The organism is uncultured Nostoc sp. (assembly GCF_964247315.1).
In the GTDB taxonomy this organism is placed as follows: Bacteria; Cyanobacteriota; Cyanobacteriia; order Cyanobacteriales; family Nostocaceae; genus Nostoc.
On the sequence record NZ_CAXTTT010000030.1, the window covers coordinates 8,387 to 62,468 of the forward strand.

33 protein-coding genes and 2 pseudogenes are annotated in these 54,082 nt (G+C 41.4%); 21 read left to right on the forward strand and 14 right to left on the reverse strand.

Features of this window, described 5'->3' with window-relative positions; genetic code table 11:
• Positions 1 to 195, forward strand: a 195-nt coding sequence (locus ACFE93_RS11445) for a hypothetical protein (RefSeq protein WP_375473403.1), incomplete at its 5' end; no start/stop codon positions are given.
• Here the strand turns inward: ACFE93_RS11445 and ACFE93_RS11450 are convergent.
• A complete protein-coding gene (locus ACFE93_RS11450) occupies positions 137 to 1,174 on the reverse strand; it encodes a mechanosensitive ion channel family protein (RefSeq protein WP_375473404.1) in 1,038 nt (345 codons plus the stop codon). The two genes, ACFE93_RS11445 and ACFE93_RS11450, sit on opposite strands and share 59 nt — an antisense overlap.
• Before the next feature lie 111 nt (positions 1,175 to 1,285).
• Between ACFE93_RS11450 and ACFE93_RS11455 the strand changes: the two genes are divergently transcribed.
• The gene (locus tag ACFE93_RS11455) at positions 1,286 to 2,203 is read left to right on the forward strand and encodes a histone deacetylase (protein WP_375473405.1); all 918 of its coding nucleotides are present in this window, start codon (positions 1,286 to 1,288) and stop codon (positions 2,201 to 2,203) included.
• Positions 2,204 to 2,392: 189 nt separating this feature from the next.
• The gene (locus ACFE93_RS11460; RefSeq protein WP_375473406.1) at positions 2,393 to 6,871 is read left to right on the forward strand and encodes a translation initiation factor IF-2 N-terminal domain-containing protein; all 4,479 of its coding nucleotides are present in this window, start codon (positions 2,393 to 2,395) and stop codon (positions 6,869 to 6,871) included.
• A 110-nt stretch (positions 6,872 to 6,981) separates the two neighbouring features.
• Here ACFE93_RS11460 and ACFE93_RS11465 read toward each other — a convergent pair whose 3' ends face one another.
• Together ACFE93_RS11465 and ACFE93_RS11470 are read right to left on the reverse strand one after the other, a co-directional pair.
• On the reverse strand, positions 6,982 to 7,185 hold the full coding sequence (locus ACFE93_RS11465; protein ID WP_375473407.1) for a hypothetical protein: 204 nt from the start codon (positions 7,183 to 7,185) through the stop codon (positions 6,982 to 6,984).
• 4 nt (positions 7,186 to 7,189) lie between these two features.
• Positions 7,190 to 7,396 (reverse strand): glycogen debranching protein, encoded by a 207-nt coding sequence (locus ACFE93_RS11470; RefSeq protein ID WP_375473408.1) that lies wholly within the window; start codon positions 7,394 to 7,396, stop codon positions 7,190 to 7,192.
• Positions 7,397 to 7,563: 167 nt separating this feature from the next.
• Here ACFE93_RS11470 and ACFE93_RS11475 point away from each other — a divergent pair, with 167 nt between their 5' ends.
• Positions 7,564 to 7,788, forward strand: coding sequence for a DUF6887 family protein (locus ACFE93_RS11475; protein WP_375473409.1), 225 nt, complete (start codon positions 7,564 to 7,566; stop codon positions 7,786 to 7,788).
• Between the two features lie 13 nt (positions 7,789 to 7,801).
• On the opposite strand, the gene rsmH is transcribed toward ACFE93_RS11475, so the two are convergent.
• Together rsmH and ACFE93_RS11485 are read right to left on the reverse strand one after the other, a co-directional pair.
• The gene (rsmH, locus tag ACFE93_RS11480) at positions 7,802 to 8,686 is read right to left on the reverse strand and encodes a 16S rRNA (cytosine(1402)-N(4))-methyltransferase RsmH (RefSeq protein WP_375473410.1); all 885 of its coding nucleotides are present in this window, start codon (positions 8,684 to 8,686) and stop codon (positions 7,802 to 7,804) included.
• Positions 8,687 to 8,857: 171 nt separating this feature from the next.
• A complete protein-coding gene (locus ACFE93_RS11485) occupies positions 8,858 to 10,315 on the reverse strand; it encodes a M48 family metalloprotease (protein WP_375473411.1) in 1,458 nt (485 codons plus the stop codon).
• A gap of 142 nt (positions 10,316 to 10,457) precedes the next feature.
• Between ACFE93_RS11485 and ACFE93_RS11490 the strand changes: the two genes are divergently transcribed.
• The 10 genes from ACFE93_RS11490 to ACFE93_RS11535 all read left to right on the forward strand — a co-directional run bounded on the left by ACFE93_RS11490 (position 10,458) and on the right by ACFE93_RS11535 (position 27,812).
• Entirely contained in the window at positions 10,458 to 10,589 is a 132-nt protein-coding gene (locus tag ACFE93_RS11490) for a hypothetical protein (RefSeq protein WP_375473412.1), read from the forward strand.
• A gap of 520 nt (positions 10,590 to 11,109) precedes the next feature.
• Positions 11,110 to 12,294 carry an NAD(P)H-quinone oxidoreductase subunit H gene (locus tag ACFE93_RS11495; protein WP_375473413.1) on the forward strand — a complete coding sequence of 395 codons (1,185 nt, stop codon included), beginning with the start codon at positions 11,110 to 11,112 and terminating at the stop codon, positions 12,292 to 12,294.
• 235 nt (positions 12,295 to 12,529) lie between these two features.
• Entirely contained in the window at positions 12,530 to 15,961 is a 3,432-nt protein-coding gene (locus ACFE93_RS11500; RefSeq protein WP_375473414.1) for a helicase-related protein, read from the forward strand.
• A gap of 121 nt (positions 15,962 to 16,082) precedes the next feature.
• Positions 16,083 to 16,643, forward strand: coding sequence for a Uma2 family endonuclease (locus ACFE93_RS11505; protein WP_375473415.1), 561 nt, complete (start codon positions 16,083 to 16,085; stop codon positions 16,641 to 16,643).
• 1,068 nt (positions 16,644 to 17,711) lie between these two features.
• Positions 17,712 to 21,185, forward strand: coding sequence for an Eco57I restriction-modification methylase domain-containing protein (locus ACFE93_RS11510; RefSeq protein ID WP_375473416.1), 3,474 nt, complete (start codon positions 17,712 to 17,714; stop codon positions 21,183 to 21,185).
• Between the two features lie 533 nt (positions 21,186 to 21,718).
• The gene (locus ACFE93_RS11515; RefSeq protein ID WP_375473417.1) at positions 21,719 to 22,255 is read left to right on the forward strand and encodes a GAF domain-containing protein; all 537 of its coding nucleotides are present in this window, start codon (positions 21,719 to 21,721) and stop codon (positions 22,253 to 22,255) included.
• 81 nt (positions 22,256 to 22,336) lie between these two features.
• Positions 22,337 to 22,726, forward strand: coding sequence for a VOC family protein (locus tag ACFE93_RS11520; protein WP_375473418.1), 390 nt, complete (start codon positions 22,337 to 22,339; stop codon positions 22,724 to 22,726).
• A 657-nt stretch (positions 22,727 to 23,383) separates the two neighbouring features.
• Positions 23,384 to 25,126 carry a Dyp-type peroxidase gene (locus ACFE93_RS11525; RefSeq protein WP_375473419.1) on the forward strand — a complete coding sequence of 581 codons (1,743 nt, stop codon included), beginning with the start codon at positions 23,384 to 23,386 and terminating at the stop codon, positions 25,124 to 25,126.
• A gap of 218 nt (positions 25,127 to 25,344) precedes the next feature.
• A complete protein-coding gene (locus ACFE93_RS11530; protein WP_375473420.1) occupies positions 25,345 to 26,562 on the forward strand; it encodes a class I SAM-dependent methyltransferase in 1,218 nt (405 codons plus the stop codon).
• 371 nt (positions 26,563 to 26,933) lie between these two features.
• Positions 26,934 to 27,812 (forward strand): NAD(P)-dependent oxidoreductase, encoded by an 879-nt coding sequence (locus ACFE93_RS11535; RefSeq protein WP_375473421.1) that lies wholly within the window; start codon positions 26,934 to 26,936, stop codon positions 27,810 to 27,812.
• A 193-nt stretch (positions 27,813 to 28,005) separates the two neighbouring features.
• Here ACFE93_RS11535 and ACFE93_RS11540 read toward each other — a convergent pair whose 3' ends face one another.
• Both ACFE93_RS11540 and hslO read right to left on the reverse strand, forming a co-directional pair.
• Positions 28,006 to 30,093: a chromosome segregation ATPase gene (locus ACFE93_RS11540; protein ID WP_375473422.1), complete on the reverse strand. Its 2,088-nt coding sequence runs from the start codon at positions 30,091 to 30,093 to the stop codon at positions 28,006 to 28,008.
• A 161-nt stretch (positions 30,094 to 30,254) separates the two neighbouring features.
• On the reverse strand, positions 30,255 to 31,154 hold the full coding sequence (gene hslO / locus ACFE93_RS11545) for an Hsp33 family molecular chaperone HslO (protein ID WP_375473423.1): 900 nt from the start codon (positions 31,152 to 31,154) through the stop codon (positions 30,255 to 30,257).
• A 140-nt stretch (positions 31,155 to 31,294) separates the two neighbouring features.
• Between hslO and ACFE93_RS11550 the strand changes: the two genes are divergently transcribed.
• Complete coding sequence (locus tag ACFE93_RS11550) at positions 31,295 to 31,681, forward strand: hypothetical protein (protein WP_375473424.1); 387 nt, start codon at positions 31,295 to 31,297, stop codon at positions 31,679 to 31,681.
• A gap of 378 nt (positions 31,682 to 32,059) precedes the next feature.
• Here the strand turns inward: ACFE93_RS11550 and ACFE93_RS11555 are convergent, their stop codons facing one another.
• Both ACFE93_RS11555 and hisD read right to left on the reverse strand, forming a co-directional pair.
• Positions 32,060 to 32,485 carry a universal stress protein gene (locus tag ACFE93_RS11555; protein ID WP_375473425.1) on the reverse strand — a complete coding sequence of 142 codons (426 nt, stop codon included), beginning with the start codon at positions 32,483 to 32,485 and terminating at the stop codon, positions 32,060 to 32,062.
• A gap of 361 nt (positions 32,486 to 32,846) precedes the next feature.
• Positions 32,847 to 34,148 (reverse strand): histidinol dehydrogenase, encoded by a 1,302-nt coding sequence (gene hisD / locus ACFE93_RS11560; protein ID WP_375473426.1) that lies wholly within the window; start codon positions 34,146 to 34,148, stop codon positions 32,847 to 32,849.
• Between the two features lie 720 nt (positions 34,149 to 34,868).
• On the opposite strand from hisD, the gene rpsT reads away from it, so the two are divergent.
• The 5 genes from rpsT to ACFE93_RS11585 all read left to right on the forward strand — a co-directional run bounded on the left by rpsT (position 34,869) and on the right by ACFE93_RS11585 (position 46,397).
• Positions 34,869 to 35,165 (forward strand): 30S ribosomal protein S20, encoded by a 297-nt coding sequence (rpsT, locus tag ACFE93_RS11565; protein WP_375473427.1) that lies wholly within the window; start codon positions 34,869 to 34,871, stop codon positions 35,163 to 35,165.
• 77 nt (positions 35,166 to 35,242) lie between these two features.
• On the forward strand, positions 35,243 to 36,040 hold the full coding sequence (locus ACFE93_RS11570) for a TatD family hydrolase (protein ID WP_375473428.1): 798 nt from the start codon (positions 35,243 to 35,245) through the stop codon (positions 36,038 to 36,040).
• A gap of 900 nt (positions 36,041 to 36,940) precedes the next feature.
• A complete protein-coding gene (gene rpoB, locus ACFE93_RS11575) occupies positions 36,941 to 40,240 on the forward strand; it encodes a DNA-directed RNA polymerase subunit beta (RefSeq protein WP_322674423.1) in 3,300 nt (1,099 codons plus the stop codon).
• A 137-nt stretch (positions 40,241 to 40,377) separates the two neighbouring features.
• A complete protein-coding gene (locus ACFE93_RS11580; protein WP_334817026.1) occupies positions 40,378 to 42,255 on the forward strand; it encodes a DNA-directed RNA polymerase subunit gamma in 1,878 nt (625 codons plus the stop codon).
• Positions 42,256 to 42,350: 95 nt separating this feature from the next.
• Positions 42,351 to 46,397, forward strand: coding sequence for a DNA-directed RNA polymerase subunit beta'' (locus tag ACFE93_RS11585; protein WP_375473429.1), 4,047 nt, complete (start codon positions 42,351 to 42,353; stop codon positions 46,395 to 46,397).
• Between the two features lie 300 nt (positions 46,398 to 46,697).
• Here the strand turns inward: ACFE93_RS11585 and ACFE93_RS11590 are convergent, their stop codons facing one another.
• On the reverse strand, positions 46,698 to 47,378 hold the full coding sequence (locus ACFE93_RS11590; RefSeq protein WP_375473430.1) for a uracil-DNA glycosylase family protein: 681 nt from the start codon (positions 47,376 to 47,378) through the stop codon (positions 46,698 to 46,700).
• 191 nt (positions 47,379 to 47,569) lie between these two features.
• Between ACFE93_RS11590 and ACFE93_RS11595 the strand changes: the two are divergent.
• Positions 47,570 to 48,279 (forward strand): annotated as a pseudogene (locus tag ACFE93_RS11595) (phosphoribosyltransferase).
• Between the two features lie 27 nt (positions 48,280 to 48,306).
• On the opposite strand, the gene ACFE93_RS11600 reads toward ACFE93_RS11595, so the two are convergent.
• The 4 genes and pseudogenes from ACFE93_RS11600 to glyQ form a co-directional block, all read right to left on the reverse strand.
• Positions 48,307 to 49,407: a tetratricopeptide repeat protein gene (locus ACFE93_RS11600; RefSeq protein ID WP_375473431.1), complete on the reverse strand. Its 1,101-nt coding sequence runs from the start codon at positions 49,405 to 49,407 to the stop codon at positions 48,307 to 48,309.
• A gap of 262 nt (positions 49,408 to 49,669) precedes the next feature.
• A pseudogene (locus tag ACFE93_RS11605) lies at positions 49,670 to 50,140 on the reverse strand (NADAR family protein).
• Positions 50,141 to 50,185: 45 nt separating this feature from the next.
• On the reverse strand, positions 50,186 to 52,540 hold the full coding sequence (locus tag ACFE93_RS11610) for a ComEC/Rec2 family competence protein (protein ID WP_375473432.1): 2,355 nt from the start codon (positions 52,538 to 52,540) through the stop codon (positions 50,186 to 50,188).
• 505 nt (positions 52,541 to 53,045) lie between these two features.
• Positions 53,046 to 53,945: a glycine--tRNA ligase subunit alpha gene (gene glyQ, locus ACFE93_RS11615; RefSeq protein ID WP_375473433.1), complete on the reverse strand. Its 900-nt coding sequence runs from the start codon at positions 53,943 to 53,945 to the stop codon at positions 53,046 to 53,048.
• Positions 53,946 to 54,082 lie beyond the last annotated feature (137 nt).

Consider the following 54,082-nt stretch of genomic DNA (forward strand, 5'->3'; position numbering starts at 1 on the left):
GATGCATTGGCATTGTATCGAGATGCATTGGCATTGTATCGAGATGCATTGGCATTGCATCGGGATGTATTGGCATTGCAAGGTATTGTCAAATTTAATTCGCTACAAATTAATGAAATGCTGTATTTAGCAACAGTTAGTCTGGATTTAATGCCGAATTTTTATTTATATTATTTTGTAGATAAACCTTTCTGATGGGAAGGGGAATTATAATCCCTGCTTGTTGATAGCGTTTGTGTAATTTTTTGACAAAAAGATGTTTACCTATACGCTGATCGAAGTATTCACTTACCCGCATATATAACGTAAAATCTATACTAAAATCATTAAAAGTATGAAATCTGATATATGGTTCGCTTTCTTTTAATTCCGGTGCGATTTCTTGCATGACTTCTTTGGCAACTTCTACAGTCACTTTTTCAACTTGTTCCAAATCGCTATCATAACTGACACCTACATCCATTGTTAAAGTAATTTCTTTTGCGGGTAAATGATAGTTTGTGAAAATCGCACTGGACAATTTAGAATTGGGAACAATGACGACATTATTTGAGATTTCTTTAATTGTTGTATTCCGCCAAGAAATATCTATAACATATCCCTCATGTCCAGCATCTAATTTCACATAATCTCCGGTTCTAACTTGCTTAGAAATAATTAAATAAAAACCAGAAAATAAATTTGCAAGTGTGTCTTGAAGTGCCAAACCAACGGCTATACCACCAACACCTAAAGTTGTGATTATCGGTGTAACTTGAACACCCACTGTTTGCAATACAATTAATGTTCCCAAAACGAAAACAGTCGCCTTAGCAAGGTTAGAAATTAGTGATGTAGGAACGCCTTCGGCTCTGCGAATATATAAATTAACAAAACCACCAGTCAGTTTGGCTAAGACTAGGGTTACTGAAAACAGCAATGCGATCGTCAGAATTTTTTGCAGTACGATCGCAACATCTGGCTTGAGAGGAGAACTCAGAACTGCCCAAAAAAAACCGGCGATGACAAACCAAATAAAAGTCATCCGGTGCAGCGAGCGAAATATAATTTTACTTCCGAAAATTCGTTTATTAGTAACGAATGTTTCTAGTTTTTTGAAGATAACTTTTTCACCAATTATTCCAGCTACGAAGCCAGCTAAAATAAACGATATCGGCGTAATCCATTCCATCATATCAATTTTAAATTTGGAGTTTTAGATTTAGAGTAACAGCATTTTTGCTGAGATTATGGCTAAATTTTACCTTGTGATTTGCCGGATTACCTGCTTGAGATTTTCTGGAATATGGACTTGCCAATTATTTACCACCCAGATTACGTTGCCCCATTGCCTGAAGGACATCGCTTTCCGATGTCTAAGTTTCGACAACTCTACAAATTGCTGTTAGCTGATGGTGTAGCTAATCAAGAACAGTTTCACACCCCCGAACGTCCGCCGTTAAAGTTGATAGAGTTAGTCCACACTCCAAACTACGTTCAAGCTTACTGCGAAGGAACCCTAGATGCCAAAGCACAGCGTCGCATTGGTTTACCTTGGAGTCCAGCACTAGCAAATCGTACTTGTGTAGCGGTAGGTGGTACGATACTTACTGCTAAACTGGCACTAAGTCAGGGTTTAGCTTGTAATACAGCTGGTGGCACTCATCATGCCTTTCCTAGTTATGGATCTGGTTTTTGCATTTTCAACGATATAGCGATCGCCTGTCGCGTTTTACAAAAATTCGGACTTGTCCAAAAAATCCTGATTGTCGATTTGGATGTCCATCAAGGAGACGGTACTGCTTTTATTTTCCAAGACGATGACAGCGTTTTTACTTTCTCCATGCACTGCGAAGTCAATTTCCCCGGTACTAAACAAAACAGCGATTTGGATGTTCCTTTGCCGGTGGGAATGGAGGATGATGCTTATTTACAAACTTTGGCGAATTATTTATCAGATTTATTGTCTAAAGTCAAGCCAGACTTAGTATTTTATGATGCTGGTGTAGATCCTCATATAGGCGATCGCTTAGGCAAATTAGCCCTTACAGATGCTGGCATTTTCCGCCGGGAAATGCAGGTTTTGAGTACCTGTATGAGTAGCGGTTATCCCGTCGCCTGCGTCATTGGCGGCGGTTATGCTGATGATATGAAATCTTTAGTTTGGCGACACTCCTTGCTACATCGCGCCGCTAGTGAAGTTTACCATCAGTACAAACTATAGTTAGTTAATAGGAAATACTGCCAAAATCGTAAAGTTTTTAAACGCAGAGGAACGCAAAGTAAACGCAAAGGTACGCAGAGTAGTGCCAAATTTAATTTGTAGCGAATGGGATTAAAATAAACTTTGCGCTCCTCTACGCTCCTGTGCGTTTAAATTTAAACCCTATTTTGTCGGCAAAGGTAGTACTGGATGAACAACGGCAAACTCAGAATTTACGAACTAGCAAAAGAATTGAATTTGGATAGCAAGAAGCTATTAGCAATTTGCGACAAACTCAACATTGCAGTCAAAGGCCATACCAGCACCATCTCCGAATCCGATGCAGAACGCATTCGTTCAGTGGCAAATAAACTAACAGCAAAATCCTCGAAAACTAAAACAAACTCTGAAGATTGGGGCTATATGTTTATAGCTTCAGCAATTGATAGCTTTATCCGCCATCTTGAAGGTGAAAGCGTCCTGAAATCATATCCCGAATTTAGAGAGCGGCGCGATCGCGCCAATCAGTTAATGTTGGAATGTGTCGGTAAAAAGCCCTCTCTCTTTTATGTGCGTCGCAAAGGTGCGGGGAAAGAAGCAAGAGAAGAAATTTGGGATTTAACAATAGCAACAGACTCCGATGATTTTCCATTACCCGCAAGACTTGAGAAGCTGAGAAAAACATTAGGATTTAGAGCGGCTGTACCAAAAGATGGACGCGACGGTATAAAAATACTTTCGGCTCAGTTGTTACAACCTTCACGGGGACAGGCTGATAGCTATGCTGTACCTTGTCGCTTACGTTTGCTAGCTAATCATCAGCATCATCTCGACATTCCACCCGCAACATTGAAACGCATAGCAGCCGCACCAGTTTGTGGCGAAAATGTGCCTACAGAAGATCAGCTTAAAGCTTGGAAAGCATTTTTGCAGATTGAGGAAAAAATAGCGAAAGCACGTCAATTTTGTGTGCGTTATGTAAGTCACAACTATAACTTCAAAAGACGAATCAGTTTTGAAATTGATGTAGCCTCAGCCACCCTTGACGGTTTTTATCAAAATTCCCTCGATGTCGAAAACTTCTGGGAACGAGCAAGACGCACAAAAAACGAAGATTTAAAGCTTTTTGAAACTGCTCCCGTCGGCAAAAATTGGATTAGCGGTCGTCAATTAGGGACTGTTGAGGAAGTTGACACCAACCGTTGTATTATTAGTCTCAGGCTAGAACGTGACTTAGCTGAATTCATGGCAACAGAGCGTTATAAGTTGCCAGATACAGGATTTTTGTGTTTTGAAGCAGTTGGTGATATTCAGCAGATTCAGCGTAAGAAAAAAGCTTTAGATGATTTGAATAATGGTTACACTCAAAATCCTTATTTGGGTAACTTTTTATTCGATGCTTCTCAGGCTAGACAAATCAAAACAACTGTTGAACTTCAACCACAAGATTTGTTATTATCTTCTGCTAATTTTGGCCAGAAAACAGCAGTAGAAAAGGTACTTGCTGCTAAGGATCTTGTTCTCATCCAAGGGCCACCAGGTACTGGGAAAACTACCGTAATTGCCGAGATTTGCTATCAAATTGCTCTTCGCGGTGGACGCACTCTAATTGCATCTCAAGCCAATTTAGCAGTAGATAACGCCCTGAGTCGATTAGTTCACAACCCAGTGATTCGGGCTGTACGCAAGGGGAAAGCTGAAAAAGTTGGGGAAGAAGGACAGCCATTTTTAGAAGACCAAGTGATTGGCAGATGGCTAGAAAATACTGCAACTGACTGCGAAAATAATCTCACTCAACGGCTGGAAAATATTAAAATTTTCAGTCAACTACTGGCATTATCACAAAGATTTACAGCTTACTTCCAAGCAGAGGAAGAATTTAATCAGCAACAGACTAACTTCAATAAAAATAAGTTAAAAATAGAGGTAAATTTTCAAAATCAAGAAAAATATTACAACGCAACTGTAAAAAAATATAACGAGGTTGAATCACTAGTTGCAAAATTAGAAAATATATTAAATACTGCACCAAATATCAATTGGGAAGCTTCAGAAGTTATAGATTTTTTGCCACTTCTTAAGCCCTACACAGAAGGGAATAGTATAGTAGAAGAATTTTTAGCAAATGTTCGTCAAACCATCAAATATACTGATGAACTTGGCTTTGTGCGTCCGGCGTTTGGTGCTTTTGGTTTAGCGGCTTGGTTGCGTGAAACTGTAACAATAGAAATTTCTGGATTTAAAACTGCTTTGTCTTATGCTCAAGAGGCAAGTAAAGCCATCTTAGAAGTTGCAGCATCAGTGGAGGTTGTCAAACAAAATTTCGCCTCGTTAAATCAGTTACAACCAGATTATCAGCAATACCTTACTAAACTGCAAAATATACAGCAAACAATCCAGATATGGCAAAACCGCAAACGGGAAATAGATTACATTATCTCAGCAGTTAAAGAATGGAAATCTATAGCACCTTCTCTTCTCTATCAAACTTTGAAAGAATGCCATCAATCCGCTTTACCACTAACAGAGAATTTAGTGGACTTACCACTAGGTTTGTTGATGTTTGCTAATACATTAAAATTACCAATAGTACCAAAGATATACAAAATAAACCTGCCTGAATGGGAGCTATTAGCAAAGGCGATCGCTTATGAAATAGACGGGGGTTTTACTGACAGGCGAGGTAAACAGCATAATTTTAGCTATTTTTTACAAGAAAATTTTAGTCAGATTCCAATGGTGCTATCAAAGAGCGATCGCACCCAATGGCAAGAAACCTATCAACAGTTTAGCAATTATCAGCTACTCAACCCTAAACAGCGAAAATTATTGGTTGAGAATACCCAGGTTTTCTTAATTAGAATGCAACGGAGTTATAGTACATCATGGGAATGGAATAACATTGACTCTACTCTCACCCACATTACACAAGAATTGTTAGATACAATCCTTACAAATGCGCGTCAATGCGTTTTAAAAGTAAAAACAGAAACCGATCAACAGCTTCAGCATCTGCAACGGCAATTAAATGAACTTCAGAAAAATGAAGTTAGCCAACAGCAAATATCTATTACTCAAACTGAGGCAGAAAAAGCACAGCAGGATGCTAACTTCCAACTTGAACAGGTAATTAATATCTTACAAGAACTTAATCAAAAAAAATTACCCGATCAATTACGTATTCTAGTTGAAAAATATCTGGCAACACAATCAAATATTTGGGAGCAACCCCAAGAGTTTATAAATCAAGTGAACTATTGGGAAACTTGTATCACTCAGCTTGAAACTTTAATCTCATCATTAGAACCTTTTGCTGTGCTAGATACAATTAAACATTCTCTAAATGAGCATTTATTAAAGCTAAAAAAAGAAACGGAAACTTCTCTACAGCAAGTTCAAAAACTACAAATAAATCTACGCGAAATAGAACAAAAATCACAACTACAGCCATCAAAAAACTTAAAAGAAGAACGAAACTGGTGGTTGAGAGAATGGCAAACTATACATGATAAATTTCAACCAGAAAATTCTCAAGCCGACTTGTTTACTATAGAGTTTTTACGCAAAATCAATACTCAGTTTGAATCTTGGCAGCAACAACTTCAAAAAGACGAAAGTTATCTGAATAAATATCAGAATTTTGTACAAGATTGGATAGGTAAATTAAGACAGCCAACAGAAAGCGACCGCGACGATTTAAGGCGCATTTATTTAGATAATGCTAATGTCGTTGGTATTACCTGTGTTCAGGCTGCCAATAGAGGTTTTTCTGAAGAATTCAAATCTTTTGATGTCGTTATTATTGATGAAGTTAGTAAGTGTACTCCACCAGAGTTACTAATCCCAGCTTTGAAAGGCAAAAAGTTAGTCATGGTAGGAGATCATCGGCAATTACCACCCATGCTTGATACTAGCACTTTAGAAGAAGTTGCTCAAACAATAGGCAATACAAGAGACGAACTACAATTTTTAGAAGAATCACTATTTAAAAGTCAGTTTGAATCTGCTGATGAAAGCATCAAACAAATGCTAACTACACAGTATCGAATGCACCCATTTATTATGGGAGCAATCAATCAATTTTATGAAGGTAAACTAGAATCTGGTATTTTGCAGCCAGATAAAAAACGCGCACATCATTTAGCAGATGAAATTATCCAAGAATCTCAGCATCTTATCTGGGTAAAAACGCCTATAGAAAATCATTTTTTAGAGCAACGAAATGGAACTTCTTACTTTAATACTCCAGAAATTGATGCGATTGAACGTCTGTGTCATCAGTTTGAGAAGACTTGGGCTTCTAAAGTTGCTAATGGTGAACCAAAAAAAGAAATTGCCGTAATTACATTTTATGGCGCTCAATTAAGAAAAATTGATGAACGTCTGCAATCTGAACTTTTTCCTTCGCTAGAAATTCGTACTGGTACAGTAGACAGATTTCAAGGCATGGAAAGACCTGTTGTAATTGTCAGTATGGTTCGCAACAATAGCAAAGGAGATGTGGGATTTGCGAAGAAGCCAGAACGGGTAAATGTTGCATTTTCTCGCGCTCAAGAACTTTTGATAATTGTGGGTTGTCATAATTTGTTTACCCATCAATCAGGTAAAGTCGGAAGTATGTATTCTGAAGTTTCAAATATTGTGAGTCTTCATGAAGGTTTCGTTGATGTTTCTCACCTTTTCAGCTAAACCTGTTGATGACAATCTCAAAAATTTGGTCTATGCGTAGGCAATTTATTTTTTGGAAGTCTCTAGTAATACCGTTTCTTTGTAAAGCTGCGCCAAATTCTAGCTTTTTTTCAACGCAAAGGTACGCAGAGGTTAGCGCAAAGGTACACAGAGGTTTTCTGAAGCCAATTTGCAAAATCAGTTGCTTCGGAACCATTTTCTTGACCACGCACTAAAATGCTAGGATTGACATTGCGGCTCCCGACATTCAATCCTACAGGAAAAACTTTAAATTCGGAATCCTTAACTAATTGGGTACTTGTAGGCGTTTGCACCCAATTAATTGAGTTTTAAAGAATTCACTGGCACTTCATCCCAAGAATCGACTGTCCGCAATTGTGCTACCCAACCTGCTGCCTTTTGCCTCTCAGTCAAATTATTCTCAAAAGAATCATGACAATCTTTAGCTTGAGATTCATTACAAGTGGCAATGCAGGCATGAATCATCCCAGACGGATCAATTTGCTCATTTACCCAAATAGTCATGGAATATTCCCTCTAAAACTTTAGCGAAAAAAGCTATTTGTCATTTTAGAACACTATTAGAGTCGAAAATTGCAGAGCAAAATCGGTAACAAGTAGTGAACTAATCCCAATTACCGATTACTAATTGACATAGAGATATACCCTAACGGGAAATGGAGATACATAAGATGAGCAAGCCTAATTTTCATGCAATGAGTCAGAAAGAGTTACATGATTACGTTCTTGCTCATCGGGAAGATCAAGAAACCTTCTACGCTTATGTTGATAAGCTGCATCTCGAAGGTAATTGGATTGAAATGCCACCATTACAGTCAGAACAAGATTTAGAAAATTATCCTCATTTCATTGAGCGTATTCGCAGCAGTTCTGAGCCACGAGATGAAGCAATTTAACCCTGCATTGCAGTTACAGCAGCTTTTGGGCTATCCTGAGTTTGGCCGATCGCGATCGCGGATTCTGACTAATTTCTTCTTCTTGTGCAATAATTGGCTTTTTTGTCAATACCTTTAACAAAGGTGAATCTCTTAAACCATGCTTCACCGGACGGTCTTCTAAACTGTGAAAACTGATAATTGCAATTTTACCGCCAGGGACAAGGGCATTTGGTGCTTTATCCAAAAAGGTTTCTAGAGATTTTAACTCATCGTTGACGACAATTCGCAGAGCTTGAAAAACACGGGTAGCGGGGTGAATTCTCCCATAACGGTATTTTGGAGGAACTGAATAAGCGATCGCATCAGCCAATTCTGTAGTAGTGTGCAATGGTCGCCGTTCAACAATGCGTCTAGCAATGCGCCGTGATAATCTCTCTTCACCGTACTTAAAGAAAATATCTGCTAATTCCGCTTCATCCCAATTATTAATCACATCAGCAGCAGTTAGCGATCGCCCTCGATCCATTCGCATATCCAAACTCGCAGCTTGGCGAAAGCTAAAACCTCTTTCTGCTTGGTCTAAATGGTAAGAACTTACCCCCAAATCGGCTAAAATACCATCGAAAGTGTTGGGGGGAAATTCGTAGTCAGCAAAATTGCTATAAATAAATTGTACGCGATCGCCAAACTCAGCTAATTCTTTCCTCGCTGCTGCTAAAGCATCCTCATCTTGGTCAATTGCTGTTAATTGTACATCTGGCGCAGCTGCTAAAATCAAACGGCTGTGACCTCCGCCGCCTACCGTCGTATCAAGATAATGACCTCCTGGAGATACCGCTAGACCTGCAATTACTTCCTGCGGTAACACTGGGAGATGAGAAAATATCGGTTCTTCGATAGCTAGCTGACGATTCATGAGACTTAGGGCAAAAAACCACAGATGAACTTTAATTATGTATTCTTTTGTTTGTGTCTTTGTGGTTCCTAGCTAAAAAATAGTTTTTAAATCACTAAGACACAAAAGAAAATATCATAAACTCAACACTCAGCGTCAGCTTTAAATGTTGAGCTTTAAGCATCTGTAGTGTTATTTTTTACCTTTTTTCTGGTAAATCATCGAATTTGGTATCCGTTTGAATTTTTTCTCCATATTTAAATTGCTATTTAGAATAAAAATAAATACATTACCAGATAATTCATTTTCCTTGAATAAGCTATTAACAATTTTAGAGTTATCGCTTTCATAAATACGACTACCTTCCCAAAAACTAAATCCACGCTTGACAGCTATAACATAAAGTGGTTTTTCAGGAAAATATTGCAGATTCTTTTGAACTAAATAAGCAGTTATTATCTGCGGGTAATGAGATAACTGCTGACGAAGCTTATTTACCTCTATATCTGAAATATTATGAGAGTAAAATTTATCATCTCTTTTCAATTTAGAGCGCTCTTGCTGTGCTTTTAAAATTAATTTATGATAATTTTCTGCACGTTCTTGATAAGACTTCGCCTCCTTGTTTTTACCTTGGTTTTTCAGAAAATCGCAAATTATCTGACAACCTACTATAACTATATTTGAGTCTTGCTCTATTGCCTTCTCAATGTATTCTATTCCAGTCGCATCTTGTTTTTTTAATAATATTTCACCTAGTAAATAATTAGCTGATGCATGGTAAGCATCACGATGAAGAATTTCTTGTAATAGAGGTATAACAGCTTCTTCGCCCTCAATTTTCAATGTCAAAAATGCTCGCTGAATAGCTTCTTTTAAAGTTAGCTGTTGTTTTTGAGATTTGTAATTTAAATCTTTTAATGTAGCTATCAGTTTTTGAAACTCAGCATATTTTTGCCGCCAAGGTGTTGCTATATTTTCTCGCCAATTTAGACTAAAATAATCAATAAAAATTTCTAATGTATCGCCTAAAAATTCTTGGGCAGCACTAATTTCAATTGGTGCAAATATAGCTAATTCCTGCTGAGTATCGGCGATATATCCCAAGGCTTTTAATCTATCTGTCAGGCAAGGGTGAGTATCAGCATGGTTGGTTTTTTCCGTTAAAGCTTCACTTAAATAAGCACTTGTAATTTCCTGATTAAGTCTCTGGCTTAAAGCCTGCCTCATATCCATATAAGTCATTATTGGTGGTTCAATCTCTGTTTCTGATTGTTTATAAAAACTAGACCAAAAATATCTTTCTAAAAATCTAGATTTGACATGAAAATTTATCAAAGCTCTAGCAATATTTTGTTCTCCCGTTAAATCAACAGCACATCTATCTGCTTCATATTCATCCATTCGTGCTAACACAAAAGAATAGGCATTAAAAAATGGAATGTACCATATCAAAAACAGTTGAAAAATTAACAATGATAGATCGTGTCCACTTTGTTGGAGTCCCTTAAGAATGCGATACCAAGTTTCGCGTTGGCGATAAATCCAACCACTAAAGTGGCTGTGATTTCCTGATAAATGTCCCAGTTCATGGGCTAAGATAGCACGAAATTGTTCGGGCGGTAGTGCTAGCATCAATGGTAGACCCACAATTAAGTAATTTTGCTGCCATCCCAGCAAACCTAAGCGTGGTATTTGGACAACCCCTGCATTAAAATCGTTGGTCAGCAGAATGTGGTGAAACCGTGGAGCTTGCAGCTTTGATGAGATTTCGTTAATTAAAGAATAGAGATTGGGTACATCTTTGGATTGTAATGGTAAACCTGTTGGTGGGGGGAAAGAAACCCAAAGCGATCGCACTAATACGAATGCTAACGTCAGGAAAAACAGAAGACCTGTCAAAGATAAGTTAGAAATTGACTGAGCATTAAGTATCCCAAAGATAATAACTACCAGCAGAGTCAATGTTACAGCTAGAATCAACAATATATATGCGTAGCCCAAAGTAGCCAAAAAAGCAACGTGCAATTTATAAAGATGCGGTTGTTTATTAGCAAAAACTTCTAACTTCTGAATTAGCCTATCAAAACGGTCTTGATTGAAAGCCATAAATATGTATCAGCCTGATAAAACTGTAATATAGCTGACACAATATCTCTATAGCTTACGTAAAAACTCAGAAGTTAATAGTGATCATTGAGAAAACGCGTCTTCTTTCACCCCGTCTTCTTATCCCAGCACCATGAGATAAAAAAATTCGATGCCTTAATTAAGTGCATATCGAGCTTCCATATAATAGTTGAAGAAGTGCAACAAAATTAAACATCAAATCAAATCCCTCTTCCCAAAACCCTTACTTTGGCTTGACAAACAAGATAAATTGGGTCTAGTTGGCATCTGCGCGGTTGAATTCAATATTTTCACGAACGGAGAACACGAAATTTATGACCAGACTAGAAACCCGCACTGAACCAATGGTGCTAAATATGGGGCCACACCACCCCTCAATGCACGGGGTTCTGCGGCTAATCATGACTCTGGATGGTGAGGATGTCGTTGACTGTGAACCGGTCATCGGCTATTTACACCGGGGAATGGAAAAAATTGCTGAGAACCGCACTAATGTTATGTACGTCCCTTACGTTAGTCGCTGGGACTACGCTGCGGGAATGTTCAACGAAGCCGTCACTGTTAACGCCCCAGAAAAGCTTGCAGGTGTAGCTGTCCCCAAACGTGCTAGCTACATCCGCGTCATCATGCTGGAGTTGAACCGTATCGCTAACCACTTGCTGTGGTTTGGCCCCTTCCTAGCTGACGTAGGCGCACAAACTCCCTTTTTCTACCAGTTCCGGGAACGGGAGATGATTTATGATTTGTGGGAAGCCGCTACAGGTTATCGGATGGTGAATAACAACTACTTCCGCGTTGGTGGGGTAGCAGCCGATTTACCTTACGGTTGGGTAGATAAGTGTCTGGAATTTTGCGACTACCTATTACCCAAAATTGATGAATACGAACGCTTAGTAACCGATAACCCCATCTTCCGGCGACGTGTTGAGGGTCTTGGGACTATCACCCGTGAAGAAGCAATTAACTGGGGACTTTCTGGCCCAATGTTACGCGCATCTGGCGTGCAATGGGATTTGCGGAAAGTTGACCATTACGAATGTTACGACGATTTCGACTGGGATGTACAGTGGGAAACCGCCGGTGATTGCTTTGCCCGTTACGTGGTGCGGATGCGGGAAATGCGCGAATCAGTGAAGATTATTCGCCAAGCAGTTAAAGGACTTCCTGGCGGCCCTTTTGAAAATCTGGAAGCCAAGCGTTTAGCCGCAGGTAAAAAATCTGAGTGGGATGGATTTGATTACCAATTCATCGGTAAAAAAGTTTCCCCCACTTTTAAGATGCCCAAGGGTGAAATCTATGCCCGTGTAGAAAGTGGCAAAGGTGAATTGGGAATTTATTTGGTTGGCGAGGATAATGTCTTCCCTGCACGCTGGAAAATTCGTGCAGCAGATTTCAACAATCTCCAAATTGTTCCACATTTACTGCGCGGGATGAAGGTTGCAGATATCGTGGTCATTCTCGGCAGTGTTGACGTAATTATGGGGTCTGTGGATAGGTAGAGTAAATATCTATCTAAGTATTTTTTAGAGCAGTTGTATTACAGTGCAACTGCTCTATTTTTTTAGCATTGGGTAAAACTACTGACTATATTACAATACGCTTGGGTTAAAGCAGGAGACGCGATAAATCGCCGTCTCTACAATAATCAGTCCTTCGCAGAACCACTCCTTCTCTAGCTATAAATATTTTTTACTCATATAACAGATGTACGAAATATTTATAGCGTTTTAAATAATGCCCCGCATCTTTGACAACATTGATTTACAACTGCTACCGATTTTACGAGAAACCCTCAAAATCTCTTATCGGGCAGATTTTTGCGTTGGCTACTTCAACCTTAGAGGTTGGCGAAGAATTGATAATTTAATTGAACAGTATGTTGGTAGTGAAAATGCTTGTTGCCGTTTGCTAATTGGGATGCAAAGCTTGCCTAGTGATGAAGTTCATGCGGCATTTTCCCTTAGTAGTAGTGATGGACGGATTGACAACAGTAGCATTGTGCGATTTAAAAAACGCATGGCGGCAGAATTTCGCCAGCAGTTGACTATCGGTGCGCCGACTAATCAAGATGAAGCGGGGTTGCAGCGGTTAAGTCATCAGCTAAAAACTCAGAAACTAATTATTAAACTGTTTCTCCGTCATTCTCTCCACGCCAAGTTATATCTTGTGCATCGCCATGACCCTAACACTCCCACAGTGGGATTTTTGGGTAGTAGTAATTTAACCCTTCCCGGACTGGCAAAACAAGGGGAATTAAATGTTGATATTTTAGACCACGATGCTTGTAATAAACTGCAAAAGTGGTTTAGCGATCGCTGGCAAGATTACGGTTGTGTAGATATTTCCCAAGAATTGGCAGAAATTATCGATCAAAGCTGGGCTAGGGAAGATTTAGTCTCACCTTACTACATCTACCTGAAGATAGCTTACCACTTATCTCATGAAGCGATCGCTGGACTTTCAGAATTTCGCATCCCCCGCGAATTTAACAATTTGTTTGAGTTCCAAAAAGCCGCCGTACAGCTAGCAGCACGTCATGTAACTAGGCGTGGCGGCGTATTAGTGGGTGATGTGGTCGGTTTGGGTAAAACTTTAGTTGGAACCGCCTTAGCCAAGATATTACAAGAAGATTGTTTTTTAGAAACACTGATTATTTGCCCGAAAAACTTAGTACCAATGTGGCAAGAATATGTAAATAACTATCGGCTACTTGCGGAAGTTATGCCAATTAGTCAAGTACAAAATAAGTTACCAAAACTCCGCCGTTATCGAGTTGTATTGATTGATGAAAGTCACAATTTACGGAACCGCGAAGGCAAACGTTATCGAGCAATTACAGAATATATTGCTGCCAATGAAAGTAAATGTATTTTATTATCTGCTACTCCTTACAATAAAAGTTATCTTGACCTTTCTGCCCAACTGCGGCTATTTGTGCCAGAAGACCAAGATTTGGGATTAAGACCAGAAGCTTTAATTAATGAACTTGGTGGCAGTTCTGTAGGAGAATTAGAATTTATTAGAAAGCATCAGTGTTCTGTCCGTTCTTTAGCGGCTTTTGAGAAAAGCGAACACCCTGATGACTGGCGAGAATTGATGAAGCGTTACATGGTGCGCCGCACTCGCTCTTTTATTAAAGATAATTATGCCCAAACAGATGAAACCGGGCGGAAATATTTAGAATTTGCTGATGGAAGACGTTCTTATTTTCCTCAGCGTTTACCTCGTAGTCTCAAGTTTCCTTTAGAAGCTTCTAACACAGACTTTTATGCTCGTCTTTACTCTGAGTTAGTCGTAGAAGTTATTAATCAACTTAACTTACCTCGTTATGGGCTAGGAAATTACGTTATTACCAAACACAAACAGCCGCCTACAGACGCAGAGCAACGCTTTATTAATAGCTTATTTCGTGGTGGTAGGAGGTTAATGGGTTTTTCTCGCACTAATTTATTTAAACGTTTGGAAAGTACTGGTGTTGCTTTTATTCAATCAATTGAGCGCCACATTTTACGGAATTTTATTTATTTATATGCTTTAGAACAAGGGCTTGATATTCCGATTGGAACTCAAGAAGCTGAGTTATTAGATACAAGTAATAATGATGAAGATGCCGATTCTGTAGTAGCAGCTTTGTTTGATACAGAAACAGAAGAAGATGAGTCTACTACTTTGCTGCAAGTGGAGACAGAGGAAGGAAAAGTAACTGATTTTGATAACGAGGATGAGAAAACATCTAAAACAGAAAAATTTTTTCGTCAAAGAGCAAAATCAATTTACCAAGAATATACAACTCGATATCAACGAAGATTTAAATGGCTGCGGTCTACACTTTTTGATATTAAAAAACTGAAACGAGATTTGTTAGAAGATGCCAAAGCACTGATTAATGTGCTGCAATGTGGCGAGTGGAATCCTCAAAAAGATGAAAAACTCGCTGCTTTAATCAAACTGCTCACAAAAACTCATCCTAATGATAAAGTGCTAATTTTCACACAATTTGCCGATACAGTCCGCTACCTTGCAGATAATTTGCAATCCAGTCATATTACTAATGTAGCTGGGGTGACAGGTCAATCTAAAGACTCGACATTAATGACGGGAAGATTTAGTCCTGTCAGTAATAATAAACGCGAACAAATTTCATCATCAGATGAGTTGCGTATTTTAATCGCTACCGATGTTTTGAGTGAAGGTCATAATTTACAAGATTGTGCAATTATCGTCAATTGGGATTTACCTTGGGCGATTATTCGTTTAATTCAACGCGCCGGAAGAGTAGACCGCATTGGACAAAATGCTGATAAAATTCTCTGTTATTCTTTTTTACCAGCCGAGGGAGTAGAACGGATTATTAATTTGCGAGAACGACTCCGCAAACGACTGCAAGAAAATGCTGAAGTGGTGGGAACTGATGAAGCTTTTTTTGAAGATGATGATGCACGGGTAATTCTTGACCTCTACAATGAAAAATCTGGAATTTTAGATGGTGAAGAAGATACAGAAGTTGATTTGACATCAGAAGCATTTCAAATTTGGAAAAAAGCCACTGATGGTAATCCAGGTTTGAAAAAAACGATTGAGGAAATGGAAAATGTAGTTTATTCTACTCGCGCCCATACTCCCCAACCTGTGCAACCAGAGGGAGTATTGCTTTATATGAAAACCACCGAGGGAAATGATTCTTTAATTTATGTTGACCGCGATGGAAATAGCGTTACTCAATCACAATTAGCAGTTCTGCGGGTGGCGGCGTGTGAAGAATCTACCCCAGCGATACCCAGAGATAAACAGCATCACGAGTTAGTAAACAAGGGTGCTGAATTGATTGCTGAAGATGAGAAAAATGCAGGCGGTCAATTAGGACGACCATCAGGTGCAAGGTTCCGCACTTATGAACGACTGAAAAGTTATGTTCAAGAAATGAAGGGAACACTATTTGTTAGTGAAGAACTTTTAAAAGCAATTGATGAGATTTACCGTTATCCTTTGCGACAGTCAGCCATTGATACTCTCAATCGTCAACTGAGAAGCGGTATTAATAATCAGCAGTTGGCTGAGTTAGTAGTGGCGCTACGGATGGATGACCGTTTGTGTATTGTCACAGAAGAACTGGAGAAGCGAGAACCTCAGATTATTTGTTCTTTAGGATTATTTTCTAATTTGTAATTAAGGCAAGAGAGACAATAAATCGCCGTCTTTACAATAATCAGTCCTTTGTAGAGACGGCGATTCATCGCGTCTTTGTTATATTTAAAGATATAAATTAGTCATTTTAGGAGTAATTTTTATGGTTATATTATCATCTAATTTTTCTTTAAAAGAGTTTCTGCAATTACCAGAAACTAAACCAGCTAGTGAATATATTGATGCAAAAATCTATCAAAAACCAATGCCGCAGGGAAAACATAGCAGAATTCAAACTCGTTTATCAACCGAGATTAATCGGGTAAGCGAACCTGAGCAAAAAGCTTTAGCATTAACGGAATTACGCTGCACATTTGGAGGACGTTCTTTAGTTCCAGATATTGCTGTATTTGAGTGGTCACGGCTTATTGTTGATGAAAATGGGGAAATTGCCAATAAGTTGGAAACTTATCCAGATTGGATAATTGAAATTTTATCACCTGACCAATTTCCTAACCGTGTGATTGATAAAATTATTTTCTGTATTAATCATGGTACAAAATTAGGTTGGTTTATTGACTCTAACGATAAATCAGTGATGGTATTTCAACCTAATAAATTGCCAGAAGTAAAATATAATAATGATAAATTGACTGTTCTTGATGTATTAACAGATTGGCAAATTACGCCAGCAGATATATTTAGTTGGTTAAAAGTGAAATAGTTAAAAGGACGGTTATAAACCACGTCTACACAAGCAAGACTTACCTGCGTGGGTTTCAAACTCTTAATTTATTCACCTCATCACCTCGTTCCCCGAATGTAGCGTTTTTCGTATGGATGCAATAGACTCTGACCTCTCTTTTAAGAGGCTACGGTGTATACACAAGTCAAATTACCCCCCTTAATCCCCCCTTATAAAGGGGGGAAAAAGATATTTAGTCTAGTTCCCTCCCCTTGACAAGGGGAGGGTTAGGGTGGGGTAAAACCGTGGTTAATCAGCTATTTCAGACTTGTGTATACACCGTAGCTTTTAAAAGGAGAGAAGCTTTGAATCTTACTCCCCTTCCCTAGTAGGGAAGGGGCTGGGGGTTAGGTCTGTATTGCACTCAACTCAGAAGCCCTATAGTAGGTTGCGTTGAGGCTTTGCGAAACCCAACAAAACTTTGATATATCTTGGGTTTCATTCCTCAATCCAACCTCCGCCTTACGTAAAATACTGAAATAAGAAAGCAAACTGGGGTTTGAATAAGTAAAAGCTGATTTGACTTGCGGAAAACACCAAAATGAGAAAGCAAACTGGGGTTTGAGAAAGCAAAAGTTGATTTGACTTGCGGAAAACACCAAAATGAGAAAGCAAACTGGGGTTTGAATAAGTAAAAGCTGATTTGACTTGCGGAAAACACCAAAATGAGAAAGCAAAAGCTTCTTTTGAGTAAGTCAAAGCTTCTTTTGAGAAAGCATTTCAGTATTTTTATCAAGTAAACGGGCATTTTTATAAAGCAATTAGGCATTTTGATAAAGTAATCAGCAAATCTACCTGACAATTCAAAATCACGGCTGTACAAATCAAGCCAACATTTAGATAAATTGATAATTTTTCCGTATAATTTCTCAGCCTAATTAAATATAAGGGATTTATAAAGTATAAAAAGCATGGGAAAAAATTTAACTCGTATAAAGAGGGTTTCTTAAAGTCCGCTAGCGCAGACTTAATTTTTATAGCCACAGATTTATTTTCTGAGTGGCAAATTTACCATGCTCTTTTTTTATTCTTCAAGCATGATAAATTATGTCGCTTAATTTTCAACGAACACGTGATTTCCTCTCTAAGTTCAAATTTAGTGATTTATTTATAGAGGAATTAGGTTGGTCTAAACCCTCAAGACAAAAACCTGAAACCTTAAAGATTCAGAATAAAACTTATCAATACCAGAAAATTGCTGAACTCTCAGGTGTTGCAATCTTTGAAGTCACCGCAGCAGATGGGAAAATCCCAGAGGCTAAAGTTAGAGATGAGATTTACAAAGAGATTAATAAACTGATAGCTGAAAATCTCCTAATTTTTATTACCGCAGAACGCACGCGTAGTCTTTGGTATTGGGTGAAACGAGAAGGAACTAAAACCTCTGTTCGTGACCATTTATATGTGAAAGGTCAACCAGGAGATTTGTTTTTAAGCAAGCTTGGTTCTTTAGTCATTGATATTACTGAATTAGAACACGGGGAACCGACTGTTGTCGAAATTGCTTATAAACTACAACGCGGTTTCGATGTTGAGCCAGTAACCAAGAAGTTTTACAAGGAATTTCAAGAGCAACACCAGAAGTTTTTGCTGTTTGTGAAAGGAATTGATAATGAGATAGATAGACGTTGGTATACATCGGTAATTCTCAATCGCCTGATGTTTGTTTATTTTCTTCAACGCAAGGGTTTTATTGATAATAAAGATTTAAATTATCTCCCAAATAAGCTTGAACAAAGCCAGCAAAAAGGTGAAAATCATTTTTATGGTGAATTTCTCAAGGCTTTGTTTTTTGAAAGCTTTGCAAAACCTGAGAGTGAACGCGATTTATCTGTACAAGAATTGGTAGGTAAGGTTAAATACCTGAATGGTGGATTATTTCTCAAGCATCATATTGAAGAGAAATATCAAATTTCTATAGTTGATGAGGCGTTTGAACAAGTTCTAGATTTATTTGGGCGTTATTCTTGGAATCTCGATGATACGCCGGAAGGGAAAGACGATGAGATTAACCCAGATGTCTTAGGTTACATTTTTGAAAAATACATTAATCAAAAGGCTTTTGGAGCGTATTATACTAGACCACAAATTACAGAATATCTTTGTGATAGAACTATCCACAAGTTAATTGTAGACCGCGTAAATGATGCGCTATCTGATAAGTATAAGCCATTTGAGGATATCAACGAACTTCTCATTAAACTGGATACAAAGGTTTGTCGTTCACTAATGGAAGATATTCTTCCTAATTTATCAATTCTTGACCCAGCTTGCGGTTCTGGTGCTTTTCTCGTTGCAGCGATGAAGACGCTAATCCAAGTTTATAGTGCGGTAATTGGGACAATTGAATTACAGGGAGATCAGAAATTAAAGGACTGGTTAAAAAGTGAAAAAACTGAGCATCTTTCCATAGAGTATTTTATTAGAAAGCGCATTCTTAGGGATAACCTCTATGGTATAGACATCATGGAGGAAGCAACAGAAATTGCTAAACTGCGTCTTTTTTTAGCGTTGGTTTCTTCTGCTAAGAATGTCGAGGAATTAGAGCCATTGCCTAATATTGACTTTAATATTATGGCGGGTAATTCGTTGATTGGACTGATTAAGCTAGATGACACCGCTTTTGATACAGTAGGAAATACTAAACAAGGTAATCTATTACAGCGTCTCACAGCAGATAATTACAAGGCTATTTTAGAAGAAAAGAATAAGTCTATTGAACTTTACAAAAAACACGCTTTTATTCCTGGTGATGAAAAACTTCCTGGTGGAGAACTGGGAACGCATCAAGATGCAAGGTTATTGAACTTACGTAAATCTATTGACAATCTTAATAAAGAATCACAAAATAAGTTAAATATTTTATTATTGGATGAGTTTAGTCAAAAGCTGGGCATTAAATACGAGGAAGTTCAGTTAACTGGAAAATCACAGAAGCGTATTTTGAAGGTTGAGGATATTGCAGCCTTGAAGCCGTTTCACTGGGGTTATCATTTTGACAAAGTTTTAGAACGCGGCGGCTTTGATGCAATTATCACTAATCCACCTTGGGAAACTTTTCAGCCTGATGCTAAGGAATTTTGCTCTGAATACAGTAATGTCGTGTCTAAGAAAAAGATGGACATCAAAGATTTCGAGGTTGAACTAAAACGTTTATTAATAGACACGAAAATTAAAAATGCATGGTTAAAGTATCAAAGTGATTACAACCATCAAAGAGAGTATTTTAGATTTGCTGAACAGTATAAAAATCAGGTTCCTATAATTAATGGTAAACGCCACGGAAAAGATGTTAATTTTTACAAACTGTTTCTAGAACAATGTTTTAATCTTTTACGTCATGGTGGTGGATGTGGCATCGTTATACCAAGTGGTATTTATACTGATTTAGGAGCTAAAAAGCTTCGAGAGATGCTATTTAATCACACTAAAATCACTGGTTTATTCTGCTTTGAAAATCGCAAGACGATTTTTGAAGGGGTTCATCGTAGTTTTAAATTTGGTATCCTAACTTTTGAAAAAGAAGGCAAAACAGAAAAATTCCCTGCTACTTTTATGCGGCAAGATGTCCAAGAGCTGCAAGAGTTCCCTAAAAATTATGGTTTACCAATTAGTATTGACTTGGTGCGAAAGCTATCACCTGATTCTCTCTCAGTAATGGAGTTCAAAAATGAGATTGATTTTCGCATTGCAGATAAAATGACCAAGTTACCATTGCTGGGTGAAAAAATTGAAGATAAATGGAACTTGGAACTACATCGTGAATTTAATATGACTGATGATGCTTTTCTTTTCAAGAAAAAGCCAGAGCAAGCTACACTAGCGCTCTATGAAGGTAAAATGATTCATCAGTTCACTCATATCTTTGCTGAAGCAAGGTATTGGATAGATGAACGCGAAGGTAGAAAAGCATTATTAAAACGAAATGAAGTAGATAAAGGTCAAAAGTTTGATTATCAAAACTACCGTCTAGGTTATAGAGATGTAGCACGTAATACAGATATTCGGACAATGATTGCAGGGATTTTACCACCTCAGATTTTTGCAGGAAACACATTAGTGTTGGCAGATCCATTTCCAAAGCTGAATGAATTGCTGTTTGTGTGCGCTGTATTTAATAGCTTTGCTTACGATTTTATAATTCGCCAAAAAGTAACAGCGCATTGTAATATGTTTTATGTTTATCAGACACCCGTCCCACGTTTAACAAAAAACGATCGCTACTTCAACGATATTGTACAACGCGCTGCCAAACTCATCTGCACCACACCAGAATTTGACGAACTCGCGCAAGAAGTCGGTTTAGGTTCCTATCAACAAGGCGTTACCAACGAAACAGAACGCGCCAAACTCCGCGCCGAACTCGATGGGATAGTAGCACACCTTTACGGCTTAACCGAAGATGAATTTAGCTACATCCTCACTACATTTCCAATTGTGAATGCAACCGTAAAAGAAGCAGCATTAGAAGCTTACCGTACCTTTGTCCCAATGTTTGGAGACTCACAAGTAGCATTTTGAATACTAATGGCTAAACCATGAAGGTTTTTAATTAGAAGATGTTTGAAAAGTCGTATTGTCGGTATAAAAAGTTCTAGATCCCCCTAAATCCCCCTTATAAAGGGGGACTTTGATTCCGGTTCCCACCTTTTTAAGGGGGGTTAGGGGGGATCTAAAAGTGCTTAAAATCACAGTGAAATACTTTTCAAACAACCTCTTATATTGGTTTACAAATGTCTGTGACTAAGAATACAAACTGACTTGGTACATTACAGTTGGAAGTATATTTATTGCCTCAAACTATAGAAAAACTCAGCATATTTTTTGTAAATTTCAAAAATGTTAACTTTAAATTTATAATTTTGAACTTTTTCTGGTGTAAATTAAAAATTGCAATTTCTTAATGATTTATTTTAAATCAAGCGAAAAGGTTGACTAGTAAGATGTTCAGTTAATCTTGAATTGCAGTCATAAATACAATAATGTATTTAAATAAGGTCTAATAAATTACTATATAAATTCAATAGGATTTACTTAGTCGTAATTTTAGAACCGTGCAAATTCATTCTGACTCCGAATTTCACCAGAGTTGCGATCGCCGTCAACAGGGTTTGCAAAAATTGCTTGCTCGCCTTGTCAGAACAATGCAGCGCGATGAGTTAGTCCGCCAAACAATCAATCAACTCAGAGAATCGCTTCAGGTCGATCGGGTGGTGTTGTATTATTTTTACGGGCAGTGGCAAGGACAGGTGACTTTTGAATCTTTGAGTTCTAAAGAACTTTCAATACTGGGTTCCACTGGCCCAGATGATTGTTTTAACGACGAGTATGCTGCTTTATACTTAGCAGGACGGGTAAAGGCGATCGCTGATATTGAATTAGAGCCAATCCAACCTTGTCACCGAGATTTTCTCCGCAATATACAAGTTCGCGCCAACCTGATTGTACCAATTTTGATACCTAGAGGATTATGGGGATTGCTGGTGGCACATCACTGTCAAGGGCCTCATTATTGGTCGCCATCAGATATAGAAATGATGCAAATAGGGGCACAAACTCTAGCAACAGATCGTAACATTCTGGAGAGTTAAGTAACTGTGTATTCAAATCGCATACAGTTAAATAGGAGAGATACTCGCTAGCACTGATTTTTCTAATAAGGAGAAAGAACTGTGAAATTTGGTTACACGGTTATCTGGGTAGACGATGTAGTTAAGACAGTTGAGTTTTACGAAAAAGCTTTTGGTTTAGTTCGTCGCACTCTCCTGGAAAAGGGGCAATCTATCTGGGCCGAAATCGAAACCGGAAACACCACACTAGCTTTCTCCTCTAGTAGCGAAGCACAGAAGTTATTTCCTGGTGGCTTCCATGCCAACGATCCCACACAACCACCGCCATTAATTCAGATATCATTTATCACTCCTGATGTTGGCAGCGCTTACATGAGAGCGATGGGAGCAGGCGCAAAAACACTAGATGCCCCTAAAACCCAGCCTGGGGGAAAAACTATTGCTCGTGTCCGCGATCCCAATGGTGTGCTGGTGTCGTTGGTGAGTGGCTAGGTAGCAAATTGCCTTGGACGCGATTAATTGGGCTGTGGATTGCGATCGCTAGAGTTAAAATCAACACCTAAAATACTATTTATAAAATAAATCTTCAGTAGGGTGTGTTACGGCTTTAGCCTAACGCACCGTTTTTTATAGCGGTGTATTAAGCACTTTAATTATGTTTTTCGTGACATAAAAAAATAGGACGAAATATAAAAGGTGTTTTGAATGAGTCTGGCTTATTTGAAATTATTGAGAGTCAAGATAGCTAGAAAAACAGCACATTTATTTGATACAAAAGTAAAATTACGTAATAATAAATTACTAAATTCACAAGCGAGAGGCGATTACTGGCAATTAATAATCGTTATATTATTGAACTTACTATTAGAATTAAAATTATTTTTCTTTAATTTTGTGTTTAACAGAGTTGAGCCAAAAATACAAAACTATTGCTATATCTTGCTCCTACTAGAATTTACAATCCTATTTAAAATATGTATAGTTTATTTACACAACGCAATCTCCCGACCGATGAAATATGGGTAAAATTGCTGCATAAATCTCTTACCTAAGTCCGATAAGTTAACACAGGTTCCCATTAGAGATACCTGATTTGATATTTCCATTCTGGAATAGTCAATAAGTTTTACAATCAACAGGACTTTGATCATGACACAAGAAATAATTCGTGAAGCGCCTGCTCCTGAACCGTTAGAAGGTCAACAGGCAAACGCATTTTATGTCCCCGCGCCTAATGAGCCTATTCTCAATGTCAACAATATTCAAGGCAACATTCTAGGTGGATTCAATAAAGACTACCAAGCCCTTTTATTCCTTGAAATTGAAAATCCAAATGCTTTCAAGAATTGGCTGAAGTCACAGATTAATTTCATTGCCACCGCCTCAGAAGTGATTGCCTTCAACCGCTTATTTAAATCCGCCAGACAACGGCGAGGCCGCGAAGGTACTGTTAAGGCAACCTGGGTTAATGTAGCTTTCTCCTTTGAAGGACTGAAGAAACTAACCAATGATGCCGACTCATTTACGGATGAAGCCTTTAAAGCTGGGCTAGCAGCACGCGCTGCTGAATTGAACGACCCGGTAGACAAAGATGGTAAGCCTATTGGCTGGGTTGTAGGTGGGCCGGATAATGGCAAAGTTGATGTGGTTTTGATCATTGCCAGCGACGAACGCGCAGACTTGTTAGCAGAAGTCTCGCGGATTTTAGAAAGTATTGTGACATTTACAGATGGCAAAGGCAACGCTAAGAGCAGCGGAGCCAGAATTACCTTCTTAGAAGAAGGAGCCAACCTACCCGCACCCCTAACTGGACATGAGCATTTCGGCAACCTGGATGGAATATCACAACCTGGTATTCGTGGCCGGGTTGCTGATAATCCTAAAGAACTTCTCACTCCTCGGCAGAATCCAGAGAATAAAAACCAGGGCAAACCAGGACAGGATCTTCTGTGGCCAGGAGAGTTCGTTTTTGGCTATGAGGGTCAGAAGGATGATGCTGAAAAGTTGGAACATAGCAAAGGTGAGGTTGTGTCAGCAGGACTACACTGGGCGAATGATGGCTCTTACCTTGTATTCCGGCGATTGCGTCAAGATGTGTATAAGTTCCACAAGTTCTTAAACGATATTGCTGCTGACCTAGACACCGACGCTCGAAAGGTGAGTGCAAAGCTGATTGGTCGCTGGCCTAGTGGCGCTCCCACTATCCGCACGCCGGAAGAAGATGCCCCAACTTTGGGTAATGATGACAATGCCAACAATGATTTTGAATTCAACGGTGATGATGCACCAGATGGAAAATTCTTCAAAAACGACGTAGTTCCACCTTCCAAAGATGCAACGGGTTTGCGCTGTCCGTTTATTGCTCATACCCGCAAGACTTATCCACGCAATGATAAAACACCAGGAGGGAGAGTCTCTAATTCTGACGAGATTGATATCGATCGCAGTGAAGTGACGACTCAAACACATCGCTTACTCCGTCGCGGCATTCCTTATGGCCCGGTGTCTCCTTCCACGCCAAACAATCCGCTACAAGACCCGAATTTTGTCGATCGCGGTCTCCACTTTTTGGCTTATCAGACTTCGATTGTAGACCAGTTTGAGTTTGTCACTAAGTTCTGGGCTAACAATCCAAACTTTAGTGAGGAGGCGGCTACCGGCCACGAGTTTGAAGGTAAATTAACTCTTGGTCACGATCCAATTATTGGCCAAAGTGATAATAACAAACCAGGTGGCGATCGCACACGCAAGTTCTTTATCCACCTTGAGGATGACCAAAATCAACCTCAAACTAAGGAGTTGACTGCACCTGAAGACTGGGTGATTCCTACTGGTGGCGGCTACTTCTTTGCACCTTCGATTTCTGCTTTGAAGGAAGTATTGACAAAATAATGATTTTATGTAGATAGGGGCACAACCATTTGGTGGCGATCGCACCGAACTGCAAACTTCCCCAGTTTTGTCTGTCGATAAATGCCAGCGCTTATGCCACAGTGGTCGATATCATGGGGTTTGTAGACCGTTAGGGAAATAATGAATTATGAATTTTGTTTTGCATCATGCATAATTCATTTATTTTTTTCTATTCCCCAATCTCAAACCTCAAATTTATGGATTCAAATCCAGCATTGTGTGCTGCGATCGCCGATCGCATTACCACTAGTCCCCAGCAGCGAATTACTTTCGCCCAATTCATGGACATGGTATTATACCACCCTGAATATGGCTACTATTCCAGCGATGCACTCAAAATTGGCTTTAAAGGTGGTGATTTTTTCACTTCTCCCAACCTCTGTTCTGACTTTGGCGAGTTACTAGCAGAACAATTTTTGCAAATGTGGGAGATTCTAGGAAAACCTGTACCCTTTTCTCTGGTAGAAATGGGAGCAGGCCAAGGATTGCTGGCATTGCATATCCTTAAATATCATCAACAGCATTACCCAGATTTTTTCACTGCGCTGGAGTACATTATTGTTGAAAAATCCCCAACTTTAAGACAAGAACAGCAGCAACGCTTGCAAGATTTACCCGTGCGTTGGTGTAATTTAGAGGATATACCACCAAATGCGATCGCTGGTTGCTTTTTTTCTAATGAGTTAGTAGATGCATTCCCCGTGCATCAATTCATCCTAGAAACGGGAGAACTCCGAGAAATTTATGTGACAACATCAGAAAACCTAACCCTCCAACCCCCTCCCCTCATAAAGGAGGGGTTGGGGGAGAGGTCAAATTTTGCATTTGTGGAAGTCACAGGGGAACCTTCAACGCCCCAACTAGCTAAACATTTGGATTTACTGGAAATAAACTTAACCCAAAGTACATATCCAGATGGCTACCGTAGTGAAATTAATTTAGCTGCTCTAGACTGGTTGAGTATAGTAGCAGACCGCTTGCAGCGCGGCTATGTGTTAACAATTGATTATGGCTACCCCAGCAGTCGTTACTATAATCCCAGGCGATCGCAGGGAACACTACAGTGTTATTATCATCATCGTTTCCATGACAACCCTTATATTAATATTGGGCGACAAGATATCACTGCCCATGTTGACTTTACAGCTTTAGAACGCTGGGGTGAGAAGTGTAACTTAAAGAATGTTGGTTTTATCCAGCAGGGATTATTTTTGATGGCGTTGGGGTTAGGCGATCATATTGCAGCCCTTTCTTATCAAAAGCAACCTCTCTCGCAGTTACTACAGCATCGGGATGCACTACACCAACTTATAGATCCCACAGGACTTGGCGGCTTTGGAGTCTTAATTCAGAGCAAAGGTCTGGACAATACAGAAATTTCTCAACCATTAAAAGGATTGACTCTGCCAGAGTAAGTGTAAAGAAAGAAAAGTTAAAACTCTATTTAAGAATGCAGTATCAGTCTTATTTAGACTAGCATAACAGTGATTACTGTTAAGTTAAACACACTACCAAAGTAATAATTATGTCTACTCATGACCTGTTAATGCTAGTAACGCTACTTACCCCCGGTATTTTACTTTCAGTAATAATTATGTTGACTTTTGCTGCTGGTGGTTGATTGCCAGAGTTAGGGAGTAAGAAAACTGGGATTTAGGATTGTATCTTAAATCTCAAATAACTACTTCCCAGTTAATTTGAATCAAACAATGTAAACGCGATGTCCGATGAGCTGCGATCCTCAAAGACTCGCTATCGGTGACGCTGTATTAAAGGAACGTAAAAAATGAAGGTGGCATTTCTGGGAACTGGACTGATGGGACTACCAATGGCTCAAAGGTTATTAGCCGCAGATATACAGCTAGTTGCCTACAATCGTACCCCAGAAAAATTAGCACCACTACAAGCAGCTGGGGCTGAAATTGCTACACATCCCCGCCACGCCATTAGTGCTGCTGAGTGCGTAATCCTCATGCTCACTAATGCACCAGCCATTTATAATGTCTTACTTTCAGATACTGCTTCGCAAACTCTCAAGGAGCGCACTATCATCCAAATGGGAACAATTACGCCTACAGAAAGCCAGGAAATTAGAGATGCAGTTGTTGCTGGTGGGGGTGAGTATTTAGAAGCACCTGTATTAGGGAGTATCCCAGAAGCAAAAGCTGGCAAGTTGAGTGTTATGGTAGGGGCAGAGGCAGAACAATACGAACGCCACTTGAAGTTACTCCAAAATTTTGGGACAGAACCTTTACTTATCGGGCCAGTGGGATCTGCGGCGGCGCTTAAATTGGCACTAAATCAACTAATAGCTTCTTTAACAACTAGCTTTGCTCTGAGTCTAGCTTTTGTCCAGCGTCAAGGTGTCGATGTCGATGTGTTTATGCAAATCTTGCGCGACAGTTCACTCTACGCACCTACCTTTGACAAAAAGCTACAACGGATGCTAGATGGCAATTATGCCGATCCCAATTTCCCCACAAAACACTTGCTTAAAGATACGGAATTATTTATCTCAGAAGCGAAATCTCGGAGTTTGGATATTAGCAGTATTAAAGGAGTGCGGCAAATATTGCAAACAGCCGTGAAAATGTCATTTGCTGATGATGATTACTCATCACTCTTTTCAGTCATTAAAGAATGGGGAGAAGCGATGGGGGAATAAATTTTTGTAGGGTCTACAACTATACATTGGTGTCAATATAACGTTAAAAGGGCGGTTGATAACCGCCCTGCCTGTAAGTTGACACTTGAAAAATTTTGTAAATTCGGTTCTTCTTACACCCCGGCATTCCTGATATATCTTTGAAAATGCTCAATCAAAAAATTTTAACTGAATCGTAATCGTTAAAAGGATATTACTGGCCATTAATAGTATTTGATGGGGAAAATGGCAAAGATTCAGTCTGAGGCTGAGGTTGAGACGGAGGCTGAGGTTCAGGTTGAGGATTGAGAAATTCCTGCCAAGTCTTTATTTGCTCTTGCGCTGCACTATAAGCAGCACTACCGCGTGGAATTGATTTAGCAATGTCAATGCCTCTAGCAATATCAGACTGACCTTGAGTGCGTGCTATTTCTAACAATTGCTGACTCCATTGGTCAATAGCCTGATTCGCATCCATACGTAAGATGCTATTGTTTGAAACTCGATCCGCCAGTCGTATTGCTTCAGCCAAGGCTTCTGGAGTGCCAGCTGCCCCCACCTCCTGGGCTTTTTTCCAGTTTTCTCTAGTGCGGATTTGCCCTTCCCAGTCATTTATCGCAGCTTGTGCTTCTTGTGAAAGCGCCCTTCCTGATGAAGCAATTTGTTGAGCTGTGCTAATGGCGGCGGTGAGATTTCCACTTTGAGCCAGTTCTTGTGCTTGATCCAAGTAAGGTTGGTCTTGAATTCGCTCAATCTTTCCTACCCAAGTACGAATTTTTTTGCGTGCTTCTGGATACAATGCACGACCTCTACGAATTTCGCTAGCCTGAGCGATCGCAGCTTGCAAGGAGTTAATATCCTCGAATATTGCGATCTGTTCGGCGCGGTCTAAGTAAGGTTGGTCTTCAATTGTCTCCACTTGGGCGTTCCAGCGACCTATCTCTTGTCTAGCTTCTGCGCCTCTAGGGTTACTAGCAGGAATAAGCTGTACTTGGGCGATCGCTGCGGTTAAATTAGGGACTGTTCCCTGGCTAGCCAATATTCTGGCTTTTTCCAAATGGGCAACATCTTCAATTTCCAATTGCCAACGAGCAATTAGTTGCTGTGCTTCGTTATACACTGGTCTAGTAGGATCGATTTGTTGTGCTTGAGCGATCGCTGCCTCTAAACCAGAAACATTACCGATCCAAGCACTCCTTTTCGCGTCAGCTATGGCAATAAAGTCATCAGTTTCGCCTTGCAGTTTCGCACTTTCCGGTATTTCCCTAGCAATATTCAGCGCTTCATCCGCATCCTGCTTATCTAGTTTCGCCTGTGCTAATTCCAGCATTTTGCGTCCAAATGCCGGAATCGCTTCCTGAGCTTTTTGGTAAATGTAACTTTCCTGCCCAATCGACTCGGCTAACTTGATCGCTTCTAGGATGTTATCGACTACTTTGCTGTTTGCTAAACTTTCGGCTTTTCCTAACTTATCGCCATCTTCCCGTGCTGTGGCAATGAGACGATTCAATTGGTCGTATTTAGTACCCGCCCAGTATTGATTGTCTACACGCAGCATTTTAGCAGATAACATGAATGCCGATTGCCAGCGTCGTTCTTTTACTTCGGCGATCGCACCGTTGTATGTGGCTTCAGCCTTTGACCAAATCAACTGCCATCTGCCAATTTGCTCATCAACTAACTTATAAGCTGCTACATCTTCGGGTATCTTACGAGCAGTTGCGATCGCTTCCTCTAAATTCCCTGTTTGGAAACTTTGATCGGCTAGCTTCAAAATATCCCGCGACCATTCTTCGATGAAACGATCGATTTCTCCATGCAACGGGTGATTTTGTGGTAGTTGCTTCACCAGAGCGATCGCTTGTAATAGATCGTTCACTGTTTGCTTAGAAGCCGCTAACTGAGCGCAATGTAGCCGCACAGAAGCACTAGCTAGCGGCCAGAAAATCGAGGGGCAATTAGGAGCAGCTGGCAACTTGAATAGTATTGCCATTGCCAAGAATCCTACACTGCCGGGAATCAACATTAGTAGTACTAGCCACAACGTCCAGCTTTTCATCCACCGTGGCCATATCCCAGAATGACTACTGAGTTGAGCAGTTTCTTCTGAATGACTATTTATAGTTAATCCTTCCCTATGGTTTTTTTTTCGCCGCTTTACTGACTTGGAGGTAGAACCAGTAGCTGGGACATCAAATGGCTGAGTTTCACCGAATTGTTCTGTTCGGGATAATCTTTTGCTTTGATCTGGCTTTCTTCCACTGGCTGAAGACCAACTGTCTGGAATATCCCGCTCTGTCATCTCTCACACCAAAATAATTGAATAGCGCTCTGTCTATAGGTTGATAATTCCATTGTTGACATAGTAACTTTCTCGTTATTAAAAAGCTACTTTTTTGATTATCTCTCTCTACAGAGTACCATGATCAATCTCAAAAATCAGTGCTATTTTATACTTTATTGTCAAACAGCAGATTCGGCTTGCAAATCGGAAATTAGTTGAGCTAACTGATCGCTACTTGCCTGGTAGACGTTGCCGCAAAAGTCGCAAGTTGCTTCAGCACCATCATCCTTAATAATCATATCTTGCAGTTCAGCTTCTCCTAAAATCTTCAGTGCCCCCAAAACGCGATCAAAAGAGCAACCACAGTGGAAACGCAGCATTTGGTGTTCAGAAAAGATTTCCAACCCCATGTCTCCCAACAAGTCATCAAAGATTTCAGGTAACGTCTTCCCAGCTTGCAACAATGGCGTAAATCCTGCTAGACTGGCAACCCGTGATTCCAATGTTTCTATTAGGGCTTCGTCTCTGGCGGCTTTGGGCAATATTTGTACCAGTAATCCTCCAGCAGCAGTTACTCCTGCTGCTCCCACGAACACACCTAAAACTAAAGCCGAAGGTGTCTGTTCGGAATTCACCAAATAATGAGCGACATCATCACCAATTTCGCCAGAAACTAGTTCTACCGTACTAGAGTAGGGATAACCATAACCGATATCTCGTACAACGTAGAGGTAGCCGCCACCCACAGCACCACCAACATCTAATTTACCTTTGGCGTTGGGAGGCAATTCTACAGATGGATTCCCAACATATCCGCGTACTGTACCATCTAAGCCTGCATCTACTAATATCCCACCCAAAGGCCCATCGCCCTTAACACGGACATTGACCCTCGATCCAGTCCGCTTCATACTAGAAGCCATTAACAAGCCCGCCGTCATAGTCCGACCCAGTGCTGCCGTTGCCACATAAGAAAGCTGATGACGCTGCCGTGCTTCTTCTGTTAAACGTGTGGCGATCGCACCTACGGCACGAATTCCACCTTCGGCTGCTGTTGCACGAATTAACTGATCCGCCATGAATAACCTTACATTTCTTAACAAGTTCACTTTTTCTATTTTAAGTTCTCTGCTGCGAGAAAAGTGACCTAGTGATCATCAGTGATTGTATTTGCAATATTAGAGATAGCGATGTCTTATCTTTAGGTAATCCGAGAAAAATGCTGGGTAATTTTCAACAAAGCCAACTGCGGATTGAAATCGAAGCATCAACAGATGCAATTCGTGACAGTCTATTGCATCCAGTACAACTAAAAAAATGGCTTTTAGGGCAACGTTTTGCGCCAGGAATGCCAGAAGAACTACTTCCCGGATTCCAGTTTACAACCTGGACTGGGCCAGTCGCGATTCATCATCAAGTAAATGTTGTCAAATCCAACTGCCTCCGCTTAGTACTCAGCGGAGGCATTGACGGCTTCCACGAATGGTACTGGGGAGAAGGTTGGGTACAGTCCCGCTTGGAAGGAGTTTCACTTTTGCCCTTGAATTTGGGTCAAACACTCAGCTTGTTGAGCTTGCGCCAGTTTCTGGCAAATCAAGAACGTTGAATTGACTGAACGTAGAAAAGGAATTTTCCTTGTCTCTATAGCTAGCCCTTTCAAGGTAACTTGAAAAATCCTTTTTTCTCTCTGCACCACGGACACTTTGCTCAAGTAGGAAAACCCGCTCATGCAAGTGTCCTCTTCTGTGGCAGTGCGGTTTAAAAGTAATTTATCTAACAACTCTAAACGCAGACAACACGGAATTGCATAGTTTAAAATTCTTAAACCCTTGTGCACTATGTTGTCTACTTTCTAGACTTATAGGAATTAGTTTTCTCTTGACTAGTTTATAGCGGCTATCAGTGCCACGATCGTATTTCAGGTATTCTTCAAAGGCTAGTTTTGGGGTGGTTATAGATAGCCATTGCTTCTCCTTGTAAATCTTTACCTTGGTTTGACGACCAACACTGAACAATTAGCCTCTTCTACAACTTGACTGCTAACAGAACCCTGAACAATTCGTTTCATCCCCATCAAGCCCCTACTGCCAATTACGATCAAGTCAGTTTTATAAATATTGGCAAGACGAATAATCTCTTCAGCGGGATCGCCAGTTACTAACTCTAATTCACTTCTGGCTGATAACTTTTCCTGATATAATTGCAGTTGCTTTTCAATATGAAAATAAGAAAACGTTGGGGACTCTGGCTGAGGGCGATCGGCAGGTAGTTCCATTTCTGACTCTGGTGTGAGAAACACATGACAGAGAATAACCTTGGCGTCTTTTGAAAACACCAAATTATCTAAAGCTTGAATTACTCGTTCTGAAATATCCGAACCGTCCAGAGCTACCAAAACACTATTTAGCACTGCTCTCGTCTCCTAAAGAGTAGACCCCTTACATACATAAGTATCTAGCAAAATTAGTCGGCAGCGACACTAAACTAATTTTTTATCTGACAACTTAGTTTATATATTTAAGGCTACGCCATTGGTCAGCTAGTTTTACGCCACTTTCATGCGAAGGGGTTGTAGTAACTTTTCTGGAGAAGCTTCTCACGAGTTTCTGGGAGAGGTTTTCCTCTGCCAGAAACTAACGTCGGCAATCCCCGACTTGTGGACGCTTAAAGGGTGACTGAAGACAGGATAGCAAATAGTGTGCTTTAGCATAGCTTACCGTAGATATCGCTATCCAAACTTTAATTTATAAGAAAAAATTAAGCTTTCCAAATCACTCTTCTTGCTGAACTCGGCGTCGGACTGAATCAGCATGGGAAGGTAAACCTTCTGCTGTTGCTAGCACATCAATAGCACCAGCCACATTTTGCAATGCGGTTTGGGAGTATTGAATAATACTGGAGTGTTTAAGGAAAGTTTCAACACCCAATGCCGAAGCATAGCGGGCAGCACCAGAAGTTGGCAAGGTATGATTAGGTCCTGCCAAATAGTCTCCTACAGCTTCTGGTGTTGAGTAACCTAAAAAGATTGCCCCAGCGTGGCGAATCTGTGGTAAGAGTGCCCAAGGGTCTTTGATTTCTAATTCCAAGTGTTCGGGAGCAAATTCATTTGAGAGTTCTGCTGCTGCTTCGAGCGATTCCACAAGGATAATCAAGCCATAGTGAGCGATCGCTTTTTCTGTGTCTATTCGCCGTGGATGATCCACTAGCTGTCTTTCCAAAGCTAATTGTACGTTTTTCGCCAAAGCAGCATCTGTGGTCAGCAAAATCGCTGCTGCCATTGGATCGTGTTCGGCTTGGGCCAACAAGTCAGCAGCTACATGTACTGGATTTGCGGTTTCATCGGCAATCACCAGCACTTCGCTGGGGCCTGCCAAAGAATCAATACCGACGGTGCCATAGACAAGTTTTTTCGCTAGGGTGACATAAATGTTACCAGGCCCAGTAATCACATTCACTTTCGGAATCGTTTCTGTACCATAAGCTAAAGCGGCGATCGCTTGTGCGCCCCCAATGCGATAAATTTCTTGCACCCCTGCTTCTTGGGCAGCTACCAAAACTGCTGGATTAATAGCACCCCCTGGCCCTGGTGGTGTTACCATCACCACGTGGGGTACAGCAGCAACATGAGCCGGAATTGCATTCATTAGCACTGTACTGGGATAGGCGGCACGGCCACCAGGCACATACAACCCGGCTCGGTCTACAGGAGTGTAGCGTTTGCCCAGTACTACTTCATCGTCACCAAAGTGTACCCAGCTTTTTGGTACTCGCTGACGATGAAACGCTTCAATTTGGCGGCAAGCTAGCCGAACTGCGCCCAACAACTCCTTTGATACCTGCTGATAGGCTGCATCCAGTTCCGAGCCTGTAACTCGGAGTTCTTCTGCTTTGAGTGTTTGTTTGTCAAATTCGTCCGTGTAATGCAATACAGCTTTGTCGCCTTGGCGCTTCACTGCTTGCAAAATTTCCCGCACCGTTGCTTCTTTGTGAAGTACCTGTTCGTCATGGGTGCGATCGCAGATCCGTTGTAGTTCTGCTCTAACGTCTGCCTGCTGAGTAATAATTCGCAGCATGGAGTAAGGACAATGCCAAAATTATAATATTGCCACCTGAGATTTAGTATTGCTCTTGACCCACTGGGGTGTGCAAGCTGACTCTAATTCTCTTCTCTAGCTTAACCTGGATTTTTTTGATACTCTCAAGGCTACCAGCGTATAGTTTGCTTGAGAAGGCGACTTAATTGCTCAATCCGACAAGCCTTGACTGGCTAGCGGCAGGAAGCAGGTGTGCCATTTCCCACTCCCCTTACGCCCTTTCCCTCAATCCTTGTGGGGTGCAGATGGTATGTTTACACATCCAATCCCCTGAATTTACAGGGGTTAGGGTCTGAGTATAATTTTTACTTATTTCCCTAACTTTTATTAGTTAATGTGTGTACAGACACGATATATCGGTTCTATACTTAAGAATCCCTGAAATTTAGCTCTTTACAGTTACTGTCTCTAAATAATACATCTGGTTTACGGACAAATCATATTTATTGACAATTACATTGCTTAATCAGGTTGTGATGAGTTAGGGTAACAGTTATTTAGATGATGTATTTTATTTTAACGCATTTCCTAAATCGACGAAATATTGAATTGGCTAGTAGAGACTATTGATTTTCATTCATGCCCAATACCTAATCTTATAATTTTTTTAGTAAATTATAACATTGGCAATTTGGATGCTATATTAGTAAGTCTAGTAGTGTGTGTACATAATTAATAATCGTATTTTTGGAATTGACTGTGGCGAATACAAAGTCTGCTCTCAAGCGTGCCCAAATCGCAGAACGTAACCGACTGCGTAATAAATCTTATAAATCAGCAGTCAAGACGCTGATGAAGAAATACCTCAATGCTGTAACTGCTTATACAGCTAATCCTACCCCAGAATTAAAACAAGAAGCGCAGGCTCGGTTATCCGAGGCTTACGGGAAAATTGATAAGGCAATCAAACGAGGTGTTCTTCACCCCAACAATGGGGCAAGGAAAAAGTCAAGATTGGCTCACAGATTAACACCCCTCACACAAACGTCTGAGTAGTTACTGGCCATTTGTCCTTAGTCATTGGTAACAAAACAAACGACAAATGATCGAGGACAAGCCACAAAGGACAAAAGATGCAACTGATAGACACTCATGTACATCTTAACTTTGATAGTTTCCAGCCGGATTTAGCAAAAGTGCGATCGCGGTGGCAAGAAGCAGGTGTAGTGCGTTTAGTGCATTCCTGCGTTCACCCGGAGGAGTTTTTCAGTATTCAATCCCTAGCACAAGAGTTTCCCGAAATTAGCTTTGCTGTGGGATTACATCCTTTAGATGCTGATAAATGGAATAGCGAAACAGTCGCTAAAATCAAAACTTTAGCGAGTTCTGACTCGAATGTTGTAGCAATTGGGGAAATGGGGCTGGATTTTTATAAAGCTGATAACTATGATCAACAGTATATGGTGTTCGAGTCCCAGTTGGCGATCGCATCTGAACTAAACTTACCAGTGATTATCCACTGCCGTGATGCTGCAGTGGCAACCAAAGAATTGTTGCAAAAATGGCGGCAACTCAAAGGAGAAAGAGTGCGAGGTGTGATGCATTGCTGGGGAGGAACACCTGAAGAAACTCAATGGTTTCTCGATTTAGGCTTTTATATAAGCTTTAGCGGTACAGTAACGTTCAAAAATGCCAAAGCAATCCAATCCTCCGCTGCAATGGTAAATAGCGATCGCCTACTGATTGAAACAGATTGCCCATTTCTGTCTCCAGTTCCAAAACGGGGCGAGAGGCGCAACGAGCCTGCCTACGTACTTTATGTAGCCGAGCAAGTAGCTAAACTGCGTCATGAAACGGTAGAGGCAATCGCCCATCAAACCACCCAAAATGCCTGTGAATTATTCGGTTTGTCAATATCAAGTGTGTCCTAGTATCTTTTGTTAAGTTGTGTAAAAAAGAATAAACTTATAGGGGGACAGAAATATGCTAGTATTATTCCCTCAAAAACATTTTGCTTGCGCCATAATGATAAAGGAAGGAACATAAAACTTCTCATCCTGATTTTCCATGCTGTTATGGCTTAGCCATCCTCAAAATCTCTACAAGCGGATGCTCTCCCCAGATGACTAACTGTGCCAAGCTAAATTGAGCTGGACTTTTGCACAACATCGGTTTAGTTTGTATTGAACCTATTCAAAATCGTTAAACAAAAATTGCCTTGTGAGTACAATCCAGCAAAATGAAGTGATTCTGATTCAAAATCGACAATGTGCGGATCATTCCCTCAGTCTTAGGATATCTAAAATATCACTGAGAGTATCAACAGCGGGGTGGATTTAAAACACACTGTGTGGAGCTGCGTCAGCAAATTAACGCGCTTTTTGGAGGGGAAGTGAAAAAAGTAAATCAAATTCAGGAATATTTTAACTGGATATTCTATTTGAAATGGGCATTGGGAAGCCACCGTATTGGGCGGCTTTGCCGACTTTTGCCCCTACTCTTAAGCAAGCTATGCGTAGCGTGTTTGACAGGAAAAGCAAATGGCTCGATTGGGGATGAGATGCAGAGGGGAAAGACTTTCAGCAACTTTTCCCATGCTCTCCTAGTGGCCAGTAGTACCCAGTACCCATTACTTAGTCCCTATTAAGGGCAATTTTCGCAAGGAAAATTGCTCATTCCAGCCAGATTTAATCGCTGTGTTTGCCCACAAATGCAAATCACCAGTGTGTAATAAAAAGTTCCCAAACAGCCAAGGGCACTGGCCTAGCAGTGGGAAGCGTCAAACAGCAGTGTCCAAGGGAAAATTTAACCAGGTTGACAAAGGTAAAGGCATGACTAAAGAAACATATATGGAACCCGCCTTTCTGTTACCCGATTTGATTGAAATCCAGCGGTCAAGCTTTCGCTGGTTTTTAGAAGAAGGGCTGATAGAAGAACTTAACTCCTTTAGTCCTATTACAGATTATACGGGTAAATTAGAACTGCACTTTTTGGGTCATAACTACAAACTCAAGGAGCCAAAGTACAGTGTCGAAGAAGCTAAACGGCGCGATAGTACCTATGCTGTCCAAATGTATGTTCCCACACGTCTAATTAATAAAGAAACCGGGGAAATCAAAGAACAAGAGGTATTCATTGGTGATTTGCCTTTGATGACCGATCGCGGCACGTTTATTATTAACGGAGCCGAGCGGGTAATTGTCAACCAAATAGTGCGATCGCCAGGGGTTTATTACAAATCAGAAATCGACAAAAACGGGCGACGTACTTATTCAGCTAGCTTAATTCCCAACCGGGGAGCATGGCTGAAATTTGAAACAGACCGTAACGATTTGGTGTGGGTACGTATCGACAAAACCCGCAAACTCTCAGCGCAAGTACTCCTAAAGGCTTTAGGGTTATCAGACAACGAAATCTTTGACGCTTTACGCCACCCAGAGTATTTCCAGAAAACCATCGAAAAAGAAGGGCAATTCTCTGAAGAAGAAGCCCTGATGGAGTTATATCGGAAACTGCGTCCTGGTGAACCACCGACAGTATTAGGTGGACAACAACTTTTAGACTCCCGTTTCTTTGACCCGAAACGTTATGACCTTGGTCGCGTCGGACGATACAAGCTGAACAAAAAATTGCGCCTTTCTGTCCCAGACACCATGCGCGTGTTAACTCCTGGCGATATTTTGGCAGCCGTAGATTACCTAATCAACCTGGAATATGACATTGGTAATATCGACGACATTGACCATTTAGGCAATCGGCGGGTGAGAAGCGTCGGTGAATTGCTGCAAAACCAAGTACGGGTAGGCTTAAATCGCCTAGAGAGAATTATTCGGGAACGGATGACCGTATCTGATGCTGAAGTGCTAACTCCTGCTTCTTTAGTGAATCCCAAACCATTGGTAGCAGCAATTAAAGAATTCTTTGGTTCGAGCCAGTTAAGTCAGTTCATGGATCAAACAAATCCTCTAGCAGAACTGACCCACAAACGTCGTCTGAGTGCCCTTGGCCCTGGTGGTTTAACCCGCGAACGCGCTGGATTTGCAGTGCGGGATATTCATCCTAGTCACTATGGACGCATTTGCCCGATTGAGACACCAGAAGGCCCCAACGCTGGATTGATTGGCTCCTTGGCAACCCATGCGCGGGTTAACCTGTATGGGTTCTTAGAAACACCATTTAGACCTGTGGAAAATGGGCGAGTCAGATTTGATCTGCCTCCAGCCTATATGACAGCCGATGAAGAAGATGACCTGCGGGTTGCTCCGGGAGATATTCCTGTAGATGAAACAGGGCACATTATTGGGCCACAAGTGCCAGTCCGCTATCGCCAAGAATTTTCCACCACAACACCAGAACAGGTTGACTACGTAGCAGTATCTCCCGTACAGATTGTGTCGGTAGCAACCAGCATGATTCCCTTCTTGGAGCATGATGATGCTAACCGAGCGCTGATGGGATCGAACATGCAACGGCAAGCAGTACCCCTGCTCAAGCCAGAGCGTCCTTTGGTGGGTACTGGTTTGGAAGCACAAGGAGCAAGAGACTCCGGGATGGTGATTGTATCGCGCACCGATGGCGATGTCACTTATGTAGATGCTACAGAAATTCGCGTCCGTCCTAAACCTAATACCCCAGAAATTAAGTACATCCTTTCCAAGTACCAACGTTCTAACCAAGACACCTGTTTAAATCAGAAACCTCTCGTCCGCATTGGGGAACGGGTTGTTGCAGGTCAGGTATTGGCTGATGGCTCCTCTACCGAAGGCGGTGAATTGGCGCTAGGACAAAATATTGTTGTTGCGTATATGCCTTGGGAAGGCTACAACTACGAAGACGCAATTTTAATCTCTGAAAGACTGGTGCAGGATGATGTCTACACCTCAATTCACATTGAAAAATATGAAATTGAAGCGAGACAAACCAAACTCGGACCAGAAGAAATCACTAGAGAAATTCCCAACGTCGGGGAAGATGCCTTGCGTCAGTTGGATGAACAGGGAATCATTCGCATTGGGGCATGGGTAGAAGCTGGTGATATCTTGGTAGGAAAAGTCACACCCAAAGGTGAATCTGACCAACCGCCAGAAGAAAAACTGTTGCGTGCCATTTTCGGTGAAAAAGCAAGGGATGTGCGAGACAATTCGCTGCGAGTGCCAAATGGTGAAAAAGGTCGCGTAGTTGATGTTCGCTTGTTTACGCGCGAACAAGGCGATGAACTGCCACCAGGAGCCAATATGGTAGTCCGGGTCTATGTTGCGCAAAAACGCAAAATCCAAGTTGGCGACAAAATGGCAGGACGCCACGGTAACAAAGGGATTATTTCTCGAATATTACCAGCGGAAGATATGCCTTATTTGCCCGATGGTTCACCAGTGGACATTGTACTCAACCCCTTGGGCGTACCCAGTCGGATGAACGTCGGACAAGTATTTGAGTGCCTCTTGGGTTGGGCTGGTCAGACCTTGGGAGTACGATTTAAAATTACTCCCTTTGATGAAATGTACGGTGAAGAGTCATCCCGCCGAATTGTGCATGGCAAATTGCAAGAAGCACGAGACGAAACAGGCAAAGACTGGGTATATAACCCAGATAACCCAGGTAAAATCATGGTGTATGACGGTCGTACAGGTGAACCTTTTGACCGAGCAATTACCATCGGTGTGGCTTATATGCTGAAACTGGTGCATTTGGTGGATGATAAGATCCACGCCCGTTCTACAGGCCCATACTCACTCGTGACTCAGCAACCCTTGGGTGGTAAAGCACAACAAGGTGGTCAGCGGTTTGGAGAAATGGAAGTGTGGGCATTGGAAGCCTTTGGTGCGGCTTATACCTTACAGGAATTGCTTACAGTTAAATCTGACGATATGCAAGGACGGAATGAAGCGTTAAATGCGATCGTTAAAGGTAAGGCAATTCCTCGGCCTGGAACTCCAGAATCCTTTAAGGTGCTAATGCGCGAGTTGCAATCATTGGGATTAGACATTGCTGTACATAAGGTAGAAACCCAAGCAGACGGCAGTTCCCTAGATGTGGAAGTCGATTTGATGGCAGACCAATCAGCCCGTCGCACACCTCCTCGACCTACGTACGAATCTCTTTCTCGCGAATCGCTGGAAGATGACGAATAAGGAGTGCTAAGTGCTGAGTGCTGAGTGCTGAGTATTCAAAAACTCAGTAATTGGCATTTAGCACTTGGATCTCTCTTAATTCAAACCTTAAAACTAAATATACTCAAAACTCATAACTCGAAACTCAGCACTTAAGTATGAGACCTGCCCAAACTAATCAGTTTGACTACGTAAAAATCGGCTTGGCTTCCCCTGAACGCATTCGGCAGTGGGGTGAAAGAACATTGCCCAATGGTCAAGTAGTCGGTGAAGTTACCAAGCCAGAGACGATTAACTACCGAACTCTCAAGCCAGAGATGGATGGCTTATTTTGTGAGCGCATCTTTGGCCCTGCAAAAGATTGGGAATGCCATTGTGGCAAGTATAAAAGAGTTCGTCACAGAGGCATTGTCTGTGAGCGCTGTGGGGTAGAAGTCACCGAGTCACGGGTGCGTCGCCACCGCATGGGCTATATTAAACTCGCCGCACCAGTAGCTCACGTCTGGTATCTCAAAGGCATTCCTAGCTATATTTCCATCCTGTTGGATATGCCCTTGCGGGATGTCGAGCAGATTGTTTATTTCAACTCCTATGTTGTCCTGAGTCCAGGTAATGCCGAAACTTTAACTTACAAACAGCTACTAAGTGAAGACCAGTGGTTGGAAATAGAAGACCAAATTTATAGCGAAGATTCTCAGTTGCAAGGCGTAGAGGTAGGTATTGGTGCTGAAGCACTGTTGCGTTTGCTTGCCGATATTAATTTAGAGCAAGAAGCGGAAAGCCTACGGGAAGAAATTGGCAACGCCAAGGGACAAAAAAGAGCCAAGCTAATTAAGCGACTACGGGTGATTGACAACTTTATCGCCACTGGTTCCAAACCAGAGTGGATGGTAATGGCAGTTATTCCTGTGATTCCCCCCGACTTGCGCCCAATGGTGCAGCTAGATGGAGGACGGTTTGCTACCAGCGATTTAAATGATTTGTATCGGCGGGTAATTAACCGCAACAATCGTTTGGCACGCTTGCAAGAAATTTTGGCACCTGAGATTATTGTGCGGAACGAAAAGCGGATGCTGCAAGAAGCAGTGGATGCTTTGATTGATAATGGTCGTCGGGGACGCACTGTGGTAGGGGCAAATAACCGACCACTGAAATCTTTGTCCGACATTATTGAGGGTAAGCAAGGACGTTTCCGACAAAACTTGTTAGGTAAACGGGTTGACTACTCTGGACGTTCGGTAATTGTTGTTGGGCCAAAGCTGAAAATTCACCAGTGCGGTTTGCCTAGAGAAATGGCAATTGAGCTATTCCAACCATTTGTGATTAACCGCCTGATTCGTAGCGGCATGGTAAATAATATCAAAGCTGCAAAAAAGCTAATATCACGTAATGATCCCAGTGTTTGGGATGTGCTGGAAGAAGTGATTGAAGGACACCCTGTAATGCTAAATCGGGCACCAACGTTGCACCGCTTGGGTATTCAGTCTTTTGAACCGATTTTAGTAGAAGGTAGAGCGATTCAACTGCATCCTCTGGTGTGTCCAGCATTTAATGCCGACTTTGACGGTGACCAAATGGCGGTACACGTCCCGCTGTCGTTAGAAAGTCAGGCTGAAGCACGGTTATTGATGTTGGCTTCTAACAATATTTTGTCACCAGCCACAGGTAAACCTATTATCACGCCTAGCCAAGATATGGTGTTGGGGGCGTATTACTTAACAGCAGAAAATCCCGGTGCGACAAAAGGCGCAGGAAAGTACTTTTCTTCGCTAGAGGATGTAATTATGGCTTTCCAGCAAGAGCAAATTGACTTGCACGCCTATATCTATGTGCGGTTTGACGGTGAAATAGAATCAGACCAACCGGATACAGAACCCGTGAAAGTGACGGAAAACGAGGATGGTACCCGCACATTACTCTATAAGTTCCGTCGAGTCAGACAAGACGCTAAAGGCAATGTACTTTCTCAGTATATATATACCACTCCCGGTCGCGTTATTTACAATAATGCTATTCAGGAAGCACTAGCAAGTTAATTCGTAATTTCCAAATCGTAATTCGTAATTGAAGAATTAATTACGAATTACAAACTACGAATTATTAATTATTGATGACTCAGGACTAATGACTAATGACTAACGAAAAAATGATTTTTCGCAATCGCGTGGTTGACAAAGGTCAATTGAGGAATTTAATTTCTTGGGCCTTTACGTATTATGGTACGGCGCGAACCGCAGTAATGGCGGATAAACTGAAAGATTTGGGATTTCGCTACGCTACCAAAGCAGGGGTTTCCATCAGTGTAGATGACTTGATGGTGCCACCAACTAAGCGATTGCTCTTAGAAGCAGCCGAAGAAGAAATTCGCGCCACTGAAACCCGTTACCAACGGGGAGAAATCACGGAAGTAGAACGCTTCCAAAAGGTAATCGATACCTGGAACGGTACTAGTGAAGCTTTGAAAGATGAAGTAGTTGTTCACTTCAAGAAGACCAATCCCCTAAACTCCGTATACATGATGGCATTCTCCGGTGCACGGGGTAACATCTCTCAAGTTCGGCAATTGGTGGGGATGCGGGGACTGATGGCAGATCCTCAAGGGGAAATTATCGATTTGCCCATCAAAACCAACTTCCGTGAAGGACTAACTGTGACGGAATACATTATTTCGTCTTACGGTGCCAGAAAAGGATTGGTGGATACTGCGTTACGAACAGCTGACTCTGGTTATCTTACCCGCCGTTTGGTGGACGTATCCCAGGATGTGATTATTCGGGAATTTGACTGCGGCACCACCAGAGGTCTTAGCATTCGACCAATGACAGAAGGGGCTAAAACCTTGATTCCTCTAGCAACTCGCTTAATGGGACGGGTAATTGGCGAAGATGTGGTGCATCCAGTGACAAAAGAAGTGATCGCAGCACGTAATACCCCGATTTCTGAGGACTTGGCCAAGAAAATTGAAAAATCTGGGGTGGGAGAAGTTGTAGTGCGATCGCCCCTAACTTGTGAAGCTGCACGTTCTGTCTGTCAACACTGCTATGGCTGGAGTTTGGCCCACGCCAAGATGGTAGATTTGGGCGAAGCAGTGGGGATTATTGCCGCCCAAAGTATCGGTGAACCTGGTACTCAGTTAACCATGCGGACATTCCACACAGGTGGTGTGTTTACCGGGGAAGTAGCGCAACAAGTTCGTTCTAAAATTGATGGGACTGTCAAACTTCCCCGTAAACTGAAAACCAGAACATATCGTACCCGCCACGGGGAAGATGCCCTCTATGTTGAGGCTAATGGCATCATGCTTTTGGAGCCAACAAAAGTAGGTGATGTTACTCCAGACAACCAAGAGGTTCATCTTACCCAAGGTTCAACACTATATGTATTTGATGGAAATCAGGTAAAACAAGGTCAGTTGTTGGCAGAGGTTGCCCTCGGTGGACGCACAACTCGGACTAATACAGAAAAAGCCGTTAAAGATGTTGCTTCTGACTTGGCAGGGGAAGTGCAATTTGCCGAAGTAGTTCCAGAACAAAAAACCGACCGTCAAGGTAATACCACAACCACAGCCGCACGGGGTGGTTTGATTTGGATTTTGTCTGGGGAAGTTTACAACTTGCCGCCTGGTGCAGAATTGGTGGTGAAAAATGGTGATGCGATCGCTTCTAATGGAGTTTTAGCAGAAACCAAATTAACTAGTTTGCACGGTGGTGTAGTGCGGTTGCCCGAAGCTACCCCAGGTAAGAGTACCAGGGAAATTGAGATTATCACCGCTTCTGTAGTCTTAGACCAGGCAACAGTGACTGTTCAAAGTTCTCAAGGCCGCAATAACTACTTAGTCTCCACGGGCAACAACCAGGTATTTAACCTCCGGGCGACACCAGGCACAAAAGTGCAAAATGGTCAAGTAGTAGCTGAGTTAATTGATGACCGCTATCGCACAACCACTGGTGGATTCCTGAAATTCGCGGGTGTTGAAGTCCAGAAAAAAGGCAAAGCCAAGCTGGGTTATGAAGTCGTGCAGGGCGGTACCTTGTTATGGATTCCTGAAGAAAGCCACGAAGTTAATAAAGATATCTCCTTACTTTTGGTGGAAGACGGTCAGTTTGTCGAAGCTGGCACTGAAGTAGTGAAGGATATCTTCTGCCAAAACAGTGGTGTGGTAGAAGTAACCCAGAAAAACGACATCCTGCGGGAAGTGGTCGTGAAGCCAGGGGAACTACTGATGGTGGACGATCCCGAATCAGTTATCGGGCGAGATAACACCTTTATCCAACCAGGTGAGGAATTCCAAGGCAACGCCGCCACGGAATTGCGTTATATCCAGTATGTCGAAACACCAGAAGGGCCAGCCCTGTTGAGTCGTCCAGTAGTTGAGTTTGCCGTACCAGATAATCCAGATGTGCCATCAACGACATCGGTAAGTCAACAAACTGGGCGATCGATTCAATTGCGGGCTGTGCAACGGCTACCTTACAAAGATTCAGAACGCGTCAAATCTGTTGAAGGTGTAGAACTGCTGCGAACCCAGCTAGTGCTGGAAATTGAGCAAGAAGGGGAACAAGACCACAATGCTTCACCCTTGGCAGCAGATATTGAATTGGTAGAAGATACTGAAGACCCAGAAGTTCAACGTTTGCAACTGGTAATTTTGGAATCTTTGGTAATTCGTCGAGACATTACCGCCGATGCCACCCAAGGTAGCACCCAGACTACACTTGAGGTACATGATGGGCTAACCATCGCCCCAGGTTCTGTAGTTGCACGTACCCAAATCTTATGCAAAGAAGGAGGGGAAGTGCGGGGTGTTCAAAAAGGAGCCGAAAACGTGCGTCGTTGTTTGGTGTTGCGTGACGTTGATAGGCTGATCGCAAATACTAGTACTCAGCCCAAGGTAAAAGTGGGTGACTTGCTAGTAGAAGGTACAGAAGTTGCTCCTGGAGTTTTTGCCCAAGAATCAGGGCAAGTAGTGGATATCAAAAGTGTCGCTGCTGCATCTGGTGAGGAATCAGCTTTAAGTACTAAAAATTACGTTATTACTACCCGCATCGGTCGCCCTTATCGAGTCAGCCCTGGTGCTGTGTTGCAGATAGAAGACGGCGATTTGGTACAACGGGGTGATAACTTGGTGTTGCTGGTGTTTGAACGCGCCAAAACCGGAGATATCATTCAAGGTTTGCCCCGAATTGAGGAACTACTTGAAGCTCGTAAACCGAAAGAAGCGTGCATCTTATGTCGGCGGGGTGGAGAAGTTAAAGTAGTTTACGGTGATGGTGATGAAGCGATCGCCATCAAGGTCGTAGAATCAAATGGTGTGGTGACAGATTATCCTCTGGGCCCAGGACAAAATTTGATTGTGCCAGATGGATCAATAGTATTAGCGGGACAACCGTTGACCGATGGGCCATCCAATCCCCACGAAATTTTGGAAATCTTCTTTAGCTTGGGTTCTGAAGACGGAATCTATGCTTGTGCTAGCCTTGCCTTGCAAAAGGTACAGACTTTCTTGGTGAATGAAGTGCAAATGGTGTACCAATCTCAAGGGATTGATATTTCCGATAAGCACATTGAAGTGATTGTTCGCCAGATGACCAACAAAGTCAGGATTGATGATGGTGGTGACACCACAATGCTTCCCGGCGAATTGGTGGAACTGCGCCAAGTTGAGCAGGTGAACGAAGCTATGGCAATTACAGGCGGTGCGAGGGCACAGTATACCCCAGTATTGTTGGGGATCACTAAAGCATCGTTGAACACCGACAGCTTTATTTCCGCCGCGTCCTTCCAAGAGACAACACGGGTACTCACCGAAGCCGCTATCGAAGGCAAATCTGACTGGCTGCGCGGATTAAAAGAAAACGTGATTATCGGGCGATTGATTCCGGCTGGTACTGGATACAATACTTATGAAGAACCAGGAGCGATCGATGACTATGCTGCTGAAATTACCAGTAGTGTGTTAGATGAAGTTGACGATCCCCTAGATATGGTCTTAGACGATCGCACAGCTCGCACCTATAATTTAGATTCTCCTACTCTTGGAGAATCTGGCTTTGGTAGCAGACGTGCAGAAAGGTCAATTCTAGATGAAGAAGATGAATTAATTGCTGACGAAGTAGTAGACGACGACGATTACGAGGAAGAAGAGGAAGACGACGAAGATGATTTCGACGACGAATAGAGACTTGAAATTTCGCGTCTAAAAGGTAAAAGGTAATATCAAGTCTGCTCAATTACCAATAACCAAAGTACCTCACCCGTGCTAGCGTGTCCTTTGTCAAGGGGCACGCTAGCTTCAGTTTTACTCCTCCATAATCCTTCCCGATGCGTTGGGAGAGGTTAACCTGAAATTCCTTTAAAACCTCGTTTCCAGCCTCTGGTTGGAAATGCTGCTCCTGGCGGCTTTGCCGCCAGCAAGGGAAGCGCAGCCTCTAAGACGACGGTATTCCCAGTCTCCGGCTGAGAACAAGACAATTAAGCATTAGCTGTTATTTTGAATTTCGTCTAACTTAGCACGCACTGCCTGGATATCCTGCCACATCAACCATTTCGGCATACCTCTTTCTTTGGAAGGGTTACGCAACAAGTAAGAAGGATGAAAAATTGGCATACATAAACGCCCTTCCCACTCCAGCCACTGTCCGCGAATTTTCGTAATCCCCCGCTTATCGCCAGTGATAGCTTTGACAGCAGTTGCACCCGTTAACAGAATTATTTTAGGATCAACTAAACGAATTTGTTCTAGTAGGTAGGGTAGACAAGCCGCCACTTCTACAGGAGTGGGAACTCTATTATTTGGTGGGCGACATTTATTGATATTGGCGATGTATACATCATGCTCAGTAGTAAGATTCACCGATGCCAAAATTTTCTCTAGCAATTGTCCCGATCTACCTACAAATGGTAAACCCGTTTCGTCTTCATTTTGACCCGGAGCTTCTCCCACAACCATAATTGGTGCTTTGAGATTGCCACGTCCGACAACAGCGTGAGTACGAGTGTCTCCCAATGCACAACGGTGGCAGCGATCGCAATCTTGTGTCAACTCCGTTATGTCAGAATAAGTTCCGGGAGCGATCAGAATTTTCACGTCTGTAGGAATCAGTTCTCGTTGATTAAAGGTTGAGTCGTCGAAGAGGCTGAGTTGAGTTTCGCTGCTCATGAAAATCGGGATTTTAGCATCAGCGCCAGCTGTTATATCTGAGTTAAATAGCCCTTTGGTTGGATATTTATCAGAACATTTAACTTTTGCTGAATACTTAATTATTTAGACAAATCTTATTGTATCAGTTAATTTGAGACAAAATTCAGTCATGATAAAAGCAGTGCCGTCCTAAGATGCTGGGGAAAACCATGTCATATACCCCACTTTTCGCCGATCGTACCCATGCAGGTGAATTATTGGCGCAAGTAATTCATGATGTTTTTCATGATGTTTTGACTCAGCAAACTATTGATTCTGGGGTAAAGCCTGTACCAATTGTTTATGCTTTGCCAAGAGGAGGTGTACCAGTAGCAGCACCAATAGCACGTCTTTTGGATTGTCCGTTGACAATTGTTGTGGCAAAAAAGATTAGCCATCCAGAAAACCTAGAGTTAGCAATTGGTGCAGTGACTTCTTCTGGAAATGTTCTTTGGGTCGATCAAAAGCTATTTCGCTCTAAACATGATGTGCGGTGGCGAGAAGTGGCTTTAAATAAAGCGATCGAGCAAGCTAAGTCTCTTGAGGCTCAATTAATTCCTGCTTGTTTGCAGGTGAATGCAGAGAATGCTATGCTGATCTTAGTTGATGATGGCATTGCTACAGGTATGACAATAGCGGTAGCAGCAACTGCCATGAAAGCGCTTTGTCCAGCAGCAATTTGGCTATGTACTCTATTAGCGCCACAAAAATTGCTACCTTGGTTAGAACAGTGGGGCGATCGCACAATAGTCCTGGAAACACCCCAACCCTTGTAGAGTGTGAGTAATTTTTACGCCGAATTCCCCAAGTAGATACATTAGAAGCTCTCGTATATCTCCAACAACAAAAGACAATGAAGGGAATCGATCTGTGCGAGTAATTTTGAATTGTTTTCCAATCTTACTTTCTAACCATTTGAAGATGTTCCCTGCTGATATTGCATAGCTTTGGCATAATCACCAAGAGCGTAGCAAGCGACTTTCAGACTGGCAAGAGCTTGTTCTTCACTGCGACGATCTTTGATATTTTTAGCTAACAGCAAACGTTCTTCATAATATGTAATTGCTTTGTTATAGTCACCCAAAGCTTCACAAGCAACTCCTAAACTACTTAAAGACTGTTCCTCACTACGCTTGTCTTGAATTTCTTTGGCTAATTGCAACCGATCTTCATAATACTTAATGGCTTTGGTATAATCACCTAAAGCATAACAAGCATTGCCTAGATTCTTTAGCACCTGAGAAGCACTGCGAACATTTTTTAAGGAGCGTGATAGGACTACACACTGCTCATAATAAGCGATCGCTTTTGGGTAATTGTTCAAAGCATACCAAGCATTACCTAAATTCTTAAGTACCTGTTCTTCGCCCCAATTATCTTTGAGTTCCCGCACAATCTCTAGGCTTTGTTGCTGATATTCAATAGCTTGTGTAAAGTTGCCTAAAGCTTTATACACCAATCCTAAATTATTGAGTGCTGCCACTTGACTTCGTTTGTCTTGCAGTTGCTGCGTTATTTTCAAACATTTTTCTAGAAACTCAATAGCCTTTTTATGGTCATTTAGGTGACGGTATGCATTGCCTAAATGGGAAAGAGCTTGCATTTGCAATGCTAAATCTGAGGTGTTATTGAGCAAAGACAGACACTGTTGAGAGTAAGATATAGCACCTTTATAGTCTCCGGCGCTGTAAGTTACCAATCCTAAAAAAGAAAGTACCTGTGCCTGTTTTTCTAAATCGCCAATTGCCTGAAACAGCCCCAAGGATTGTTGTAAAGACTTCATAGCCGTTATTAATTCGCCACCTTGCTGCTGTTGAATTCCTTGCCTTAGTAGCTTGGACGCTTCTGACAAATGGTCATCACTTTCTTGTGGAGGTATTATTTCTGCTTGTGAACCAGAGTCAAATTCATGGGTAATTGTATTACGCTTCACTGGTTTTAGGTATGTTATGGGTAATTCCAGGGGAACTGTATTTTTCGAGCTGTTATTCCATTCGCCTTTAGACATCAACTCCTTCCTGTGAAGTCTGGTGCTAAATTTAGTGTTCCCAAAACCAGGATGCATCTTTCATCAGTCTGCTTTATCACAGCATAAGTTTAGAAGAGGTGAGAGCTGATATAGCGATCGTTAATCGAGGTTTTTAGATTTCCACTCATGAAGAGTAATAACTATATAACAGTCTTAAAGCGTTTGCGATCCTCTGTATTTTTTATGTCTTCCTATTTTCTACGTGTGGAGTAGTTCGATTCAAAAATTCTTTTCTACAAGATTATTTAACAGTTTTATTATCAATATCTGCCCTGTATGTATGATGCAGGATATCCCGCACCTCCATTAAAATTTTTCCTAGCATATTTTTACCACTGCCATCGGCTCCGCAACCCCAATAAAAATCAATAGGCGAGTTTTCAACAATTTCTGCATTTCCCGTGGAAAGTAAAATATCTCTAATATCTGTATGAGTTTTAAATTTATATAGCACAGCTTGCCGCATGATATCGTCTTTAACTTGTTCCCAATCTCGACGTAGGGGACGGGTTCTCTCGCGCCCCATTCTTGCCGCATCTTTAGGTGTTTTAACTAGGCGGATTTGTTCTACATGAGGTGTACCCACAAACTTTTGTGCTTGAAAGTAGTGTTCGCTAGTTGACCAATACAATCCATCTAATTCAAAGCTGTGGGACGAAAAGTTAGAGAAATAGCCATATTATTCACGAGTACTATAAAAATAGATTGTCATAAAATTTGATACAAGTTTTTTTAATTTCCTAAATTTGGGAATTTTTTATAAAACAGATGATTTATTTTCTGTTGATTCAATAAATGCCTCAAACTGACCATTAGGAGTCCATTGAATAGCTCCATCTCGTCCTGTAAAGAACAGTTTAGTTTGGCTTTGATTCAGTTCAGATAAAGTTTTCGGATCGAAGTTGGCAGAAGAAGCGATCGCTACTTGTGGTTGCAAAGCAATAACTAAATCTTTCAATGACTCAGGGGCACACCAAAGCACTTGCGGGCGAGGCAAACTTCCATTTTTAACTAGTTGTTGTACCTCTTTAGATTTAACATTACCCACTAATAACCAATTTTGATCTAAAATTTGCAATTGTAAAATTGGTAATTGTTCGTTGATTAATTGCGCTACTATCGAACCAGCTTTCACAGATTGACCAACTGCTAAAGATTGATAAATTCCTTGATGTTTTTGTAGTTCCTGTTGAATAGCCTGAGTTGTAATAGAATTATCTGTTTGGGGTGAATATTCATAAAAATTATTGATTGGTAAACGCTGCATTAATTCAAACCAAGCATTACTTTCATTACCTTGAAAATCAGTTGCGATCGCCCAATTTATTTGATTTACACCTTGCTGTTGTAAAAACGGTAAAATTGTAAAACGTCCTGTACCTTCATCACCACTGTTAATTACAGTTACAGTACCTCGGTCTTGAACGACTACAATTGGTTCTGTCCCAGATTCTAAGACAGTTATCCTAAACAATGTATTTTTATAATGCCAAAGTGGGATAAATACTAAAACAATCGCAATCATATTAGCAAACCACCACCGTCTTTGCCACCAAGGCACTAGCCAGACCAATATAATTAGTATATAAATCGCCAAAAGCTGCCAAGTAGATATGCTGCCCACCGCAACAGAATTTCCAGGCAACTTGCTAAAAAATTCCACTAGTTTAATTAGCCAATCAGTAGGGTAATGTAACACCCCGGCGAGGAAACTTCCTGCGTCGAGCCAAACTAAACCTACTAACGCACTGATGATTCCACCTATACTAATGATCGAAATTAATGGAGTACTAACCACATTCAACAACAGACTATAAGATGGTACAACTCCAAAGACAAAGAGTTGCACGGGTAAAGTCCAAATAGTGGCAGCTAGGGGAACAGCAATCAAAGCAGCGATCGCAGGTGGTAGCCATGCTAGGCGATTGACTAATGCGGGTACTGTTACAACTAATCCTAGTGTTGCTAAAAAACTCAATTGAAAACCTAAATCCCAAATCCATAAAGGATTAAATACTAATAGTAGAGTTGCTGCTAATAGTAACGATCCGAACTGTTTTACCTTCCTTTTTAATAAAAGACCAACTAATGCTGCAAAACCCATAATTACAGCTCTGAGAACCGCAGGTTGAAACCCTGTTAAACTCAGAAAAATAATTAAAGCCAAAAACCCAAGAGTAAATTGCGTTCCTTTTCTTGCTCGTCTTGTTAACTGTAAAATCACACTCAAAATCAAAGAAGTTTGGAACCCAGAAGCTGCTAAAGCATGAGCTAATCCGGCTTGTACAAATAAGTCACGGATATCATAGGGTAAATCAACAGCTTTGCTACCTAAAACCATTGCGCTGACAAGAGGCCCTTCAGGAATACCCAACCAACGAACTTGCGATCGCACAATTCGCTCCCGAATTTGCCACCATCCCCATTTACGTTCCCGCTCCAAAACATTTATCTGTCGCCCAATCAAACCAGCAAACGTTCCTTCCTGCTTGAGAAACTTCTGAAAATCGAAACCACCAGGATTGGAAGCCGCCTTTGGTTTGTACAAAATCCCAGTCACAGCAATTTGTTGACTAGGGTATAACCCAGTAGCCTGAAGTATAGGGACTGTCACATACAATTTGCCTGTAACCCCTTGTGGGACACCTGCTGAACCTTTATCATTTTTAACTTCATCTAACTGAGTCGTTTCCAGCCAAAATTGTCCTCGCTGACTGCGAGTTAAACGCGGATTACTCGCCACTTCGCCGCGTACAATCACAAGTTGTTCTTGATTACTGCTATTTCCAGGTGGGACAAACTGACTAATATCTTTTGCACCCGGTTGTGGGATTCGCCATTGAAAATATAGAGTTGCCAATAATCCCACCAAGCCAGCAGCTAACCATATTCGAGGATGGGGAGTAGTTTGCCAAGTATTAGGCACTGCCTTATTTTTGCTTCCAGCATTTTCTGGTTTCTGAGCAAATTGCTGTAGTGTGGTGCGTCTTCTAAAAAGAATTGCTCCCACTATCCCCAGAACCAAAATCCCCACACCACCCCAAGGAACTGCTGTAAACAGCAATCCAAAAATGTAGCCAAGACAAATAATGACACCACTGGTTTGAATCATAAGATTTTAGTAAAAGCACCTGGAAATCAGAATTTGCAGATGGTTTAAATATAAATAGGGCAGCAATAAAGAAAAATCGGCGTTGCTGAATTTAGTTATGAAATTCAAAAACAAAATATTCCAAATTTTTATTATCTGTGCTTGGAGCACTTCTGCGTGAGCTTTTTATTTTTTTAAATCAGCAACAGTGAAAAGTTTTTATGCTTGTGGTGAGTATAGTCCATCAAGTTTATATAAACAAAGCCCGCACAAGCGGGCCTTATCCTTGTAGCTTTAATGTTCTAGATTCAATATTTAACTGTATTTCTGTCCTTTAGCAAAAGCAACATCAAAAAAAATATACCTAGCTTAAACCTCAGCACCACAAGGATAAACAAAACACAAAATCGTAGTGAATTAAATTTGCCACAACTCTGCGTACTTTGCCTTTACTTTGCATTCCCTGGCTTTAAAAACGCTATTATTTTACACAAAACTGTACTTAGTTTGTCTGTAGCCGCACCCTTTAGGATATTGGGCTTCCTGTAGAACCCACAGTATCTTTGAGCAATGGAAAACCCAACTTCTCCCTTTGCTCAACATATAAATGAGCTACCTTCCTAGCCAAATGCCGAATCCTGGCAATATAGCGAGTTCTCTCTGTCACCGAAATCACACCTCTAGCATCTAATAGATTGAATGTGTGCGAACACTTCATTACATAATCTAAGCTGGGCAAGACCAATCCTCGCTCCGTCAATTGGGTAGCTTCCTGCTCATACAAATTAAATAGTGTCAGTAGCAACTCAGGATTTGACGCTTCAAAGTTGTATGTACACTGCTCAATCTCTCCCTGAAGGAAAACATCACCATAAGTAATGCTGTCTGTCCACTGGATCTTTGTAAGTGCTTCTACTTGCTGAAGATACATTGTCAGCCGCTCTAACCCATAAGTAATCTCAATCGACACGGGACGGCAATCAATTCCTCCACACTGTTGGAAGTAAGTAAATTGAGTAACTTCCATCCCATCTAACCATACTTCCCACCCAGTACCCCAAGCTCCCACAGTTGCATCTTCCCAGTTATCCTCTACAAATCGAATATCGTGGTCTTGAGGACGAATACCTAAAGCTCTTAACGAATCAAGATAAATCTCCTGAATATTATCTGGTGATGGCTTAATCAGAACTTGGTACTGATAATAGTGTTGGAAACGGTTGGGATTTTCGCCGTAGCGTCCATCAGTAGGACGACGACAAGGCTCAACGTAAGCAACAGCCCAAGGTTCCGGCCCCAATGCTCTTAAAAAAGTCTGGGGATTCTTAGTACCAGCTCCCTTTTCAATATCGTAGGGCTGGGCAATAAGACAACCGCGATTGCCCCAGAAATGATGCAATAAACTTATTACCGACTGAAAATTCACGCTTGTTCCATCCTTAGTCAACACAGTGCATAAACCATTGTTGCCTAGAACCCGGCACTGTGGGCAGTTTCAGGAGACAGAAAAACAGTCCAAAATTATTTTGGGAAAAATAGTTGACACAAGGAGTTGGGTTCGCT

Bases quoted from the DNA above. Each gene is read 5' to 3' on its own strand.
- ACFE93_RS11580 (WP_334817026.1), top strand. From the start codon at position 40,378: ATGAGACCTGCCCAAACTAATCAGTTTGACTACGTAAAAATCGGCTTG.
- rsmH (WP_375473410.1), bottom strand. From the start codon at position 8,686: ATGAATCGTCAGCTAGCTATCGAAGAACCGATATTTTCTCATCTCCCA.
- ACFE93_RS11530 (WP_375473420.1), top strand. From the start codon at position 25,345: ATGGATTCAAATCCAGCATTGTGTGCTGCGATCGCCGATCGCATTACC.
- ACFE93_RS11460 (WP_375473406.1), top strand. From the start codon at position 2,393: ATGAACAACGGCAAACTCAGAATTTACGAACTAGCAAAAGAATTGAAT.
- hslO (WP_375473423.1), bottom strand. From the start codon at position 31,154: ATGGCGGATCAGTTAATTCGTGCAACAGCAGCCGAAGGTGGAATTCGT.
- ACFE93_RS11550 (WP_375473424.1), top strand. From the start codon at position 31,295: ATGCTGGGTAATTTTCAACAAAGCCAACTGCGGATTGAAATCGAAGCA.
- ACFE93_RS11495 (WP_375473413.1), top strand. From the start codon at position 11,110: ATGACCAGACTAGAAACCCGCACTGAACCAATGGTGCTAAATATGGGG.
- ACFE93_RS11505 (WP_375473415.1), top strand. From the start codon at position 16,083: ATGGTTATATTATCATCTAATTTTTCTTTAAAAGAGTTTCTGCAATTA.
- ACFE93_RS11450 (WP_375473404.1), bottom strand. From the start codon at position 1,174: ATGATGGAATGGATTACGCCGATATCGTTTATTTTAGCTGGCTTCGTA.
- ACFE93_RS11585 (WP_375473429.1), top strand. From the start codon at position 42,351: ATGACTAACGAAAAAATGATTTTTCGCAATCGCGTGGTTGACAAAGGT.
- ACFE93_RS11510 (WP_375473416.1), top strand. From the start codon at position 17,712: ATGTCGCTTAATTTTCAACGAACACGTGATTTCCTCTCTAAGTTCAAA.
- ACFE93_RS11475 (WP_375473409.1), top strand. From the start codon at position 7,564: ATGAGCAAGCCTAATTTTCATGCAATGAGTCAGAAAGAGTTACATGAT.
- ACFE93_RS11525 (WP_375473419.1), top strand. From the start codon at position 23,384: ATGACACAAGAAATAATTCGTGAAGCGCCTGCTCCTGAACCGTTAGAA.
- hisD (WP_375473426.1), bottom strand. From the start codon at position 34,148: ATGCTGCGAATTATTACTCAGCAGGCAGACGTTAGAGCAGAACTACAA.
- ACFE93_RS11570 (WP_375473428.1), top strand. From the start codon at position 35,243: ATGCAACTGATAGACACTCATGTACATCTTAACTTTGATAGTTTCCAG.
- ACFE93_RS11540 (WP_375473422.1), bottom strand. From the start codon at position 30,093: ATGACAGAGCGGGATATTCCAGACAGTTGGTCTTCAGCCAGTGGAAGA.
- ACFE93_RS11590 (WP_375473430.1), bottom strand. From the start codon at position 47,378: ATGAGCAGCGAAACTCAACTCAGCCTCTTCGACGACTCAACCTTTAAT.
- ACFE93_RS11610 (WP_375473432.1), bottom strand. From the start codon at position 52,540: ATGATTCAAACCAGTGGTGTCATTATTTGTCTTGGCTACATTTTTGGA.
- rpoB (WP_322674423.1), top strand. From the start codon at position 36,941: ATGACTAAAGAAACATATATGGAACCCGCCTTTCTGTTACCCGATTTG.
- ACFE93_RS11535 (WP_375473421.1), top strand. From the start codon at position 26,934: ATGAAGGTGGCATTTCTGGGAACTGGACTGATGGGACTACCAATGGCT.
- ACFE93_RS11455 (WP_375473405.1), top strand. From the start codon at position 1,286: ATGGACTTGCCAATTATTTACCACCCAGATTACGTTGCCCCATTGCCT.
- ACFE93_RS11470 (WP_375473408.1), bottom strand. From the start codon at position 7,396: ATGACTATTTGGGTAAATGAGCAAATTGATCCGTCTGGGATGATTCAT.
- ACFE93_RS11600 (WP_375473431.1), bottom strand. From the start codon at position 49,407: ATGTCTAAAGGCGAATGGAATAACAGCTCGAAAAATACAGTTCCCCTG.
- ACFE93_RS11500 (WP_375473414.1), top strand. From the start codon at position 12,530: ATGCCCCGCATCTTTGACAACATTGATTTACAACTGCTACCGATTTTA.